This is a genomic window from Acinetobacter sp. TYF_19 (genome assembly GCF_043105125.1).
GTDB classification, from domain to species: domain Bacteria; phylum Pseudomonadota; class Gammaproteobacteria; order Pseudomonadales; family Moraxellaceae; genus Acinetobacter; species Acinetobacter johnsonii.
The window spans coordinates 56812-114482 of record NZ_JBICLH010000044.1 but is presented as its reverse complement, the minus strand read 5'-3'; the positions used below and the strand labels follow the sequence as shown (position 1 = coordinate 114482).

Sequence of the window (57671 nt, the reverse complement as noted above, 5' to 3'; positions counted from 1 at the left end):
TTCACCCTACCGCTTTCCACCCATTTTAACCGTGTTTTAGCCACTGAGCTGGCTAAGTCTTCAGTGTATGCAGCACAGTGGAATATCGAACAAAACCACATCGATAATATTCAAGTCGCGCGTTTATCGGCAGAAGACTTCACACAAGCCTATAACGGCGAACGCGAATTCCGTCGCTTACAAGAAGCAAATATTGATATGAGCAGCTATGAGTTCGATACCGTGTTTGTTGACCCACCGCGTGCGGGTATTGATGATGAAACCTTGAAATTGATTCAGCGTTTTGAACGGATCATCTATATTTCGTGTAATCCTGACACCTTGCATGACAACTTAAAAACACTCAGCCAAACCCATAAAATTTCACAGTTTGCTCTGTTTGACCAATTCCCCTATACCCACCATGTTGAATCCGGGGTTTTGCTGGAAAAAATTTAAACAATTTGTTGCAACTTAAACCGTATAAAAAAGAAGCTCGAATGAGCTTCTTTTTTACTTTTCATGAAAAAAGATAAGCTTATATAAAATGCAAGTATTTCAACTGTCATAATAACGTTAATACCTTGCGCTATAATCGGAATTTTTCGACATCGATCGCTGCTTTTATCTCTCACGCTGACTTGCATTATTTTACAGATTGGTTATATTTCACCCTATGTTAGGTTGTAAATGAAGTCTATATGAGTTTTTGGCAAAAGCTGTTTTCAAATGAACAGCAAAACGAGCATAAAAATCAAATTGCTTGTGTTGAAAATGACTGCTCTTGTAAAACCAATGAACAGCTCATCGAAAAGCTTAAAACAGCGACCGATGAAGACGTGATTGTTGGGATTAAAAAAGTATTAGCTTCTCGTGGCTATGGCCGTAAGGAGTTAAATGAACTTCAGCATCGACCTCTACAGTAGTAGAGTCACTGAATATTCATCAAAAAGGCACTTAGATTGATCTAAGTGCCTTTTTTTTAATGCCTGTACGTCACTCTGCTTATAAAAAAACTACGGCATGTGAAACACAGTACACTTTGAACGTTTAAATATTATACAAAGCCTTAAATTTTTGTTACCTTACAGGCTCAATATAAAAATCAATAATGTTTGAAAATTAAAGGTTTAAGCAATGAAAAAATTACTTATGGTCAGCACATGTATTACCCTTTTATCTTTATCAGCATGTAGCAAGATGCCGAAAGCCTGTGTGGAGTCTTGGGAAAAAATGGAAAAACTTGCCGAGCAGATGGGTTTGCCGGAAGAACAACTCAAAGAACAAAAAAAGAAATTTGAAGAAGATGTGAAAGCGATGAACACTGAAGAAGCAACACGCATGTGCAGTACCCAAAACTCACTTTTAGGTCTAGTGGATCAATAAACATCGCCTTATCTTTAAAAGGGATGCTTGCATCCTTTTTTAATGTAAAGACGTAAGCTAGATACTCCTTTCCAATCGGTCTCTTTTATTTCTATCATCGTAAACTCAAATAACCGAAACCTACTAAACAGTCGATTATTCCCAGCAGAAGCTTTAAAATACAGATAAAAGACAACTGTAATGAATTAGCACGTATTAGGCATGCAACAACAAAAAGTCCACTACCCCTTGGGGGCTCATCTTATAGTCAAACATTTTGGCTATACGCATCACGGCATATATGCTGGGCGTGGACGTGTGATCCATTATTCAGGTTTTGCACATCTTTTTAAAAAGCATCCGATTGAAATAACCTCCATCGAGAACTTTAGCCACGGACGTAAAATTACAGTCAATCAGTACCAAGACCCCAAATATAAAGGCCGTAAAGTGGTTCGCCGTATGCGCTCACGCATGCATGAAAACAACTACCATCTTATTATCAATAACTGTGAACACTTGTGTACGTGGGCCATTACAGGCGTTGAAAGTAGCCCACAAGTCATCAAGATGATGCACCGACTTACTACTATTGGCTATGTTAGCTCTATGATGAGTTTCATGAACAGCCTAATGTTAACGCTGACCACCACCTGTTTTGCCTTGGTGCTGTATATCAAAAAGAAATTACGTGATAAGGCCAAACAGCAGCTTGGGAAATATTTTGAGTTTAAAGAAGAGCGCTCTAAAAAAGATCACTGATGTGAACGCAGTTCAAAAGGTGGAAATTTATCTTCAACCAAGTTGAGCTGGATATCGTATTCAAGCCATGCCTTGGCACCATCTAGCACTGTAGTAAAGCCACCTGTTGCATCCATCACATAATGAATCAGCTCATTACCCTGTAACTCAATATCATAGTTTCGAATGATCACATAGGTATTCATGCTGTCGATTTTTTCAAATACAAAATCTACTTTAGTTTTAGGCGTGCCCCATTCGATGCAGATCAGCTCATTTTCAACGACTTGTAGGACATGAGTCGAGTGCGTAATTTGGTATTTATCCCATGTCCAATCGACCATTGCGCCTTTTTCTAAATAGCCCGAAGACTGACTAAACCAAAACTTGGTGGTTATGAGTGGATCAACAAAAGCGTTAAACACAATATTGACAGAACGCCGAATCAACATCTGAGTTTCGATCACGGTAGTCATTGTTATATCCCTATCACTTTTAAACTTAGTGATAGCACATCTCAATAAACCAATCATATCGAAAATTTGTTATGGCTCAGGCAATCCGCTCATTTTCTGTTATGGATTTGTTCACTGCTTTAACTTAAATTGGCTCTATGTGCGCTCACTGGTTCTGGCAAAGATTCATTTAAAGAACTGAGCATTTCGCGCTCTATGCCCCGCACAATAGCATCTAAAGGCAAGTCATTTTCCTGAAGCCCGAAAGGTTCTTCTAACTCTGCACTTAGCGCATCTAAACCCAATAAGAGATAGGCAATTAAGGCCACGATCACAGGTGACCAAAAACCAAGACTGGAACTTAAACTAAAAGGTAAAATGAGACAGAAAGAGTACACGGCACGGTGTAACAAAACCGAATAAGAAAATGGCAGAGGTGTAGATGAAATACGGTCACAACCAGCGTGAATATCCCCCATTGCCACCGTATGCTTGGTCAGCATACTGTAAATAATATCGCTAATCTCACCACGCTTATACAACGCCGCCAGATCTTTCTGCGTAAGCTCTAATAGATATTGCGGTGGATTAATATGCGTAACCAATACCTCCCACTGCTCTACTGTCAGTTGTACTTTGGCTTGATAGTGGTCATAGGTATGACTTTGCTGCCGTAAACGATCTCGAAGCAAGTGGCTAAATAACATGACGCGATACATCAAAACTGTACGCTCTGCATCATTTAAGACATAACTGTCACGAATCATATGCCGTGCGTTGGCAATCATTGCGCCCCATAGCTTACGCCCTTCCCACCAGCGGTCATAACACGCTGTATTTCGAAAGCTTAAGAAAATCGAAAGAATCACACCAAATACAGTAAAACCAATGACAGGCACTGCAGGAGCAGTCACGTAATGTTGAGTCGCTAGATAAACCAACAGAGTTGAAATTAAAACACCGACCATCAGCGCAGGAAACACTTTCGGTAAAATGGTGCCACGCCAAGCAAAGAGTAATGCAAAGCTATTGGTTTTATCTCGAACGATCACAGTGTATTCCTATTGGTTTCGCTACGAAAAGGCTCAACCGAGGTTGAGCCTTATATCTATATCCACATCAAGCAAACAGCGCTTATTTAGGCTTAAAACTGTCTTTTAAGTCTAAAATACGGTTAAACACAGGCTTCTCTGCTGTATGGTCGTATTGATCTGCAACAAAATAACCTTCACGTTCAAATTGGAAACGGTCTTCAGGCTGTGCTTGCGCCAATGCAGGCTCAATCACCGCGTGTACAATTTTCAACGAATCAGGGTTCAAGTTCGCTAAGAAATCATCTCCCACTTCAGGGTCCGACTCTGTAAAGAGGCGATCATAAATACGCACTTCAGCAGGAATGCCCTTGCTTGCAGATACCCAGTGAATCACCCCTTTAACTTTACGACCTTCTGGATTTTTGCCCAAAGTTTCAGGGTCGATTGAACATTTCAACTCAACCACTTTACCGTTTTCATCTTTAATCACTTCATCACACTTAATGACATAAGCATGACGTAGACGAACTTCACCACCCGGAATTAAACGCTTGAAGCCTTTTGGTGGTTCTTCTTCAAAGTCTTTACGGTCGATATAAATTTCAGAGGTTAACGGAATTACACGCTCACCCATGTCTACATTTGGATGACGTGAATGAGTTAAATCTATATCGTTAGGCAAATTTGTGAGTGTGACTTTGAGTGGATTCAATACTGCCATACCACGAGCAGCTGTATTTTCCAAAGACTGACGGATGCAGTATTCAAGCATTGCAACATCAACAATACCATCTGACTTCGATACACCAACACGCTTACAGAAGTCACGTAGGCCTTCTGGGGTAAAACCACGACGACGCATACCCACAACGGTTGGCATACGTGGGTCATCCCATCCATTGACATAACCACCTTCAACCAATTTACGCAATTTACGCTTAGAGGTAATGGTGTAGTCAATATTTAAACGGCTAGACTCATACTGACGTGGTACTGCTTCCGAGTGAACTTTCTCAATCACCCAGTCATAAAACGGACGGTGGTCTTGGAATTCCAAAGTACATAATGAGTGAGTAATACCCTCAATTGCATCGGATAGTGGATGCGCATAGTCGTACATTGGGTACATTTTCCATTTATCACCTGTTTGGTGATGCTCTGAATGGAGTACACGGTACAAAATTGGGTCACGCATATGCACATTTGGAGATGCCATATCAATTTTGGCACGCAGAACAGCTTCACCTTCCGCAAACTCGCCATTGTTCATTTTTTCAAAACGTGCAAGGTTTTCTTCAACTGAAGTATCGCGGTAAGGCGAGTTTTTACCCGGCTCAATAAAGTTACCGCGGTTCAAACGAATTTCTTCAGGTGACTGCAAATCAACATAAGCATCACCCTGTTTAATCAGTTGAATCGCCCATGCATGGAGTTGATCGAAATAGCTTGACGCATAGCGTGGTTCGCCATTCCACTCAAAACCCAACCATTTAACGTCGTTGGCGATCCCATCTACATATTCTTGTTCTTCTGCATCTGGGTTGGTGTCATCAAAACGTAGATTGCAAAAACCATCAAACTCGTTGGCAATACCAAAGTTTAAGCAAATCGCTTTCACGTGACCAATGTGTAAATAACCATTCGGCTCTGGCGGGAAACGCGTGACTACTTTTTGCGTACGACCTTCAGCCAAATCTTCGGTAATCACTTGGCGAACAAAATCTAAGCCTGGCTGTTGTTCTTGCTGCGCTGCGACAGAGGCATTGTTACTTGGTGTCGGGTTATTTGGCAGTGTTGAAACAACATCATTCGGCTTCATAGTTTAAAAATCACTTTGATGAAAAAAATTAAGGAAAAATAGAGTCCTGCTATACGAGCATAATTCTAACTGATCTATCAGTCGATTTATGAATATTTTACAGTCCCTTAAACGATATTTGATCTATTTTACAAAGAAAATAACGTTTTTACTTGCCTTGTAGTTTACAGTTTGCTTATGCTTCTCACAACCAAAAAACCCATGGCTTTGATGTCCATGATTAGGAGATTACACAATGAGTTTTCCTCAAGTCGAATTAAACACCAATAAAGGTCGTATTGTTCTTGAACTTAACAACGAAAAAGCACCAATTACTGTTGCTAACTTCTTAGAATACGTACGTGACGGTTTCTATGACGGCGTAATTTTCCACCGCGTGATCGATGGCTTCATGATCCAAGGTGGTGGTATGGATGAAAACTTCAAAGAAAAAGCAACACGTGATGCAATTGAAAACGAAGCTGATAACGGCTTAACCAATGACCTTGGTACAATTGCAATGGCGCGTACACAAGCACCTCACTCTGCATCTGCTCAGTTCTTTATTAACGTGGGTAACAACTCTTTCCTTAACCACTCTGGCAAAAATGCACAAGGTTGGGGTTATGCAGTTTTCGGTAAAGTAACTGAAGGTCTAGACGTAGTAAACGAAATTAAAGGCGTTCGTACTGGCAACCGTGGCTACCACGCTGACGTTCCGCTTGAGAACGTTGTGATTGAATCTGCTAAGATCATTTCTGAATAAGAATCCCTCCTAACCTCCCTTTAATAAAGGGAGGAAGTCCCTCTTTTAAAAGAGGGATTTAGGGAGATTAAATTAAAATGGAAACTTCCGTGACCTATTTGTTTATCGCTGATTTACACTTGTCACCAGATCACCCTCGACTCGTTCGGGGGTTTTTAGATTTATTAGATACTTATAAAAACAAGAATACTCAGCTGTATATTTTAGGCGACTGGTTCAATGCATGGATTGGCGACGACTATACAGCCCCTTGGCTAGATGAAATCATTCGCGCCTTAAAACAATTTTCAAATGCAGGCAATCACATCTATTTCTTAACAGGTAACCGTGATTTTGCCCTAGGACAACAGTTCCTCGACCAATTTAATGGCCAACTATTAGCTGAAGTTTGTACACTCAAACTTTCAGATTACACCATTCGTATTGAACACGGTGATCTACTTTGCACGGACGACGTATCCTATCAGCGCTTTCGTAAGATTATCCGTAATCCACTTCTGCTAAAATTTTTAAAAAGTACACCGCTTGGCTTTAGACAAAAACTGGCCAATGGCTTCCGTAAAAAAAGCCGTCAAGCACAACAGTTTAAAACTTATGATGTCATGGATGTTAACCCAAGCGCAGTTCAATCTGCATTAAGCAATGTTGATTTACTAGTTCACGGACACACCCACCGCGCAAATATTCATGATGTCGATGGGAAAAAGAGAATTGTACTTGGTGACTGGAAAGAAGATTCCGCTCAGATTTTAGAAATTAATGCGAATGATCATCTACAAAATTTGGTATTAAAAAAATGGCAGTATTAATGCCATTTTTTGACTATACCAATCAATATTACACATAATGCTTAACTCAAGTACTTATCGCCTTAGTTCAACTCATTTAGACGATACAATTGATTAACACCGGTATAAAAGCTCAAACCATCTAAGTTCATTGGAAGAGTTTCGCCAGATTCAAGTTGAATCATATGCCCCACTTCAACCCAAATTAAACCGTGATTTGTATTTTGTTGACGTTTAAGTGGCACCAATTTTACATTGATTTCACTACCATTTACGGCTGTAGCAACACGCCATGTATTTAAAGTTGTCAAAATTTTAACTCACTAAGTGAGCTTTTTGTGATGGAACAAAGAGATTAATAAAACGGGTTTTGAATAATAATTCTGTAGTTACAATGATGATATTCAAGTCAAATGCCTGAACTCAGATAGATCACAATCAGCTATATCATAGAAAAGTAGGAACAATACCTACTCGTAGTCTCCATTATACAAGGTTGTCAAGATTTAAGCAAAAGTGACCCATTTTTTAATAGAATGACTTTTTTATTATTTTATCTGTTTGAAATAAAAAACTTTTCATATAAATACTTTATTCACAGGCGCTTAAATGCGTGTTCAGCCAGTACACATATTCAACTAAAATCTAAGTTTGTTCGAGTTGTAGTGTGATCACAAGTCTCCTTTCATCGGTTAGAATGAGACATCAACAATAAATTGAGTGCGATTATGGATCTGCTAAATATTTCAAAAAGTCGTTATACCACCAAAGCTTATGACCCAAATAGAAAGATCCCTCATGAACAGTTTACTCGATTATTAGAAATTCTCCGCTTAACGCCATCGTCTATCAATATCCAGCCTTGGCACTTCTTCATTGCAGAAAACACAAACGCCAAAGAGCGGATTGCAAAAGCACTAGTAGGTAAATACTCATACAATGCACCCAAAGTGCTAGATTCATCACATACGATTTTATTTTGCACCAAAGCCGATATTTCTGAGCAACATTTGGAAAATTTATTGCATCAAGATGACCTACATGGTCGTTTTAAAGATGAGGCAACTAAGCAGGGCCAAAAAGACAGCCGTTCAGGTTATGTCAACTATTACCGCAATAAAAAAGGTGATGTGCAGCGTTGGGCTGAAAACCAAACCTTTATTGCTTTAGGTCAAATTCTATTGGCTGCTGGTATTGAAAAAATTGATGCGACACCAATTGGTGGTTTTGATGAATCCATTATTAGTGAAGAGCTGGGTTTAGCCGAACAAGGTCTAATCCCTTCTGTATTGCTTACACTAGGCTATCGTAGTGATGCCGACTTTAATGCAAAATTGCCAAAGTCTCGTTTAAGCAAAGAAGATATTTTCACGCAGCTGTAATGCTATTTGTATATAAAAGGGACTTTAGTCCCTTTTATATTTTGGGCCTGAAAATTGCATTATCATGTTTAATGTCAAAACAAAAATAGTGAGGTTGCTGATGTCTGTTAAGCCCAATATGCCGATGGAATTTGAATGTGGACACTGTAATAAAATCTATTTAGGTCAGTATCAACATATCATGCGCCCTCACTATCCCGATTGCCCCAGTTGTGAGCAACCAGGGCTGTTATTAGGAATTGCAGTAATTGAAGATCTGCTCAAACACCCTTTTTCCTTTGTGCAGAACTATTTTAAACAGACATTGCGTAAGCTAAACAAGCCACGCTTGTGATACCCAACACCAATCCGATTGCTGTTGCGAGTTTGAGCTTTTCTTTAAAGAAAAGTAGTCCGCTGAATACGCCTAACAGCACCACCATAATATTCATGCCCGCAAAAACCACCGCGGGGCTATCCTTGAGTAGCAAATGAGCTTTGACATAAAGTGCGATATTGGCAAAGTTCAACACGCCAAGACATAAACCTGCCACGACGTTCTTGGTTAAGCCGATATTTTTCGTAGTCACGGCAACATAACCGACTGACAATAAAAACGCGCAAATAAACATCAGGCTTAACGCAACAGAAAACTGCACACCCAGCCCTGTTGTATATTTGAGTAAGACATCAATCAGCGCATAACCAAACCAGACTAGTGCTAAATACCACACAGCCTGTTTTTGACCTTCTCCACCACCAGAGGCATTGGTAAATAAAATGCACATCACGGCGGCAAGCCCCAAGACTACCCCTACAATTTTGAGCTGATTAATCTGTTCTTGAAAAATAAAATAAGCCGCCAATAAAGATAAAATCACCGACAAACGCTGTGCGATTTCTGTTTTGACAATGCCTGCATATTGTAAAGATTTAGCTAAAAATAAAAATACACTCGGCAACAAGACACCAAGCGCGACAATCAGCCACCACGGAGTATTTGAAATAGAAACGTGGCTTAGATCAGGTTTAAACCAGAAGTAACACAGTAAACTGGCTGAAGCATAGTTCCAGCTAATCATCTGGATCGGATCAAATCCTTTGTTTTTACCCCATTTTAAAAGAATGGAGACCACCACACTACAACAGGCCGCAGCAAATATCAGTTCCATAGCACACTCTTATTATTGTCGCCTCGAATATAAACACACATAGAAAAGCCCACATCAGGGTGGGCTTTTCCAATATAACTTATTCAAAAAGAATTATTTATAACGATCAACCATTTTCTCTAAAGAAATTGGACGAATCTTGTCGGCATTGCCCGCTGTACCAAATGCTTCATAACGGTCAACACAAATTTGTTTCATTGCGTCTACAGTTTTCGCGAAGAATTTACGAGGGTCAAATTCGCTTGGTTGTTCAGCCATCATACGACGCATTGCACCAGTCGATGCTAAACGCAAGTCTGTATCGATGTTGATTTTACGAACACCGTGCTTGATTGCTTCAACCAATTGCTCAACAGGAACACCATAAGTTTCTTTGATGTCGCCGCCGTACTGGTTAATGATCGCTAACCATTCTTGTGGTACAGAGCTTGAACCGTGCATCACAAGGTGGGTATTTGGCAGCGCCGCATGAATTTCTTTAATACGGTCAATCGCCAAAATATCGCCTGTAGGTGGACGCGTAAATTTGTACGCACCGTGAGAAGTACCCACTGCAATTGCAAGTGCATCTACATTGGTATCTGCAACGAACTGACGTGCTTCTTCAACTGAAGTGAGAAGTTGAGAATGATCAAGAACACCTTCAGCGCCTACACCATCTTCTTCACCCGCCATACCAGTTTCAAGGCTACCTAAACAACCGATTTCACCTTCAACTGAAACACCACATGCATGCGCCATTTGTACTGTACGACGAGTTACATCAACGTTGTATTCATACGTTGTTGGTGTTTTACCGTCTGCACCCAATGAACCATCCATCATCACAGATGAGAAGCCCAATTGAATTGAACGTTGGCAAACGTCTGGATCTGTACCATGGTCTTGATGCATTACCACTGGAATGTGTGGCCATTCTTCAATTGCAGCCAAAATAAGATGACGTAAGAATGGAGCACCTGCATATTTACGCGCACCCGCTGATGCTTGTACGATAACAGGTGAATTTGTCGCATCTGCTGCAAGCATGATTGCGCGCATTTGTTCTAAGTTGTTTACGTTGAATGCTGGTACGCCGTAAGCATGTTCGCCGGCGTGATCCAAGAGCTGGCGCAATGAAATAAGAGCCATAATGTCCTCCCAGTTGATGCGACATATTCTACATGCTCAAAGGTTTCAATTCAGCAACAAATAACACTATTTAAAAAAAATCCCCGCAATTGCAGGGACTTTTTACGAAATTCGCGTGTATTTAGTGTGCTGTAGCAGCCGAAGCCTCTACCGCAGGATCCGCTGTTGCAGCATCTGCTGGTGCATTTGCAACTTCAGCAGGAATGTCTTTGTTCTTTTCATCCAACTCTGGCTGATCAATCGCATCAATTGCCGCTTGTTGTTCAGCCGTTACAGCTTCTTCAACTGCTGCTGTTTCAGATGCCGCAGCGGTTTGCTCTGGTGCTTCATTTTTCTTACAAGCAGTCAGTGCCAATGGTGCTAACAAAAGTGCAGCAAGGGTCATTTTTAAATTCATAATGTTTTCCTAGAACAGATGATTTAATGCCCTGTAGTTTATTTCAGCATTATTTCATTATCATGACTGAATGATGAATAGATTTATTAATCCCATAAAAAAAGGTTGACCGAAGTCAACCTTTTTACAACAGCATGAGCACACAATAATTATTGTGCACGCTCTATCAGCGCTGCAACTGCAGGAAGTGTTTTGCCTTCGACAAATTCAAGGAATGCACCACCACCAGTTGAGATATAACCGATTTTGTCAGCAACTTCGTATTTATCAATCGCAGCTAAAGTGTCACCACCACCTGCAATAGAGAAGCCAGCAGATTCAGCAATCGCTAAAGATAAAGTTTTTGTGCCTTCGCCGAATTGATCAACTTCAAATACGCCCACTGGGCCATTCCAAAGAATCGTTTTTGACGTTTTTAGAATGTCTGCAAATGCTTTTGCTGTTTCTGGACCTACATCCAAGATCATGTCATTGTCAGTCACATCTTCAACTTTCTTCACGACTGCTTTAGCAGCAGCCAATGAACCTAAGAAGTCTGCAAAATCGATTTCAGAAGCATCAGCTACTACAACATCCGTTGGAAGCGGCACAGAAACTTTTGCCGCAATTGCCTTTGCCGTATCGATCAAATCATTTTCACACAATGATTTACCTACATTGAAGCCTGCTGCAGCCAAGAACGTATTGGCAATACCACCACCCACGATCAATTGATCACAAATATCAGAAAGTGATGTCAACACATCTAACTTAGTCGATACTTTAGAACCCGCAACAATAGCAACCATTGGTTTTTCAGGGGTTTGTAATGCACGGCCAAGTGCATCTAACTCAGCCGCCAATAAAGGACCCGCTGCTGCAACTTTCGCTAAACGTGCCACACCTTCAGTTGATGCTTCTGCGCGGTGCGCTGTACCGAATGCATCCATCACAAATACATCACAAAGTGCTGCATATTTTGCTGCAAGTTCTGCATTGTTTTTCTTTTCACCCGCGTTAAAACGGCAGTTTTCAAGGAGCACTACTTGACCTGCTGCAACTTCAACACCATCAAGGTAATCGGTCACTAATTGAACGTCTTGACCCAATGCTTCAGTCAAATACGCAGCAACAGGTGCTAATGATTGTTCTGGTTTTGGCTCACCTTCAACTGGACGACCAAGGTGAGAATAAACCATTAGGGCTGCGCCTTGTGCTAACGCTGCTTTAATTGTTGGTAAAGCGGCACGTAAACGTGCATCGCTTGTAATCACACCATTTTTAACAGGAACGTTTAAATCTTCGCGAATAAGAACACGTTTACCCGTTAAATCGAGGTCAGTCATACGCTGAAAATTCATGTAGAGCTCTCTTTCTATATATAAAAATCGCGTCGATTTTAAATGATTATGCAGAAAAAGGTTAGCTTCTTTTTCAGAAAAGCAAACGAAAGGCAAAGTTTTGCTATCATAGTGAAAAGTCTCACTAGATTTAGCATTTATGTCTATTCATCCTGATCCAAATCTAAACCGTTTAAACGTTTTGGGTGAACCTTTATCCAGCTGTTGTTATTCCCCGATTACGGGATATTTCCGTAATGGTTTTTGTCATACAGCACCTTCCGATTTGGGACAACACACGATCTGTGTTGAAATGACCTCTGAGTTTTTAAATTTTTCTCAGCGTGTAGGTAATGATCTCATTACCCCTGTGCCTGAAGTTGACTTTCCAGGTCTACAACCTGGTGACTTTTGGTGTATCTGTGTGACCCGTTGGGTAGAAGCTTATCAGGCCGGTTTTGCGCCTCCTGTTAAAGTTCAAGCTTGCCATCAAGCTGTACTGTCCTATGTCCCGCTGAATGTGCTTATGGAATATGCAGTCGAATGAATACTTCAGAAATTATCTTGGCATCAAGCAGTCAAACTCGTAAAGACCTCATGAATCGTTTACGTCTAGACTACCGCTGCGTTGTGCCTGATATAGACGAATCGCCTCGTGGTGAAAGCCATGCCGATGATTTAGCCAAACGACTGGCTTTTGAAAAAGCGCATGTCATTGCGTCACAGAACCCTGAAGCAATCGTAATTGGTTCAGATCAAGTGGCATGGCGTGAAGGTGCACCCGATATTTTTATTGGTAAGCCATTGAGTACTGAAAAAGCCATTAAACAGCTACAGGCCAATTCGGACAAAATTGTCTACTTCAGTACCGCACTCAGCGTGCAGCAACACTCAACTGGCTTTGAACGTAGTCTAGTTGAACACTATAAAGTCAAATTCCGTAAACTGGGACTGCCTGAAATTCAGCGTTATGTTGAAGTTGAACAACCACTGATGTGTGCTGGAAGCTTCAAGTGTGAAAGTCTTGGTATCAGCTTATTTGAACAAATGATAGGACAAGATCAAACCACGTTGATGGGTATGCCTATGATTCAGCTGTGTCATATTCTGCGTGAATTAAAAGTGCTTGTGCCATAATTATGTAGAAGTATTTTTAGTTGGTTCCTCAACAAATTGAACAGCTGCAGATGTTGCTGTTCAATTTTGAGCATTAAATGTAACAACAGCATGAATAAAATATATAGCCAATCGCTCAAAGCTTTTTAGACGAATTTACTGAGAGATAAGCTTGAATGAGTCGTTTAAAGTAGATTCGAATGAATAAACTACGGTATAGCGTAATCAGTATAAAAAGAATAAGAAATGAAAATAGACCAATATTATTATGGTCAAAGCTACTCACACTTTCCCTCTGTCTAAAGAGATATTTGACAAATACCAATACCAATACCAATACCAAATAGCCATACCACATTTTATTATATAGCGGATGATCCTCAGCGAGACTTTTGGCTTGTCTAAAAAGTAAGATATGCTGATATTGCGGTACCTTAGCCAATTTTTTTGTTTTATATATCCTATCGATTGTGGATGATTTTTTCGCTAATTTGGACTGACTTTTCTCTCTTTCTTTTTGCAATATCTCATTCGCCATTTTCTAGGCATCTTCTTTACTTAACATTATTTTTCTTCATTATATTTTAGACCTATTATGCTGTAAAAATTTTGATACCTACAATCATAACGACTGAGACAAACTCAATTTATTTAAATAAATCTAACGATACTTGCACATAGACATTCGTTCATAAGACAATAGTCACAATATTGTTTTAAATTTGCTTAGGCTATTTTCATGTCCCAATCTCTTGATGTTCTTGGCGGTATTACAGCTGAACAATTCCTTGCCGAATATTGGCAAAAAAAGCCATTATTGGTCCGCAACGCGCTGCCTGAAATTATCAATATTTTAGAACCTAGCGATATTATGGAACTGGCTTTAGATGAAAATGTCACAGCTCGTCTCATCAAACAAAAAGACCGTGACCCAAATCAGTGGTCGGTCAAGTCTTCACCGCTGTTAAAAGCTGATTTTCAAAAGATGCCAAAACTCTGGACTTTATTGGTTCAAGCCGTAGACCACTACTCTTTTGACTTAGCAGCACTGTGGAAAAAATTTCCTTTTATTCCGCAGTGGCGCCGTGATGACATCATGGTGTCTTATGCACCTAAGGGTGGTTCTGTCGGAAAGCATTTTGACTTTTACGATGTCTTTTTAGTTCAAGGTTATGGTCATCGTCGTTGGCAGTTGGGTCAAATGTGCGATGCTGAATCTGAGATTGTTGCAGGCCAACCTTTAAAATTACTGCCTGAAATTGACGTACATTTTGACGAAGTATTAGCACCAGGTGATCTACTTTATGTACCACCAAGTTTATCACATTTTGGTGTAGCCGAAGATGACTGCCTGACTTTCTCTTTTGGCTTCCGTATGCCAAACGTCACCGACATGGTAGACCGTGTAGGCGACAAACTGTCTGATAAAGCTCTGCTACGTAATCCTTTACTCGATATTGTTCGTGACCAACAAAGTCCGATCGGCCAATTAACACAAAACGAATTGGATTATTTAAAAGCAGAAATTTTGGCGCAGCTACAAAATTCAACGTTGCTTGAAGATGCTATTATGACCTTGATGTCAGAGCCGAAATACCCTGAAAATATTCCTGAAGCTGAAGAGATTGGCACAGGAGATCTAGAAGGTATTTTAGACCAAGGCTATCAACTGATCTTAGAACCTGCTTCTCGCCTACTTTATACCCATGATGAGGATGAATTCTTATTTTGGGCCAATGGTGAAGGGCTATGCATTTCAGAGCAATTTGCACCATTACTCAAGAACTTAGCAGATGGTGAAGCACTGTTACTTGATGAAAGCTTATATGATGCCGATATTCTAGAAGATATTTCGATGCTGATGAACGAATCTGTCTTAATGCTACTCCCACCCGACGAAGCTTAAGCCATCCATAAGTAGATCAAGTGCTGAGTAGTCTAATCTACTCAGCACTTTCTCCCTCACCAAACCTTAGACTGGCAATAATTTTGGTACAGCCTTTTTCAGATTCGATATTGAGCTCAGCACCAATTTTTTCTAAACGCATTTTCATACTGCGCATACCAATGCCCATCCCGTGGTTAAGCACACACTCCACATTAAAACCTACGCCATCATCCTGAATAATCATGACCAAGTGAGTTGTACTTGGATAATACATTTTTACATCAATATGCCGTGCTTGGCTGTGCTTCATAATATTGGTCAAACTTTCTTCAAGCACACGAATTAAAGTCAAACATTGTAGTGCTGTCGGTTGTATTTCCCATGCCTCTGGAATGCTCCAAGTCGCCTCAATGTCCAACTCATCCATGATCTGACTAAACCGATGCCGAACAGGAGCAATCCATAACACAGGATTATCTGGCGTTTTGTTATTGGTTAAAGACCCGCTGTCAATAATTTGTCTTAAATCATCTCGAAGCAATTTGAGGATGGATAAAAATTGTTGATTCGACATGGTGCTGGAGCTCTGATCCACCAAAATCATGGAACGAACCAAAGATGCACCCAAACCATCGTGCAAATCATGCGCTAAATGAATACGCTCTTGTAGACGGACATTTTCAAGCTCTAATTGGTGTCGAGCATATAAACTAGAGGACAGGTTACTGGTCACAAAGCTCACTCGTTGCTCAAGTTCACTATTAAATCTTTGTATCTTTTTAATATTTTTATCTAACCGTGTTGCGAGAATAATCACAATAAAAAAAGTGATCACCGGTGAGGTATACGGCGACAAAGGCTGATGGTCATTAATATGCCCATCAAAAAGTAGTGAAATATCGTAAAGCATAACGATAAGAATCACACTTAAACAAACCACCAACAAGATATAATCACGGCGCTTGGTTTTATAGGCGCGATAAATCACAAAGCAGAATGATGCGATAAATAATGCAATACATAACAGGAAAATCACAGCAAATACGATCTTGACCATCAAGCTCGGGATAAACAAGATGGTAACAATACACACCGCAGCAACTAAAAATAAGGTTTTTTCTAACTCAGCAAACTTTGTTCTTACAAAACGCAGCAGGTAAATGCAAAAGCAAACATTGTATAAAACAAAAAAAGTCAGATTAGTTTTCAAGACCCACAAAGAGTTTGGATAAGGAAACACTTCTCGATTGATGACATTCCAAATAAACAATACCCAAAACAAACAGCTAACAGAAAACCAAAAAAATGTCGTTTCATTGCGTCTAAAAAACCAGATAACAAAACACACCAACCCTAAGGTAGTAGAAATAACTAAGTTAATTTGAAACAGTGCTCTCTTGTTCCAAATTCGTTTTTGTTGTTTATCGTATGCTGTTGTGATATCAGAAAATTCTAGATTACCTAAACCCGGACTCTCATAGCTATTACCAACGACATAGACCCAAATGTCATTGTTTTTTTGTTTTAAGCTTTCGACAGGAAGGATCCAAAAACGCGGGGTATTCCAACTTTTGGATAGAGGCTCAACTAAATGCTTATCTTTCCAAAGTAAATTTCGATTAAAAAAAACAGCGCCTGCGCTACTCATGCCTTCCACAGAAAATGCTAAAGGCTGCTTCAGTTCATTACTATCCTTACAACTCCAATGCCAATTAAAATGGTACCAAACGCCGCCATCGTAATGTGGCCAGCGTTCTGTCCATACGTCAGGATTTTTGACCTCTACCCATCCCGTCTTCGGAACAACATCGATAGAACTTGTTTTCACCGCAGAAATTTTATCGACATTCACTTTACAGGTTGGACTAACAACAAAGTTTGTTTGTGCGGAACTGGCAAAGCTAAGCACACACAAACACAGTGTGACAAAAATGCTCAGCCAGCCATTTCTCATAAAATACCTAAAGAACGCGCAGTGCTGACTGCTTTGGTTCTTTTTGAAACAGAAAGCTTGCGGTAAATATGCTTAATATGGCTTTCAACGGTATAGCGCGAAACAAATAATTGCTCAGCAATTTCGCGGTTACTCAGGCCTTGTGCCACCAAGTTTAGAATTTCAGTTTCTCGATTGGTCAGTTGGTCATAGTCTTGACCATCTAACTGCTCTACACGCTCAGTTTGGGGGGTATTTGAGGTTGAGATTTGATTTAATATTTCACGAGCAATAAAGGGGTCAATCGGTGCACCACCGCGCAAAATACTCCGTATCGACATCAGCACTTCGGCATCATCACGTTCTTTCAATACATAACCATTCGCTCCCGCTTTAATCGAGGCAAATAAGCTTTGCTGTGTACTCCATGCCGAAATCACTAGAATTAATGCACTTTCATCTATGCCTCTGAGTTTTTCAATTAAAGTGATGCCATTTCCATCAGGCAACCCTAAATCGACTAGGGCTAAAGAAATCGGTTGTGAGGCAATGATTTGCATGGCTTCAGCTAAATTTTTAGCAAAAATCAGCATATCTTGACTATAGCCCAGTTCTGACAGAATTAGATCTAGACGTGAGCGAATCATGGCTTCATCTTCCACGATTAAAACAGGTGCAGGCAAAACAGTTTCCTTATTTTTCACTGAAGCTTCCCCTTTTTCTTATCATTCTTGAACCACACTATACCGATGAAAGCTTGTCCTAACCTATCCCTAGAAGTAAGTAATTTATAATTTTTTCTTTTGAACAATAAGCGCTTGTTCATATTCATTTTATATACTTTAAATTCTTAAACATATCAATCTATATAAAATTTATCCATGATTTTAATATTGGATTCCTCCTGCAAATAATAAGTGGCGTAACAACAATTTATTACTTGTAGATGAAACAGAGACTTGGCACATTAGGTCTAAACAACCAGGAAGGATGCCCAGCCATATGTCTAGCCCTGCTCAATCCATACGGCATAAATTACTCAATACTTTTTTTTCACGGCACTCCATTTGGCTACTGTGTATTTTTATTTTCTTGAGCATTTCTTTTTTTCATTATAGCCATACGCCCATCTATATTAATTATTTTATTTCGGACACTTTACTGAACAGTATTTGGCTGATCACAGGTTTACTGAGTCTTGTTGGCTTGCATGATATTTTACAAAATAAACATTCGATCTTAAAGAACTATCCGATTATGGGACATTTTCGTTTTATTTTTGAAGATTTCCGCCCTGAAATTCGCCAGTATTTTATTGAGGCAGATCAAGACGCACTGCCTTTTTCACGGATGCAACGCAGTTTGGTCTATCAACGTGCAAAAAACCAAAATGCAGATAAACCATTCGGCTCCATTATCGATGTCTATGCAGACAATTACCGCTTCATGACTCATTCACTGAGCCCATGTACACCTGCTGACCCTAAAACCTTCCGTATTTTGGTGGGCAATTCGCAATGCTCACAACCTTATAGTGCTTCTATTTTCAATATTTCAGCCATGAGTTTTGGCAGCTTGAGTGCCAATGCTATTCGCGCTTTAAATAAAGGAGCACAAATGGGTAGTTTTTACCATGATACTGGCGAAGGCAGTTTAAGTCCGTACCATCTTGAGTATGGAGGCGATATTGTTTGGGAGTTAGGCAGTGGGTATTTCGGTTGCCGTACTCTAGATGGTCAATTTGACCCTGAGAAATTTGCTGTGCAAGCCAAACGACCTCAAGTCAAAATGATCGAAATCAAGCTATCTCAAGGAGCAAAACCCGGTCATGGCGGGATTCTACCAAAAGATAAAATTTCTGAAGAGATTGCCGAAATACGGGGCGTCAGTCGAGATCATGACTGTGTTTCCCCCTCAAGTCACTCTGCCTTCAAAACGCCAATTCAGATGATGCATTTTATTCAAAAACTGCGTGAATTATCTGAAGGCAAACCAGTCGGATTTAAGCTGTGTATTGGTCAACCTTGGCAGTTTATGAGTATTGTCAAAGCCATGCTACATACTCAAATTATTCCCGATTTTATTGTGGTAGATGGTTCAGAAGGCGGTACAGGTGCAGCGCCTATCGAGCTGATAGACAATATGGGCGTACCACTACGTGAAGGCTTACTTTTTGTACACAATACACTGGTCGGTGCGGGTTTACGTGCCCAGATCAAAATTGGTGCCAGTGGCAAATTGGTTAGTGCCTTTGATATTGCCAGTACCATGGCAATTGGTGCAGATTGGGTGAACTCTGCACGAGGGTTTATGTTTGCGGTGGGCTGCATTCAAGCGCAAAGTTGTCATACCAACCAATGTCCTGTTGGTGTTGCAACACAAGATAAAGAGCGTCAGAAAGCACTACATGTGCCCACCAAAGCTGAACGTGTGCTGCATTTTCATGACAACACATTAAAAGCACTTTCGGAAATGATTGCTTCAGCGGGCTTAAAACATCCAGCAGAAATTAAAGCACGCCATTTAGCACAGCGCATTAATGACCGAGAAATTCGAAACTATGCGCAGCTGCATTTTTGGTTAAAAGATGGTGAACTGCTGTCTTGTGAAAATAAAGATGAAGAGAACTTCTATTTCCGTATGTGGAATATGTCCAAATTAGAACATTTCTAAATAAAAAGGAGGCTCTATCCGCCTCCTTTTTATTTTCGATAAGAGAATCACAGAATGTTAGTAATATCCACTCGATGAACCCTGCGCATGTAAAAAGGCTGGAATTAGACCTGTTAAGGCCGCACGAATATCCGAACGCTCATTGATCAATTGATGCGAACCTTCCTCCAACATCAATAAAGTTTGTAAGCGGAACTTTTCACGAATAAACTCAATGTTATAACGCCAGTCTACCGTCTGATCCAGCGCACCTTGGGCTAACCAGACAGGAATGCGGCAAGCTGGGCGCTGCTCCATTTCCAACATCCATTTAGACATAGCCAAAATCCAGTCCATACCCATCATGCGAGGTTGTAGTGGATCTTTTAAACGGACAAAACGTAAGAACTCAGGGTTATGGTTATTCCGCCTAAAATGACGCGGCACTTGACGTTTAATCCGTCGAATAATGCCTAGTCCAACCGAGTTATGCCACCAAGCGGATTTTGCAGGTCGAATGAGTGGCGACAACAACAAAACACGTTGCACATAAGGGTTTTCACGGCGTTCGGCAAATTCAAGCAAATGATGCATCAAAATTGCACCACCCGTGCTCTGCCCTATGCCTAGCCACGGTTGCGGTAGCTGTTCTGCATGTTTAACATAGCGCACAACAGCATGTAACACATCTTGATAGTGATCAAAATTTTGGATATTCGCAGGTGACCCATCACTGAGTCCATGCCCCGGAAGATCATAGGTCAGTACACTAAAGCCTTGTTCAAGCAACTCTTTAATAATAGGTTGATAAATTCCGCTATGCTCTAAATAACCATGCAACAGACAGACTGAACCTTTGATTTTTTCAATTTTTGGTGCAAAAACTTGGACATGCAGCTTAAACAAAGGCATTTGAACATAACCTTGCCAGTGATCACAGTCCAACGCATCTAAACCGTATAAACGACGATAAGATACCATCTCCACCGATGCCTCATACGGCTGGTTTAGATTCAAAGGCATTAAAAGCTGTGGTGTTGTCTCACGACTCGGCACAGGAAGTTCAAGCTGTTTGAGTACCGATGGATTTAAAAAAGGAAGTTCAGGCATTATGGAATCTCCCGACAGTCACTCGAACCCAACAGTACATCGCGTATCGTTGCGAGCATTTCATAATTGGCACGGCGACTATGATCATAATTTTGTTCACTTGGACGCAATTGGGTTAATTGGGTCGGCATTGGCGCCTCTATCGGCTGTGTTTCGATACCATTTAAAGCAAATAAACGGCGTGTACGTGGCATATGATATTGATCTGTAATTAAAATCACTCTAGGTGCGCCACCTTTTTTCTGCAACAGCAAAGAGCTAAAGCGCGAGTTTTCGCAGGTGTTCATACTACGATCTTCCAATAGTTTCGCATCGACTCCACGCGCCTTTAACCATTTTTGCATATACGGGGCTTCGACACCGCTAAGCACAATGGGGAGCTTAAACTGTTGTTCGACTTGTAAAGTGGTTTCAAGACGTAATCGCGTATATTCATTCACCACAATATCTTTACGGTTTTTATCTAAAGTTAATCCACCACCCAAAACAACTATGGCATTCGGCATGTTTAATGCCGCTTTTCTCTCTTCATTTTGTGAATGTATTTGTGCGATGTCCTGATAGATTTGTTCATCTATCGGCTCTTCCTCTACAGTCTCAACTTTATGTGTTTTTAAAAAGTCGAGATAATGTTCCATCAAGGCTTTATTTTCTTTGCTATTCAGCTCTAGCAGTTCTTTGACATTTTCAGTCGGGTCAACCTCAGAACTTGCCGTCTCAACCACCAAAGGAATTTGAGGCTTTTGCTCTTTTTCTTGCTCTTCACGCTGTTCAGAAATAATTAACTGTTGCAGTGCTTTATAGCGTGCCTGAATCGTGGTTAGGTTTTGCGAATTATGTTCTTTAATTTGCTCTTCCATCAACCGTAAGTACGCTTGGCGGGCAATCCACAAATCAGAACCCGGTTCTAAGCTTTCTTGCTCACTAAGTGCTGCCATTTTTTGACTTTGTGCTGCAACTTCATTGACGTCTACAGGGACAAAGGCATTCAGTGTCGCCACAATCAGCTTAGAATAAAAAGGCGTATAAATAAAAATCATTAAACAGCCGAAAAATGCAAACAGCACCGAAGTGATTTGCATTAAACGTACCATTTTATGGGTTTTACTCATACTTTTAACGATCCTGATGAGATTGGATTAGACCCGCCGAATTAAATAGCACAGGCTCAGGTTCCAACAAAACTTTAAATTTATTATACACATCCTGCTGTACTGCACGGTATGTGCTCTGTACATCGTTCAAATCTGCATTGGCATAATTCACTAAAACCAAGGCTTGTTTGGCAAACATCCCGACAACACCAAGCTGCTTACCTTTCCAGCCTGATTGATCAATCAACCAACCTGCTGCAATTTTAACATCACCATTCGGCTGCGGATAATGTGGCAATTTTTCAAATTTTTGGGCTAAAAGGTCATAAGCTTGCTGACTAATAATTGGGTTCTTAAAAAAACTGCCTACGTTAGGAAATTCTTTCGGATCAGGCAATTTACTTTGACGAATCTGAATCACTTGCTGTTGTAAATTAAAAGCTGTTAGCTCATCACCCACGGCTTGTTTTAAGTCACCATAGCTAATTTTCAAATCTTCTTTTTTCAACAACTTGAAGGTCACATGCGTAATCACATAGCGATTTGGATTATCTTTAAAAATACTATGACGATAACTAAATGCACAGTTTTTAGCTTCAATATCACTAAATGTTTTCAACTGTCGGTCATAGACTTGCACGCTTTCGATGAACTCACCGACTTCTACACCATAAGCCCCAATATTTTGTACAGGAGATGCACCGACGAGGCCTGGAATCAACGCCAAATTCTGTAAGCCAAATAAATGGTGTTCTGTCGTCCAAAGCACAAAGTCATGCCAAACTTGACCCGCACCGACCCGTATAGTTTTGGTAGTTGCATCTTCAGACAGGTTTTCTACGCCTAGAATGTTCATATGCACAACCAAAGCATCAATTTGTGCGGGAAGCAGCATATTACTTCCACCAGATAAAATCATGACATTCAAAGCGTGTTGCTGTGCATAATCCAATGCATCTACAAGCTCGTCTGGACTGTGAATTTGAACATAATGAGAGGCTATCGCATTTAAGCTTAACGTATTAAAAGGTTTAAGCTGTTTTTGTGTTTCGATTTGCATGCACGAACCTTAATTACTGTTCAAATTGTTGTTTAAAAATACTGACCCACGCTTGGCTGCTCGACTCACATTGGTCAAGAACACGTTCAAAACCATCAAAACCACCATAGTAAGGATCAGGTAATGCTTGCTGCGGATACTTCGCGTCGTGTTCAGACATCAGTGCAACTTTAGCGCGGAGAGATTGATCACCAAATTCAGTTTGCGCTGTTTGATACAACGCTTGAATATCATCAAAATTACGATGATCCATGGCCAAAATTAAATCGAAATGGACAAAATCACGGGTCTGTAACTGTCGTGCACGTAAGCTGGATAAATCATAGCCCCGTTTTAAAGCATGTTCTTGACTACGTAAGTCAGGTGCTTTGTTGGGATGGTAATTACTAGTTCCAGCCGAATCGATTTCGATATTGAGCTGATGTGCATCACAAAAATGTCTGAGAACTACTTCTGCCGTAGGAGAACGACAAATATTTCCTAAACAGACACATAACACCTTATAGGGCGCTGTGAATGACATAACCACCTCGAAACAGCTTTATTTTCAAGTGTCTTATGTTAAGTTATTTAGAGGATGAATCCTATAGAAGTACAAAACAATATTGTTGGATAAGATATAAAAAAGGATGCTGTTATGAACCAATTTCAATTTCAAACTGTGCCGAATATTATTTCTGGCTTAGGCAGCATTCAGCAACTCAGAGACATTTTAACAGCACGTCCTTATCAGCATCTGTTATTGGTTACAGATGCAGGCATGTTAAAGCATCAGCTTCACCTTCCCATCTTAGAAATTTTAGAAGATATCTCGCTCACTTATAGTATTTACAGTGAGGTTGAAGCAGATCCGAGTGAGCAAATTGTTTTAAATGCGGTTGATTATGCCAAACAGCAAAAAGTAGATATCGTTTTAGGTTTTGGTGGCGGCAGCTCTATGGATGTTGCAAAAATTATTGCCATCCTCAGCCATCCTGCACAGCAGCAACAGTTAGCCGATCTTTATGGGGTAAATAATGCCCAAGCACCTCGTCTACCCTTAATTTTAGTCCCTACCACTGCAGGGACAGGCTCTGAGGTCACACCAATTTCGATCGTCACCACAGGTGAAACGACAAAGACTGGAATCGTAGCACCCGTTCTTTTTGCCGATGTGGCGATTTTAGATGCGACATTTACTGAAAATCTGCCGCGTCATATTAGTGCTGCTACAGGCATTGATGCGATGGTACATGCGATTGAAGCCTATACCTCTAAAATCAAGAAAAACCCCTATGCCGACATGCTAGCGAAACAGGCTTTAAAACTGCTGAATCAAAACCTCAGTTTGGTGCTAGAAGATGGTCGAAATTTAGAAGCTCGACAAAATATGTTAGTCGGTTCGATGTTGGCAGGACAAGCCTTTGCCAATGCCCCTGTCGGTGCTGTTCATGCGCTTGCTTATCCATTGGGTGGGCATTTTCACATTTCTCATGGACATAGCAATGCCTTAGTGCTGACAGAGGTTTTAAAGTTTAATCTGCCGCTAGCTAAGCAACATTATGCGGAACTGATCTGCTGGCTCGATCCAAAAAGTACAGGCTGTACCGATGGTCTTTCTGATCTTTTCGTTGATCATATGCAAAACCATTTAGACCGCAGTGGTTTAACCTTAAAACTCAAGGCATTGAATGTTTCTGAACACAGTCTAGATCAGCTTGCAACCGATGCCATGTTACAAACACGCCTACTACAAAACAACCCAAGAGAACTAGAGTGGCAACAGGCACGGGAAATTTATCAAGCCATTTACAGCTAAGCCATATAATTAGCTTAGGCTATTTATAAGACGATTTTAAGGATGATATCGATGAGACAAGCTGCAAAGACACGTGACCAATTTCATTATTTTCTACCGATTCAAACACGTTGGTCAGACAATGACCTCTATGGCCATGTCAACAACGTCACCTACTATAGTTATTTTGATACTGCCGCAAATGCCTTACTGATTGAAAAAGCAAATTTTGATATTCACCAATCCCCTATTATTGGTTTAGTGGTCGACTCAGCATGCAGTTTCTTACATGAGTTGTCTTATCCTGAGATTATTGATATTGGTGTGACTATTTCTAGAATAGGAAACTCTTCACTCACTTACGAACTTGCCATTTTCAAATTTGGTCAAGAAACTGCTTCAGCTCAAGGACATTTTGTTCATGTCTTTGTAGACCGTGAAACACGCAAAAGCACCCCGATTCCATCTGAAATGCGGAGTGCTTTGCGCCACTACTTAAGCCATGGCATTACTTAAGTTGGATATTCTGCAATTCACCATCAAAAGTTTGTACAAGACCTTTGACCGTGTCTTCATTTTGTAGTAATTCATGCGCACGTTGAAATGCTTTTTGCTTGCGCTGTGCCTGCATGGTGTACGGCGTAATCGTTTCAACTTCTGCATATTTCACATCAAAACGCGTCTGCGGCCATTCAGCCTTGAGTGCATCTTCTAAAATATGACGTAATTGGGTGAGGAGTTGCTCATAACGCTGTGGAATCATAAACACAGACTCGGCATTAATTTGCCCAGCCATTAAACCTTGTTGAGCCAACTCTTGTACCGCAGGCGATAAGCCACTACTTCTGAACCAATATTCCCACTTCTCCACAGTCCACTCACCGACTAACTGCTGCGGTTGTAGTTGCAAAATATCTTTCGGCATTAAATCGGTTGGTGCAGATGAAACCGGTTCAGATTGAACAGGCTCTACAATAGCAGCAACAGTTTGTAGGCTTTCATTTTCTACAACTTGGGTGTTCTGTACGCTATCAGCAGAAAGCACTCCACTTGCTAAATCAAACGACTCCGTTTGCACAGCAGGTTCAGCTATTACTGCGGCAGGTTCAACGGATGCGTCATTTTGAGTTTCTATGTCTAACGGTACAATTTCATCAAATAAGAAATCATCACTATTTGGCTCATCGTCATGAGTTTGCGCATTAAATTCGTCTGCTTCATCCAAATCGAACAACACTTCATCGCTTGAAGGATCAAAAACGATTTGATCAGATTGCTGAGATGAGTCCACTGGTGGTTTATTATCTTCGGCGCTTTCTGAAACATCGACATCATCAAGTCCAGGCTTAAACTCAGGCTCTACGTCCTGATTTATCGTAGCATCTTCAAATGCAACTTCAACATCTGCGTCTTGATGCAAAGTCGTTTCTGGATCTGCACTCGGTATTACCGCTTGATGTACAGATTCAACTACAGCGTTATTCGTCTGAGCCACCAGGACTTCATTCGGTTGTAATGGACGGAATGCCAACATGCGCAGCACTGACATTTCAAAGCCTTGCTCTTGTGTGACTGCTAGCTGTAATTCAGCACGCCCTTTACATGTAATTTGGTAATAAAGTTGCAAGTCTTGCGCAGCAATTTGCTGAGACAATTGCATGATTTTTTTATTAATTTCAGCACTATATTTGAGACTAAGTTCAGGCAAATATTGTAATAGCGCCAACTCATGTAAAGTCGAAATCAGTTGATCTAAAACTAAAGATACATCCAGTGCTTGCTGGCGGAATTGCATCAGCAACTCACTCACCCGTTGTTTTTGGTTTTGATGTATCGCAAGGATCAAATCATAAATAATGGTACGGTCGATTAAACCCAACATTTCTTTGACATCTTGGTGCTGGATAGCGCCCTGACCGTAAGCAATCGCTTGGTCTGTCAAAGAAAGTGCATCACGTAATGAGCCTTGGGCAGATTCTGCAATTTGCCAAATCGCATCTTGTTCGGCTTGGATGCTTTCTTTATTTAAAATATTAGCCAGATGCTCGGTAATTTCATCTACAGCCAACGGGCGTAGTGTAAATTGCAAACAACGCGAAATCACAGTAATTGGGAGCTTTTGCGGATCTGTCGTTGCAAAAAGGAATTTCACATGTTCAGGTGGTTCTTCCAATGTTTTGAGTAAAGCATTAAAAGAATGCGTAGACAGCATATGTACTTCATCGATTAAATAGACCTTAAAACGACCTTGTGTTGGCGCATAAGGAACATTGTCTAAAAGTTCTCGCGTATCTTCAACTTTAGTACGTGATGCCGCATCGATTTCAATCAAGTCAATAAAACGGCCTTCATTCACGGCGGTACAGGTTGGGCAAACTTCGCACGGCGTCGAAGTCACACCTGTTTCACAGTTCAAGCACTTCGCCAAAATACGGGCAATGGTGGTTTTTCCGACCCCACGCGTTCCTGTAAATAAATAAGCATGGTGCAAACGTCCGCGCTCCAAAGCACTGGTTAGCGCTCGAGAGACGTGGTTTTGACCCACTAGCTCATTAAAATTACGAGGACGATATTTCCGTGCAAGTACTTGATACATGTATGCTCCTTTTTATAGGCCTAAGCATACTGTTTTTTTGTCAAAGAGTGAATGAATTACTTCACCCCCTTCTCGCATTTCTAAGCTATAAAGCTGATTTAGATCAATAATTCAAAAACCATTAGCTCCATTTTTATCCCACTCCCTACCTCAAGCTATTTATGTATTTAGATTATGGATTTGAAATAAAGTGAGAGCTTCGGAAAAGCAAAAAGATGTAAATATTAAAATGAATTTCTAAAATACAGATATTTAGAAAATTAAGCTGGTTTCACCAAAACAAAATCACTCTGCATTTGGTATTTTTTTCCAGTCACATCTTCACGTATTTCTAGAACACGATCTTCTAAATCGACATAAAGTAAGTTTCGCGTTGTCACATTCACCAACTCTACCTTGTGCTGATCTTGAGCATTAAAACGAAGTGGTCCAGTCAAAGTTTCGATTTCATTATGGCCACTCAAACTTTCTCGTTTTAGGGTGTAGGTCATGTTTTCATGCAGCTCAAGTGCAACTGCCATACCCGGACAGTCTTCACAACGGGACAAACACCCCATACACGGCGTTGTCCCCTGATAACTCCCAACCCACGCAGGAATAATCTGCTTTTGTTCTGCCACTTGGAGTTTAGACTGATCATGTTGCGTTTGATTCGCCTCGGAACAACCTAAGAGTAATCCTGTAGCAACCAGCGGGATAAGAATGGGAGCCTTCATGTCACAAATATTCAAAACCTAAACCGCGACGAACATAACATATTTTAGACGATGACTAAATCTCAGCCCCGTCAAAACCAGCCTTTTTTGCCTTTTAAAACCGCATCTGCGCAGCGTAAACTTTCTTGGCTCAAAGCCCAAAGTCGATAATCCCCAGTCAAAGAACCTGTAGCAAAGTTATGTGTATAAGCAAAACTCAAGCCTCGCTCACCATCGCCCCAAGCCCCTGAACCATTAAAGCCCATATGACCAAAACCCTGCTCTGCAGTTTTTCCTAAGGTTAATATACGGTGATAACCCAAGCGCCAATGCATAGGTATCGGCATCACCCGATCTCGATCGGTATATTGCACTCGACTCAACTCAGAAAACACATCAGGACGAATCAACTGCTGACCTTTCCAAATTCCTTTTTGAGATAGCATCGCATACACTTTGGCTAAACTATTGGCTGTAAATACACCATTTGCTGCGGGAATGATCGCCTGAATCGCATCATCCTGATAAAAGCTGACCTTTTTCATACCTTTGGGAATCATGCCATCTTGAAAGTCTTGTGGATCTTGCCCTGACCACTGCATCGCTTTATCAAGCAATGAAACTTTACGCACTTTCGTTGGACTTTTTTGATTTGGTTGGATAGATACAGGACGGACAATGGGTCGTGCGATACGTTTTAATTCAGCACTGGGTGCACCAAAGTAAGCCCCATCTAGCTCAAGTGGCTCAACTAAATAGGTTTGGAAGAGTTTAGTTAAAGGTTTCCCCGTTGCTTTTTCTAAAGCACCACCGACCAGCCAACCAAATGACAAAGGTTGATAGGCAGCATCTTCACCAATTGCAAAGCGTGGTTGCGCCCTTTCAAATACGTCTAACATATGCGTCCAGTCCAACATTTCTGTCGCATCGGCAATGTTATTACGAATATCAAATAATCCACTTTGATGACTCAGCACGTGTCTTAGCGTCATCTTCCCTTTGCCATTTTGGGCAAATTCAGGCCAATAATCCGCAATCGGTTGGTCGTAGCTCAGTACACCCTGACTGACTAAAATATGTGCCAAGGTTGCGAGCACGCCTTTGCCCGTCGAATAACACACCGACATAGTATTGGCCTGCCAAGGAGAATCTACCGCTGCCAAACCCGTATAGATATCGACAACTTTTTCACCCTGAAAATATAAAACACAGGCTGCACCGCCATATGCTGAACGAGCATCCTGTAAACGGCTAAACAGATGGGCAACACTTTGAAAACGTGGGTCAACATAGCCTTGATAATGGTTCGGATTCGCTTGTAAATATTGTTTTAAAATTTTCATTTACACATCCTTGTATTTTTAAGCGGACATAAAAAAGCCCAGTGTAATCTAAACTGGGCTTTTAAAAATTATAGTGCTTTCACCTGTCCCGTCACATGCGGTTTTTGATTCTTACTATTTCGAATTAAGAAAGCGGTATTTGCACCTTCTGTCGCGGTCATAAAATCGACTGTTGACGGTAAATACATCGGCAGTTTAAACCAAACATCCGCTTCATAAGCATCAGGCAATGTGATCGAAGCCAACGCTCGCGCCTTACTCCACATGCCGTGCGCAATGGCTTGTTTGAAACCAAAGGCTTTTGCTGTCACCGCATGAATGTGGATGAGGTTGAAGTCGCCCGAGGTCATTGCATAACGACGGCCTGTGTTTTCAGAGACTTCCCAGACTGCATTCGGCTGATAATCTGGAGTCGTTGCTTCAACTAATTTTGGTGCTGTTTTACCATCGGTCTTTTGACGTGCTAAATACGTGGTTAAGGCTTCAACCACCACTTCATTGCCAACTTTCACCGTGGTAATGAAATCGAACTGAACACCTTTATCATGTGACTCAAGCGCGCCATATTTACATGATAAAGTAAGGGTTTCATTGACGCCAACCTTACGTATTTGTTTGACTTGATTGCGAATATGCACCAAACCTAGCACAGGAAATGGAAACGGCTCTTGCCCCATCATGTGCATTTGTAAGCTTTGTGATAATACGGCTAAATAAATCGCAGGAATATAACCATTATTTTTAAAGCCACATACTTGGTTATAGGCTTTCAAATGCTTTTGATCGACGTTAAAAGAATCCACCACATACTCAACCTGCGGTAAGACTTTTTCACCTTTTGGCTTTTTAAAGATCAAACCTTGAATAACCTTCGGATAAGCCATATATGGTTTTGGAAGTTGACTAAAATGGCGAGTCTTCATACTGAACCTTTGAGAAGTTTTTATTTCAATATTTTTGATAGCGCCTTCTCCCTCAGGGAGAAGGTTGGGATGAGGGAAAATGCCATCCCATTTATAATATAAAGAATTTATCTCCCCCCTCTAAAGGAGAGATAAATTCAAGCTTTTAAATTAAGCACCCAACAAGCTTTGACCACAAACACGTACCACGTTGCCGTTTAAACCAGTCGATGCTGTCGCTGCAAATAAAGCAATGGTTTCAGCAACATCTACAGGTAAACCACCTTGGCTCATCGAGTTCATACGGCGACCCGCTTCACGGATTGCAAATGGAATCGCAGCAGTCATTTGGGTTTCAATAAAACCTGGCGCAACCGCATTGATGGTAATGCCATTCGTCAACGTTGGAGCAGTAAATTTAACCACACCAATGACACCTGCTTTCGACACAGCATAGTTGGTTTGACCTAAGTTACCTGCAATACCTGAAATTGATGATACACAAACAATACGACCATTGGCATTTAAACCGTCATTCGTAAGTAAATAATCATTTACACGCTCAATCGCTGACAGGTTAATGTTAATCACCAAATCCCAAAGTTCAGGCTTCATATTTGCCAAAGTTTTGTCACGAGTAATACCTGCGTTATGCACGATGATGTCTAAACCACCTTGAGCAGCTGCCGCAGCTTTGATTTTCTCACCAGCATCGTTTGCTGTGATATCAATTGCTAGTGTTGAACCACCGATCTCACCTGCAACACGGTCAAGATCTGCTTGTTGCTGTGGTACGTCTAAACAAATCACATGCGCGCCATCACGTGCCAAGACATGTGCAATCGCTTCACCAATACCACGGCTCGCACCTGTTACTACAGCCGTTTTTCCTGCCAGTGGTTTCGCCCAGTCCACATCTACAACATCAGCTTTAGAAACACGAATCACTTGACCGGAGACATAAGCAGAACGTGGAGATGCTGCAAAACGTAAAGTTGACTCAAGATTTTCTTCCGCACCTGCATCCACATAAATCAAATGTGCTGCAATCCCCTTTTTAAATTCTTTACCGACTGACTTCACGAAGCCTTCAAGCGCGCGTTGTGCAATCGCTTTTTTCACACTACCTGCAGTTTCAGGGGTAGTACCTACCACAATCACACGACCAGAAGCAGCCACTTGACGTGCGATCGGGTTAAAGAAGTTATATAACTCATTGAGTTGCTCTGATGACTCAATGCCAGATGCATCAAAAATAACAACTTTGAATTTAGACTCTTTGTCGCCTGCATTAAATGCACTTAAGTTTAAGCCCACTTGAGCCGCAGCTTGCTGTAACTGTGCATTGTTACCTGCATAGCTATTGGCGTGAACATTTGCCAACACTTGCGCAATTGCACTAGACAATGAACTGTTTGTTGCTGCACCCAGTAAAACAGCACCTTTAATCACAGGCGTTGCTGACTCAAAACGGTCTAAAAAAGTTGGTGCAGGTAAACCCAAATTTTTAATGACAAATTTACCAATCGGAGATTTTGCGAATGTTTGGTATTGATCAGTCATGTTTTTTATCTCTCATACAAATGAATTGTTGATGGATTCAAAGATATCCTTTTAACTTCAAAGTGATGTCTAGAGTCTTATATTTCAATATTTCCATCGGTTTCTATAGAATCATACTTGAGTTATAGATGATATGTCTTGACCTGAAAGCCTGTTGCAATGTCATTCTAGTCAATTCAGCCCTTTTTATAATATGCTAATGTACACCCTAAGAATAGATTAACATGCTTGGAAAAGCCTTATGAGCAAAACAACTCAAGAAAATCCAGCAGTGGAAAATTCTGCTACGGAAACTGTGTCAAATACATCAAAAAGTACACCGCGTAGAACTAAAAGTACTGGCATAATAACCCAATCAGTAAATAACACGACTAAGCCGACTCGCACCCGTGCTGCGTCAACTCGTAGTAAAAGCCCCGCTTCTTCTACAAATGCTTTAAAATCAAAAACTCAAACTGCTGTTCAACAGGATCAAACCATGAGTCAAAACACTGTTCGCCGCGTGGCTATTATCGGTGGTAACCGTATTCCTTTCGCTCGCTCAAATGGCGTATATTTCACCGCTTCGAATACAGATATGTTCACAGCAGCGCTAAACGGTCTTGTTGAACGTTTTAACCTTCAAGGTCAACGTCTTGGTGAAGTGGTTGCTGGTGCTGTTCTTAAGCACAGCCGTGACTTTAACATGACCCGTGAATGTGTACTAAACACTGCACTTGCACCAGAAACACCTGCTTACGATATTCAACAAGCATGTGGTACTGGCTTACAAGCAGCTTTCTTAGTTGCCAACAAAATCGCACTGGGCCAAATTGAAGTGGGTGTGGCTGGTGGTGTAGACACAACTTCTGATGCACCAATTGCATTTGGTGATGGTTTACGTAAAGCATTGCTTGAACTCAACATTGCAAAAACGGGTAAAGACCGTTTAAAAGCTTTAACTAAAATAAACCTAAAAGACTTAATGGATGCGCCGAAAAATGGTGAGCCACGTACAGGTCTTTCTATGGGCGATCACCAAGCTATTACCGCGCTTGAATGGGGTATTGCACGTGAAGCGCAAGACGAACTTGCTGCATCTTCACACCAAAAAATGGCTGCGGCTTACGAAGAAGGTTTCTTCGATGACCTAATCACACCATTCTTAGGTTTAGAGCGTGACAACAACTTACGTGCTGACTCTACTGTTGAAAAACTTGCTAAGCTCAAACCAGCTTTTGGTAAAGGCGATGCGCGTACCATGACTGCGGGTAACTCAACCCCACTTACGGATGGTGCATCTTGTGTGCTTTTAGCATCAGAAGAATGGGCAAAAGTAAACGGTCACGAAGTGCTTGCTTACTTAACCTTCCAAGAGACAGCTGCTGTTGATTTCGTTGAGAAAAAAGAAGGCCTATTGATGGCACCTGCTTATGCAGTTCCACGTATGCTTGAACGTGCTGGCATTAAACTTCAAGACTTCGACTACTACGAAATTCATGAAGCATTTGCATCGCAAGTTCTTTCAACGTTGAAAGCTTGGGAAGATCCAAAATTCTGTAAAGACCGTTTAGGTTTAGATGCTCCACTCGGTTCAATTGACCGCACTAAACTTAACGTAAAAGGTTCTTCACTTGCAGCAGGTCACCCATTTGCTGCAACTGGTGGTCGTATCATTGCTACTGCTGCGAAGTTGATTAACCAAAAAGGTTCAGGTCGCGTACTGATTTCAATTTGTGCTGCTGGTGGCCAAGGGGTAACAGCGATTATTGAAAAATAATCTCGCCTTCGCCATGATAAAGCACCTCTTTTGAGGTGCTTTTTAACTGGTCAAAACCATCAATTTGCTCTATAGATAAAAATATAAAATAACCAAATACAAAACTATGCGAAATTCATTCCCATTATTGGCTTACCTCAATACACCCATTCGCTATTATTATTTTTACCTCGTTCCCTTAGGACTAGCACTCCTTATGGTCAGTTTTGATGTTCACTTTCAAGGCATGTTTCCAAGCACCATCGCATCCAACTTATCCAGTCCACATAAATTTCTCAATGACTTTTTTGGTATATGTACTTTCATATGCATTGCCCTTATTTTTATCAATTATTTTCGCGTACAGCTCAACAGACAACAAATCCAGCACATTAAACAACACTACGCAAAACTGAATACACAGCAACGTTCAATGTTTAGCCCGTTAGGCTTATTGTTTTTTATTTTTATGTTGCTCTTTTTCTGCTTAAGCTGGTTTTTGATCAGTGATGAAATCCCATACACAGATTCCAGTACAAAGAAAGGCGCAACCATGGTCTATCTAAAAGGCTTTGCTCATCCGTATATTAGCGCTGTAGTGAATAGCTTACACTATGCCCTCACGGTTCTTTTTGCCTTGATGATCCCTTATATTTTCAATGTTAGAAAATTCACATAAGAATCGCTGCACATTAAAAAAGCCACGACATTGCGTGGCTTTTTTTTAATTTGAATATTGTGCTTCAGGTTGAATACCCAATTTAGCTTCCAGCATGTCATAACACCACTGGAAAATAAAGGTATAAACCAAAATACACATGGTTAAACTAAAGTCGAGCACGATGGCCTGCCAAATACTCATTTGCATTGCATATGCGACCATTGGGATGGTTGCAAGCATCAAACCACCTTCAAAACCAATCGCGTGAAGAACACGCACACCGATGGTTCTTTTTAGCTTTCTTTTCGCTTCAAACTTTTCAAAAAAATGGTTAAACACCATATTCCATATGACCGAAGTGACAGCCATGGCAATACCGAGTACACCTGTGACTTCTAAAGGCATATGGAATATGAAACTTAAGGCAACAGCAATGATCACCAATAGGATGATTTCATAGCTGAGTGCATGAATAATCCTTCTTTTGGAAATCAACATTTTTAATTACTCTTTCATGATTGGATGTTTGCTATTTTATTTTTATAATATTGATTAATCGAGTTAGGTTCTTTCAATAAAACTGAAAGATAGAAAATTATGAATATCAATCAAGAGCAACTGATTATTTTTAAAACTGTGATTGAGTCTGGTTCATTTTCAGCTGCTGCACGCAAGTTGGGTAAAGTACCATCGGCCGTGAGTATGTCAATTGCCAACTTGGAAATAGACATAAACCTACAGCTCTTCTTACGCGAAGGACGTGAACCCACAGCAACAGCGCAAGCGATGACCCTGTATGAAAAAACCGAGCAACTGTTGATTGAAATGAATCAATGGAAACAGCATGCCCATGCTCTAAGCCATGGTTTGGAGTCAGCGCTCAACATCGTAGTGGTATCCGAGCTTCTACATATGCAGTGGATCGACTACATCGCGATATTAGAGGCCGAATTTCCCAGTCTACAAATCAATATTTTTTCAACACCTCAAGAAGATGCACAGAAAATGTTACTTAACGGTACAGCACAACTGGCACTGATGTTCGAACGTGAACAGCTAGAAAGCAGCGAACAGTTTGTTGAATTAAAAATGGAAACATTAGTCCCAGTCGCAAACAAAGACTTTGAGCTTGCTCAATTTCCACAAGTCAGCTTTGAACAAATCCAACACAGTCGTCAAATTGTGGTTGCTAGTCGCGATAAAAGCATTAAGCCAGAATTGCTGTATTCCAAACAGTATTGGCGGACAGACAACCATCACTCGGCTTGCGCCTTAATCATGCAAAACTTTGGTTGGGGTGTTTTGCCCTTAGAAATGTTAAATGAAAACCCTCAGCTCAAAAAGCAGCTCAAAATATTAGATCTGCTGGATTTCACCCCCAAGTTTGAATATTTTGTAGACTTGGTCTGGAGTCGTGAAAGTGAATTGGGCGCAGCTGCACGTTTTTTAATCCAATACATTAGAAATCAGCGTAAAAAAGTATAATAACTGCTGTTAAAACGTCCGAATCCACTTGGGTTAAAAGCAGTTTGTGTTATAAATAATTTACGGGTAATAACTTTAAGAACGAACGATCAATGACACAAACCGCATTAAACCAATTAAAAAGCTTAACCACCATTGTTGCCGACAGTAGCGATTTAGCGGCGATTAACCAATTTCGTCCGCTCGATGCAACCACCAATCCATCTCTAATTACAGCCGCTGCAAGTCAACCTGAAAATAAGGAATTAATTGAAGATGCTTTCGCTCAAGCCAAAGCTGAAGGCTTAGAAGATGACTTACTTATTGAACGCACAATCGACATTCTTACCGTCAAATTTGGTGTTGAAATTCTCAAGTTGATTGAAGGTCGTGTTTCCACAGAAGTGGATGCAGCGCTGTCTTATGATACCGATGCCACCATTGAAAAAGCCAAAGAGCTGCTGGCGCTATATAAAAACTACGGCGTAGATCAGGATCGTATTTTAATTAAAATTGCTTCGACATGGGCAGGCATTCAAGCAGCGAAAGTGCTGGAAGCTGAAGGCATCCATACCAACTTAACGCTTTTGTTTGGTGTGCATCAAGCACATGCTTGTGCGGAAGCGAATGTCACTTTAATCTCACCTTTTGTTGGACGTATTTTAGATTGGTACAAAAAGGCCGAAGGCGTGGAAAGCTATCCCGTTGAAAAAGACCCTGGCGTACTTTCTGTGAAGCAAATTTACCAGTTCTATAAAGCACATGGGGTTAAAACAGAAATTATGGGCGCAAGCTTCCGGAGCATTGACCAAGTGTTGGGACTAGCTGGCTGCGACCTACTCACTGTTGCACCTAATTTATTGGCTGCACTTGAGCAAGATACGCGTGAAGTCAAAGCACAACTGTCTGCAAGTGATGTTATGCCTGCGACAGCACCACTTGACCCACTCGGTGAAACTGAGTTTAGAGATCAAATTGAACATGACCTCATGGCAACGCAACTGCTACAAGGGGGGATTGATGGATTTATTAAAGCTCGTCAACAACTGAACACACTGTTACGTCAGTCTTTTGGTTTAGATGAAGAAATTTCAGCTTAACTTGATTTTTCTTCTTTTAAAAGCCGATTTTGTTATCATGCAACATCGGCTTTTTTATTGAGAATACGTTGTGTTTGGTATTATCGATATCGGTACTTATATCATCGGTACAACTCTAATTGTGATTTTGCCAGGCCCAAATTCTCTTTATGTGATGTTCATTGCCTCACGATTTGGTATTAAGACAGGTTACTGGGGTGCATTAGGTGTTTTCACAGGCGATTTGATCCTCATTCTATGTACCGTGCTGGGTGCAGCATCTCTTTTACATGCTTTTCCTTGGCTGTTTATTTTATTAAAAATTGTAGGTGCACTGTATCTATCATATTTAGGTATAAAACTCTTGATTGCAGGAATCAAAACCTGGAAGTCCAGCCCGCAACAGCTTGCAGCAAGTACAGACCAGAGCACATTACAAACCTTACATCCTTTTCGTTCAGCGCTGACCATTAGCCTTTTAAACCCAAAAGCCATTTTGTTTTATCTGTCTTTTTTTGTGCAGTTTGTCGACCCAAATTATGCCTACCCAGCACTGAGCTTTGCCTTACTTTCTATTATTCTACAAATCATCAGTATGGCCTATCTTAGTATCCTGATTTTTTCAGGTATTAAGCTGGCGAGCTATTTCAACCGACAGTTTAAAGTTGCCGCCGTTGCGGTGGCGACCGTCGGTCTGCTGTTTTGTGGCTTCGGCTTAAAACTGGCACTTTCCACACTGTAATTCTCGTGAATAATCTCATTATTTTCGATAAAAAATCCATAGTGTGCTGTTTTCTTTTTCAAGAACCAGCGTATGATCCTTGAACAATAGTAATTTTCACTCATTCAAATTATGTTTTGATCTTCATGCAAAAATTATTTCAAGATTTCTCAGTTCCAGCAGTATTCGCAGGTTTTATTACCTTTCTCATTGGCATTAGTGTGTCTTCAGTCTTGGTCATTCAATCCGCCCAAGTCTTAGGTGCAAATACCGCGCAAATCAACTCATGGTTCTGGGCTTTAGGTCTGGGTATTGGTTTGAGTGGCCTGCTTTTATCTTGGAAACTTAAATATCCTGTATCGACCTCATGGTCTACGGCAGCACTGGCCTTAATTATTGCGACAGGCAGTGGTTATAATTTACATGAAGCAATTGGCGCATTTTTGGTCTGTGGTTTAGTTACTGCCATTTTGGGCTTTTTCGGTATCTTTGAAAAAGTTCTGACGTATATCCCGCAAAGCCTAACCAGTGCCATGCTAGCTGGTGTGTTATTGAAGTTTGGTATTTCATTGTTCGCCAGTATGCAAGACCATTGGGGTTTTATTTTATCCATGCTGGCGGCTTATATTGTTTCTAAGCGACTTACTCCACGTTATTGCATTGTCATTACAGTGATTGCAGGCTTGTTACTCTGCCCATTGTTCTTAGACTTCCATACTCCTCAAATCACATGGAGCCTAGCGCAACCTGTTTGGATGGCACTTGAATTTAGTATGTCTGCTATTTTAGGTTTAGCGCTGCCTTTATTTGTGATCAATATGGCATCGCAGTACTTACCGGGTATTGCCATGATTAAAAGCTATGGCTATAACCCCCACGTCAATCAACTGATTGGATGGACGGGCACCGCTCAAGCCTTACTCGCACCCTTTGGCTGTTATAGTGTCAATACCGCAGCAATTAGTGCAGCTGTCAGTTTAGATGAACAAGTTCACCCTGATCCATCAAAACGTTATATTGCGGGCATGAGCTGCGGTTTCTTCTACATCTTAATGGGACTATTCGCAGCCACCCTGACCAGCCTTTTACTGTCTTTCCCTGCAATCTTTATTACCGCTTTGGCTGGTATTGCTTTGTTTGGCACGATTAGTCATAACATCGCGATTGCATTTGAAGCGGTATCAGACCGCGAGGCAGCGCTTATGACGTTTTTATTTAGCGCATCTGGGGTACAGTTCTTTGGTATTGGCTCTGCCTTTTGGGGACTACTCTTTGGTTTTGCTGTTATGCTTATATTTAAGTTTAAAGCCAAAAAAGTTTAATCCCTCATATAAAAAAGCACCCTCGACGGGTGTTTTTTTATTTTTAAATATTGCTAACTTGAAAAATTAATGCTGATAACTTCGTTGAATCAATTCTTGCTTAAGTTGCATCGTCTCAGACAGATTTTCCACCTCAGTAAATGCTGTGAGCCAAATGCCATCTGCAGCATAGCGCAAAATTTTAAGTTCCAAGTCATTGTCTGTATCCTGATGTCGAGCCAAACGTTTATCAAGCCACTCAATCCAATACTCATTAAAGGTCCGATCAGTCAGCATAATCATCGAAATAGCTGACCAAGAATGCTCCAAGCCTAGCACCTGCTTTTCCAAAGTAATCTCGATATAGGCTCGGGTAAAGCAACCATAACGATCACGGTCTTGACTAATCAACTCATCGACTACACGATCTAATTGTTCAAGCTGTTCCACAACCATCGCTTCTAGTAGCTTTTGTTTGTTTGGAAAATGATGAAAAACGCCACCCTTACTCACGCCAACCAAATCAGCCACAGCTTGTATGGAGACCCCAGTCACGCCTTTTTCAGCAGCTAAACAGATCGCATGTTGTAGAATACTTTGGCGAACCTGTTCCGGTGCCTTTTTACGTGGACTTGCTTGTTGCATCGAACTTAATGCCCTGTTGAGTTTGAAAATAAGTTAATTACGACCACACCAGAAACAATCAGTGCAATACCGATCATTGCTGCAAAATCTAGACTTTGTCGGAAAACAAAGTAACCAATCAGAGCGGTTAAAACAATACCAACACCCGCCCAAATCGCATAAGCAATACCCAATGGAATCACTTTAATCACTTGAGACAATAAATAAAATGCCAACGAAAATAAAACTACCACCGCCAGTGAAGGCAATAGCTTGGTAAAACCTTCCGACTTTACCAAAAAAGTTGAACCAATCACTTCAGAAATAATTGCCATCGCCAGCAAAGCATAAGCCATTAATATAGGATTCATCAGAAACTCAACAATAAACATACCAATCGGTCGGTATGTTATTAAAATAGCAAAAACTAAACAAGGCTTTCTGCATACTTTTTTATTTTGTTTCAGTCGGTATTGAGGTCTGTTTTATAAAATCAATGGTTCGATCAAAGGTGATCTGGCTGGCTTGTTTGCTCATCATGAACTGATATTCATGCACCAAAAACTCCTTAGAGTCTGGGTAGAAAGCCTCTGTGACTGCAATCTGATGCTGCTTCAACACCTCGACGAAAGGTAAAGACTGGCTCTTGGTTAAAAAGTCTTTATTTCCTCCACTGATAAAGACAGGTGGATACTGTGGCGTAATATGTTCACTGGTTGAAATTGACTTTAAAAACTCTGCATCCTCTTTACGCTCCCCTGTATAAGCTTGTACCAAGTTATAAACGCCCCATTCAATAAGCCTGAGTTCCTCAGGAGCCGTGTTTACAAAGCGATATAAGTCATAAATACCACAATGCAAAATTAGCCCTTTAAGCTGTTTCGGCTGAATGCTCGGCTTAAAATTGGATGCTTGAGCAAATGCGGGATTCGTCAAAAGTGCAGCATAATGACTGGCAATATTGGCTCCAGCAGAGTCTCCTGCTAAATACAGTTGGTTCGGGTTAATATGATACTGAGCAGCATTCAATTGTAAGAAATTCAGTGCATGATCGACTTGCTGTAACTGAGTAGGATAAATAGCCTCAGGCGCAAACTGATACTCTACCGAGACCACGTTAAAGCCTTGATTGGCCAAAAGTTTGAAATAACCTCGCGCATGCTCTTTTGACCCCGAAACCCACCCGCCGCCATGAATCCAAACCACCGTGGGCACTGTGTTTAATTGCTCAATATTTTGGGGTTGATAGATGTCAACATTCAGCTCAGGACTAGCTTGATATGGAATATTATTATGTACGATGACATCGGGAGGCGCAAAGCGATCTAGCATTTTCATTTGAATATTGGTTGCTGTATTAAATGTACCCGCAATCAGTTTGGTGTTCTTTTCTACACTTTGACAAGCGCTCAATAGCACAATCATGAAAACCGTACTAAGTACTTTTATTATTGATTGAAAAATCATACTGTTCAGCCCCACCCTTTTTTCAAATGATTCTAATACAATCTCTATCACACCGCATGATTAAAAAGATCTCATTTCAGTCTCATTTAAAATCCAAAAGTATTTTTTAAAGAATATCGCTTTAAATCTGAAACTTGAGTTTTTCACTCAAGATTTTGGACAGGTAAATCGGCTTTTTTTTGAATTATTTTCTTTAAATTTCATGAATTTTCAATTTTTAGCCCGATCAAAATTGAACATTTAATGGCAGTGTGTTATCAATAAATTAAGAACTAAATCTTATACAAAAAGGAGTCCCTTTGATGGCTTACCAACATATTTTAGTCCCTGTTGATGGTTCACAAATTTCTTTTTCTGCGGTTAAGCAAGCGGCTGAAATTGCCAAAGTTTTTGGCAGTCAACTCACATTGATTAGCTTAGTTGCTGAAGACCCTCTCAAAGATGCTGATTTTTACTATACTTCTCCAATCATGAAAGACTATTTCATACAAGCCTACAACAATGCTGAGAAAGCCCTTCAGGATGCTGTTCAAATTGCACAAGAACAAGGTGTAACAGCACAGTCTAAAATCATCAAAGGTGAAGTCTCTGAAGATGCTGTGGTCGAAGCAGCCGCTTCACTAAAAAATGACCTGATTGTAATGGGTTCACATGGCCGTAAAGGCTTTCAAAAATTCCTATTAGGCAGCTTTGCTCAAGATGTTCTCAAGTCTACTGATCTCCCAGTTCTCATTGTTAAAGCTTAATCAACTATAACGCGTCTTTATGTGAATTGATTTCGCATGTACTGCAAAATAATCCGCATAAAGGTGCCCCATCAAGGAGAAGATAATGAGCTACAAACACATTTTGGTTGCCGTCGATGAATCACCCATGTCTTATGCTGCTGTTGAACAAGCACTTGAGTTGGCCAAAGATTTAAATAGCCGTGTAACGCTCATGAGTGTGATTGCGGTCGATCCATTTGTCGGTGTCGACTTCTATAAAGTTGCACCAGCCATCACCGACTATTTCCTACATGCTGAAAAAGTCGCTCAAGACCGTTTAGCCGAAGTAAAGCTCTCATTTGACCGCGATGAAATTGAGGTGGATACCAAAGTGATTCGCGGCATCTCTCCTTCTGAAGGTATTATTCATGTGGCCGATGAAGTCGGTGCAGACCTGATTTTGATGGGCTCACATGGCCGTACAGGTTTTAAAAAGATGATGTTAGGTAGTGTGGCGCAAAATGTTCTCACACAGTCTCCGATACCTGTGCTGATCGTAAAAGTTTAAATATTATTTTAAACAAAAAAGACTGCCGAAGCAGTCTTTTTTGTTTGGCAGAACTCGTTCACTTCATTAGCTTTTACTAATCTGCTGATGCAAATTTTGCAAATAATGCTCTGCTGCCGACTGTTGCATAAAAGTTTTTTGAAATAAACCCGAAGCCTGATGGTTATGCGGGCTATACTCAACATTGACTTGAAATGTTCCCAGTTCAGCACTTTTCGCAATACGAATAGCAATAATATGAACGGTATTTAAATAAAACCCATCTTCAATTTTAACTAACATATCTGTTTACACTCTACATGTTTGTCTACCCAATAGCCTGTATACAGAAGCCGAAAAAAATACAGAATATTGAGCTAATCATCTGTTATGCCATAACATTATACCCACAAAATGCGATTCATTTCACACTATTCACATGAATGTTCATTATTTATAAAAATACCAATGTGTACCCTTCATGCTGTCATTCTTCAGTTTGCATAAAAAAAGCCAGTCAGTAGACTGGCTTTTTTTATGCATAGATCACTTAAATACTTAACATGCTACTCAAAGTCTCACTGACATTTTTAGATTTCACTTGTGGTTTTAAAGCCTCAAGCTTTGCTTTCACTTCGCTACGTTGTGGCTCGGCTAAGCTATACCAGCGAGACAAAACTTGAAGTAAACGAGAACCAACTATTGGGTTTTTCTCATCTAAATATTTTGCCAGTCCAATGAAATGATCCACACCAAAACTCCATGTGTTCACTGGGTTTGCATTTAAGCCACCACTCACAGAACGAATACGGTTCGGCACGCCCAAATCATAATCGACATGAGAAGTGAGGTATTGAATGGTTTCCGTCGTAGCACAAGGATGTGCCGCTTGAAGTGTGAACCACTGATCTAGTGACAAAGCCTCATCTTTAAAACGTAGATAAAAGTCACGTAAAGCCGCTTCTGCTTGCGGTGCATCATTCCACACCAAGACACGTAATGCGCCTAAACGTTCAGACATATTGCCTGTGGCTTCATATTGCTGATATGCCAGCTCAAAAGCACTTTCATCGCCTTGACGTGCCATCATACTAAGCATGATGTTTTTCAGCGCACGGACACCCATGGCTTGTGAGAACTCTTTTTGCAAATCTGGGTCTAAAGCCAAATAAGTGTCTTTACAGAACTCACCTAACTCACGTGCTAGTTTTTCAATTAAAGCATTACGCTGTTCTTGAATCTTCGCAGGTTCGTAGTCAGTGTCGATACGACTACCCAAATAACCTTCACTTGGTACATCAAATAAACGTGATGCCAAGAGTGGATCTTGTTCAACAAGATCTGGCAGTGTGTTTTTAATGGCTTGAATATAAATATGCGCATCATGAACATTGAGTAAAATACGCTCAAGCAGTGTTTGCGTTGCTTGCCATTGGTTAAAACCATTGGTTTCGTATTGAATCAGGAACGCCAACTCTTCATCGGTATAGTTAAATTCTAAGTTGACGGGCGCAGAAAAATTACGCAGTAATGACACGACAGGTTTCGTGCTTAAACCGCTAAACACAATGCTGGCTTGATCTTGATCGAAAAGATACACACCGTCTTTGACGGCATTTTCAAATAAACTTTCTGAGTTTAAAACCAATTGCTCACCTGTTGCAGCATCGAACAGCGCTAAAGCGACAGGGATTGGCACAGCTTTTAGATTCGGATACTTAGGATGTGCTTTTAAACTTTGCTTAAAGTTTAAGGTATAAGTTTGTGCAGCAACATCATAATGACCTTCCGCTTCTAACTTTGGTGTACCTGGTTGGTTATACCACGTTAAAAAGTTGGATAAATCTACGCCTGAACCTGCGGTTAAAGCGGCTACCCAATCTTCAACTGTCACGGCTTGACCATCATGGCGTTCAAAGTATTCATCAGTTCCTTTACGGAATTTTTCTTTGCCTAATAAGGTTGCCATCATGCGGTTAATTTCCGCACCTTTTTCATAGACCGTTGCAGTATAAAAGTTATTAATTTCCACAAAATGGTCTGGACGCGGTGGATGAGACAATGGGCCTGAATCTTCTGGGAACTGATGCGCTTTGAGTACCGCAACATCGTCAATACGTTGAACCGCAGCCGACTGCAAATCTTCTGAGAAAGATTGATCACGGAAAACCGTTAAGCCTTCTTTTAAACACAATTGGAACCAATCACGGCAAGTAATGCGGTTACCTGTCCAGTTATGGAAGTATTCATGAGCAATTACCGACTGTACACGCATGATCGCGGCATCTGTCGTATATTCTTCATCTGCCAAAACACATGACGTATTAAAGATGTTTAGACCTTTATTTTCCATCGCCCCCATGTTGAAAGCACTGGTAGCCACAATCATATAGTTGTCTAAATCATAGGGACGACCATAGTGTTCTTCATCCCAACGCATTGAATGCTTTAAGGCTTCCATTGCAATATGACATTTCGGAATATCTTTTTCTTCGGCATAAATTTCTAAAGCCACATCACGGCCTTCCGAGGTCACATAACGGTCTTTTAAAACAGCCAAATCACCAATCACACAAGCAAACAAATACGCTGGTTTTTTGGTTGGATCTTGCCAAATGGTATAGTGACGACCTTCGCCTGCCTCGCCCGCTTCAATCAAGTTACCATTGGCAAGGAGCACTGGATATTTTTTATCGGCTTCTACACGTGTGGTGAAAACTGAAAGGACATCAGGACGGTCTGGGTAAAAGGTAATTTTACGGAATCCTTCAGGCTCATTTTGGGTAACAAACAAATCTGATGCGGCTTGGTATAAACCTTCAAGTTGTGTATTTGACTCAGGATGAATGATCACCGATGTCTCAAGCTTGATCTGATTTGGTGCATTACGAATCACCAACTGCTCTGCATCAAGCGCATATTGCTCTTGGCTAAGTTGCTGACCATTCAGCACTAAACTTTTCAGCTCTAAATCACGACCGAGTAAAACCAAATCACCCTCGGTTTGGCGCGTCAGCTCCAGTACAGCATCAACTTGGCTATGCTCATCATAGACTTGAATATCGAGGTGAATGCTGTCTACTAAAAAAGATGGTTTTTGGTAGTCTTTTAAATAGACGGTTTGATCTGCTTCAATAATTGGATTTGCCGCAATATTCATGTCATGTCCTAATGCTATTGGTCTACAGCTTTATATTGTGTATGTTTTGATCATACGACAAGTTTGCCATACTGTCTGTGTATGTTGAATGATATTTATATGGGCACGTTGAATAAGCTTTTCAATTCTATTGTTCTTATCCCGCGCATATGACTGCACCAAGTGAATAAGAAACAGACAACTCTTCACATCGTGCAGTGCTTGTCTAGCAATATTTGCACCAGCCTTTAGACTTGCTCAGTACCATTAGCTCTCTACCATTCAAGCGCTGAGAAACTTAAAGACATGGATAAGATATAAAGCCAGCTCTTTTCAAATATCTAACTTAATTTTCAAATCGGCTACATTTTGTGCACAGTTTTTGCTTGTATCTAAATATGCATAGCGCATGATAAAACTTAAGCAAAACAAATAGAGGTGTGAGATGTACTTAAAAGACCATATCGTCCGCGTCGAAAATATAAAAATGCTGCAAGCAATGCATGCTGCAAAAATTGATCATAAAGTCATTGCCCTGTTCATGAGCTGTGAAGGAATACCTTTACAAGCACACGATGTCAGTAGCATTTTAAATCACTACGACACACTAGGGAGTAAAAAGTTGCCGAGCAAAAAAGTTCAAGCCATGATTGAAGCTAAAAAACTAGGTATGGAAGATGACTCTCTACCTTGCCCCGTTTAAATTCTACGTCTACAAAAAAATACGGTGCATGCCGTATTTTTTTCGCCCTATATTCGCCACTGCATTGCTTCACCCGTCTAGCGTTTACAAAGCACCTCTGCTTGTTCAATTACACTGCAATTTACAACGCCTTTCTGAAATTTTAGCGTGTATAATTTGAGAAAATCCTGAGTCTCAAATTCATCTTATGTCGCTTCAAATTTTGCACAAACAACTTGATGAAAGCACGCCTTGTCCACTTTGTCAGGCGGCCATGTTTTGGGTGGATGCTGAACAATACGACAAAGAAATTAACTTTCATGAATGTAGCCACTGCCAACATCGTGTTTTTAGCAATTCAAACTTAAATTGCCACTGCGACAGTTGTTTAGCCCAGCGCAAAAAAATATTGAAAGAAACTCGTCAGCAAGAACAGCGTAAATCCAAAACCAAAACCAAGGACATTTATGAGTTTGAACTGGGCCAGCTCAGTTTTATGCATAAATTATTTTTATTGGCCCTGTTAGATGACTACGCACAAGAACATACACAACATCAAGAGTTTATTGATTGGGAACAGATCAAATATTTTAGTATTACCCCCAATTATCTATTTCAAAATAGTCTCGTCAAACAACTGGTAAAAGAACAAATCCTCGTTGCCAAAGATTTTGCCAGTGAAGCCCATCAGTACTATATTAATGTGCGTTTGGACGGCTATTCTGAACCCAGCCTATTTAGTGTTACGCAGCAGTTACGTTATTGGTTTTATGAAAATCTTAGCCTTGGTGTGCCTTTTAAGACCGCGGATGAAGTCAAAAATGCCTTGTACCAATTGCTCTATCAGGAAATTATCCAATTTATGCAGTTTTACTGTCGTACTTGGGGCATTCAAATTGCAGGAAATAACAGTTTTCAAGTGTTTTGTTATCGTTTACTCGATGTACTCGCGGTCGGACAAATTTATTATTTAATCCAAACTGCATTGGAGTATTTATATGAACGTAAAGCCTTACAACCCAGAAATGAAAACTTTATTAACACCAACTTGTTGAAAAAAACTTTACAACAATACCGTGAACGCAGTGTGGCTGAAAAATGGGAAACTTCAACGCTGCCTCGACCGCATAACCTACCATTCAGCAAAATGAGCGAAGTTTTATTTTTCCGCTTTTTAGGCTATGACGAAGCCATTTTCTTCCAGCCTGTCTCTCGTTTATGGCAAAAAATTGAGCCGCGTTTAAGCTTCTACTCACAAAAACGCTGTATGTACTGCGGTTCAAATGAGCTTACCGTAGATTATGATGCTGACCAATATGTGACTTTATTTTGTCGCAAATGTAAGCATCAAGACCACTATTTCACCAAATAAGGGCACCCACTATGACCCAGCTTTTAGACTTGTCCTTGCTTAACACAAAACAATCGATTCAAGACCAAACCGATGTCTTGGTAGCATATGTTGCTGAAGCTTGGACTGCGCTGCAAACGCAACAACCTTTGGTGCAATGTATCACCAACAGTGTGGCTGCTAACTATGCAGCCAACGTTTTATTGGCTGCGGGCGCCTCACCTGCCATGATTGATAATCCCTTTGAGGCGGAAAGTTTCACCAGTATTAGTGCAGCGCTCAGTATTAACCTAGGTACACCAACCTCTGAACAAATGCAAGCCATGCAAATCTCGGCACAAACCGCACAGCAGCAAAACATACCTTGGGTATTAGACCCTGTAGGATATGGGCCATTTTTAAAATGGCGCTCTGAAATGGTAGATCAACTTTTAGCTTATCAACCCACCGTTATTCGTGGCAATGCATCGGAAATCAGCACACTTGCAGGGAACCAGATCGAAACCAAAGGCGTTGACAGTACAGCAAGCAGTGCCGATGTCTACCATCAAGCAAAAACACTTTTAGCACAGGCTGAAATCATTGCCATTTCTGGCGAGTCTGACTACATCCTTTCCAAACAACTTGATGTTGTAATCCAAGTCAATGGTGGTTCGCATTTACAACCTAAAGTTACTGCTACGGGTTGTGCCCTTGGTGCATTAATTGCAGCCTATAGCGCCGTCACCAATCCTGTCATTGCAGCGCTGTCTGCGCATGTCCACTTTGCCATTGCGGGGCAACTTGCTTATACCCAAAGCCAAAGCACAGGAAGTTTTAATGTAGCGTTTATGGATCACATTCATCAAATGAAAGCTGAAACCATTTATGAATATGCAGATATACAGCTTATCCGTACTTCAGCCTAAATAAAGTATGGCGAGAGTTTCTGCTTAGGCAACTTCTCGCCCTAAAAACACGTTTATCGCCGCTTCTAGCAGAGTCAACAGATCTAATTTACAGATACACATCAAGCCCATACCAACAAAATAATCAGGCGTATGTTGCATATAAAAGTTGATATGACGACTGGCTCGATTTCGAAGCCGAATCAATTGTTCAGGTGTGGTCTGGGCAGTACACAAGGATGCACAAACACATCATCACTGCGCTGTTGCACATTCACATGACGGTTTTGCATGAGATCAAGAACCTGTAAATGATCCTCAGGCATTGACACTTCTGCACGCGGATAAAAACGTTTTGAACGTGAAGCAAACAGCCGATATACTTTTGGCTGCATTAAACTCGAAACAAACCATAACTGACGCGTAGGATATTTTAAACGATAACCCAAGGTCAGTCGAATTGCGGATAAAAGTGTTCTATTTTGATTTCGGTAGTCTGGTAAAAAAGCGGCACGCGAGCTAAGAATATATAAGGGTTGATGCGCTGTCTTAAGCTTCAAGATGGCAATAATATTTTGCCCAACTATTTTTCCGCGATGATAAAAACGAATAATTGGCAATGCCACTACATCAGGGTTATACACCAATTGATGTAGTTCTTCTGGGATTGCATTTGGGAAAATCTGTCGATCAAAAGTTTCAAGCTCTTCAAATAGAACTTGTTTTTTCTCTACTGAAAGCTTTTTAAAATCAATGACCTTTTCCAAAAGTTGCATGAAGTGTTTCCATTCTTATTTTGATCACTTGTTTTACTGCCATGGTCTAAATGCAATGCTTTGACGACCACAGGTATAGAAAAAAATGTCTTCACCAAACCGATAACGTCAAGGACCAAATACGACAGCCCAATTGCGGGCATAGAATAACTGCTTTTTATTTAAGTGCATAGCGCTTATTTTATAAGCAGAAAAAATGCCAGCACAAAGCTGACATTTTTCTCACAATCTAGTTTTGCAATGATTAAGCAGTACGATAGGTGATATTGACTGTCTTAATTCGATTTGAATCCAACTCAAGCACTTCAAAGTGAACACCACGGTAGTCCAATTGAGTTCCAACGTGTACATCACCGTGGGTTTTATCTAGGATTAAACCAGCAACACTAATATAGCCCGCATCTTCTTCAACCAAATCGATCATCCCAAGTTCCAGTTCAAGCTGATATAAATCCAGCATGCCTGTCGCCTTCCACGTCTGATCATCAACCTTCACCAAATCAAGTTGCTCATCGGCATCGGGGAATTCACCAGCAATCGCCTCAAATACGTCAAGCGGTGAAACAAGGCCCTGCACATTACCAAACTCATCGCTCACCAAAACCAATGAACCTTTAGACGTTCTTAACGTATTAATCGCATCAATGACTTTCATTTTTTCAAAAATGTAAATTGGACGATGACGTTTGATCAAGTCTTTCAATTGCTCTTCATCATCTAAGACATCGAGCAATTCTTTGGCGCGCGCAATACTGATCACTTTATCCAAGCTACCGCGGCACACAGGAAATAAACTGTGCGGCACAGACAGTACCTGTTCACGAATTTTCTCAGGTGAATCATCAAGATTGACCCACGAAATTTGACTACGCGGTGTCATGATCGACGCGACCGAACGTTCAGCCAATGTCAGTACACCGCCAATCATATAACGCTCTTCATCCGCAAAAGTTTCTTGCGCTTGAAGCTGATCAGGATCTTCAGCTTGGAGCTTGCCACCCATGAGTTTCAAAATAGAATCCGCAGTACGATGACGCAGTGGAATTTTCGCTTCATGTTTTGCCGCATTGCGCTCACCAAATTGGTTAAAGGCTTCAATCGCAATGGCAACACCAATACCCGAATAGATGTAGCCTTTAGGAATGTGGAAGCCGAAACCTTCCGCAATCAGGCTAATACCAATCAACAGTAAGAAGCTTAAACACAATATGACCACAGTCGGATGACGGTTTACAAAAGTCATTAATGGTTTTGACGCCAACAGCATGACCACCATGGCAACGACCATAGCCACCATCATCACATTAATGTTGTCGACCATACCAATCGCGGTAATCACCGAATCCAGTGAGAACACCGCGTCAAGGATCACAATCTGTGCCACAACTGCGGTGAAACCTGCGTAGACCACATTGGTGGTCAGCTTAACTTCGGGCTTACCTTCAATTTTTTCATGCAATTCGGTAACGGCTTTATAGACTAGGAACAAGCCACCAAATAAAAGAATCAGATCTCGCCCAGAGAATGTCCAATCTAAGACAGTAATCAGCGGTCGAGTCAACGTGACTAACCAAGTGATGATAAACAACAAGCCCAAACGCATTAAAAGTGCAAGCGACAGACCAATGACACGCGCTTTATCGCGTTGCTCAGGGGGAAGTTTTTCAGCCAAAATGGCAATAAAGACTAGGTTATCAATACCTAAAACAATTTCTAATATAATAAGCGTAAGTAAACTTACCCATATTCCCGGATCTAATAAAAATTCCATTATTTTATTACTCCAGAATTATGTTTCTGTTTTAAAAGCATAGACCTGCACGGCGACGGATCCATATTTGTGACCTGTTCAACTAAAGATGAAATAATTATGCCTGAGATGTGTGGCTTGTAATAATTTTTTTATGGTTTTTAACAAAATTTTAATATTCGACCACTTATTATGCAAAAAATACATAAAAATATCGAAATCTCTGTTCGAAATTTTGTCACTTAATGCCAATTGTCGCATTCCATAAAGATTAGACTCGGCGGTCATTTTTTAGTTTTTCTAATAAAACACATCTTAAATAAAAACCAAATTATTGTTTTTATTTAATTATTTATTTTAATAATAATTAAAAAATATCAATTCACTACAATTATGATTTTAATAAATGACACTTTTTGTTAAAAACACTAGTTCACAAATCCATTTTTTTCACTAAAATGAAACACGGCCAGCATTGTTGTAAAAGTGGTCAATTACCCAAACCAAGGATGCACGGATTGACAATCCGATCAAAGTAATCGAAGACAGGATTCATCGCTATGAACAATGAAAAAGCATTGACCTTCAATAAGACGTCAAAAATGCTTGCCAATACTAGCTATGAAGGCGCATATCTGCATTTGGACTCCTCATTTGATCAGCATCAAGTTAAAGTTGTGGTTTCGCATAATAACCAAAAGTTTGAAATGCACTTGCCTATCGTTCTACAGGACGGTTTTCCTATGGCTAAACTTTCTTTGGATTCTCACCAGAATGCTGAAGTCGAAGATGAAGTTGTACAATTTGCGCAAAGTATTGTGAGCTTCCATCAGGATAAAGACAGTTATGCCCTGTCTCTTCTAAACAGCCACGCTTAACTTTTCTTGATTACTGACGAAGGATATCCATTAACAGATTTTCTTTATGATGAAAAATCCAGTAATTTTGTATTGATAAGTGTATGAGTGTTCACATAAAATGTGTTCAAATGATCTATAAAATAAAAATACGATTCACGGGGAATCCGTCACATGACCAAAAAGTACAGTAAGTTCCTACCAGGTTCTGAAGATTTTTCTTTAGAAAGTTTTCCATTTTACTGGGTAACACAAGTACATGCACAGTATGTACTCAATGTCGATCACGCTTTAAAAAAGTATGGTTTAGATAACTCACGTCGTCGTATTTTACTGGCTCTAGATTCAAAGCCACATGCCAGTGTTTCTGATTTGTCTGACATGGTGGTCTCTAAAATGTCAACAACTACCAAAATTGTCTATCGGTTAAAGGATGAAGGATTGGTTGAAACTTATTCTTGTGAAGATGATGCACGTATCACCCGTGTTCTTCTCACCGAAAAAGGTGTTGAAATGACCAATAAGATCAATGATCTCACCAGTGTTGTACTTGAGCAATCATTTGAAGGCTTAACACCTTTGCAAATTGAAAAAATGATGGAAAGCTTAAAACACGTGTTTAAAAATTTAGCTCGCTAAACCGTTTAAAAGTCGAAAAAGTTGAGTTGGGGACTCTCTTTTTCGACTTTTATTTTCGGCACATGTGAACATTCAAACTCTCCAACAGGAAAGCCTTGTACAAAAGATTGAATATTTGGTGATTTCCAGCTGAGCCACTGCTCTAAGCGTTCATGTGGAATCACAATCACTGAGCGCTTCACATCACCTGGCTCATGAAACTCCCGCATCATTGGATGGTCTATAGCATCCATCGTAAGCATAGTTGCTGAACGCACTACCTCGCCTGCTATGCGACAGATTTCATAAAGTGCAGCAACAAATATCACCTGACCATCCTGTCGTCTAACACCCCATCTCTGCGGCTTTTGTTCTATATATTTGGACTCATAAAATTCAAAAACGGGAATCACCCCAAACTGATATTTGGAAGTGGCCTCAATAAAACTAGCCTTTTGCAAGAGTGTCTCACTTCGAGCATTATAGGTTTTCGTTGCAATACTCTTATCTTCGGCCCATTTCGGTATTAAACCAAAATGTACCTTACGCCACTCAAAACCTAAATTTGATTTAAACAATAAGGGTAGCTCATAACCAGGATAGACTTCTTCGACATAATCAAACGGAATTTCAGGTAGACCAAACTGTTGTACTTGAGCAAGGGTTAGAGGTTTAAAATTAGCGCACATGGATTTTCATCCAACTTGATGGTTAACAATAGTATGACGAGATTTATATAGCGAATTGTATAAGGCTTTTATCCGCATCGTCTAGTTGAGATACTGATTCAACCCCACGCTTAAACCCATTCATAGCTCTGAGCAAGCACTAATCTATAGACTCCTCTCACACGTGAGTAAATCGAACCTATCGACTCCCCCTATAGACACAATACGACTTATTCCAGCCAATAAAAAAGCCTCCTAAGAGGCTTTTTTAGCTTTACAGATTAGTCACCTGTATAACCTTTTAACTTCAAACGTGCAGCATGCAGAAGTGGTTCTGTATAACCTGATGGCTGCTCACCACCTTTAAACACAAGGTCATAAGCTGCTTTGTATGCATAACCATCGAAGTTTGGCGCCATAGGGGTGTAAAGCGGATCGTTTACGTTTTGTTCATCAACGATTTTCGCCATACGCTGCATCACTTCTTCAACTTGCGCCGCAGATACGATGCCATGACGTAACCAGTTTGCAACGTGTTGAGATGAAATACGTAAAGTTGCACGGTCTTCCATTAAACCCACGTTATTGATGTCTGGAACTTTCGAACAACCTACACCCAAGTCAACCCAACGCACAACATAACCCAAGATCCCTTGAAGGTTATTTTCAAGCTCTTTGGTTTTCTCTTCTTCAGTCCAGTTGGTATCTGTCGCTAAAGGTGGTGTTAACAAATCATCTAATGATAAAGGCTCTGTATTCAATAATTCTTTTTGACGCTCAGACACGTTGCATTGGTGATAGTGAATCGCATGAATGACAGCACCAGATGGAGAAGGAACCCATGCACAGCTTGCGCCCGCTTCTGGATGTTCAATCTTGGTTTTGTACATGTCTAAAAGCATATCTGGTTTTGGCCACATGCCTTTACCAATTTGTGCTTTACCACGTAAGCCCGCTTGAAGACCGATCATTACGTTACGGTTTTCATATGCTGGGAACCAAATTTGTGATTTCACTTCGCCCTTACGAACGAATGGACCTGCTTCCATAAAGGTATGGATTTCATCTCCAGTACGGTCCATGAAACCCGTGTTAATGAAGATCGTACGGTCTTTCGCTTGAGCAATACAGTTTTTCAAGTTTACAGAAGTACGACGTTCTTCATCCATGATACCGATTTTTAAAGTTTTTGCAGGCAAGCCAAGCGCTTGTTCTGAACGCTCAAACAACTCAACAGCAAAAGCAACTTCTTCAGGGCCATGCATTTTAGGTTTTACGATGTACATTGAACCTTTACGAGAGTTCTTGTTTTCGTTTTCACCTTTAATGTCTGCGAAAGACAATAGCGGAGTGATTAATGCATCCATGATACCTTCGTAGATTTCAGCACCATCTACAAGAATCGCAGGATTGGTCATGAGGTGACCCACGTTACGAAGTAGCATCAATGAACGGCCATGAAGTTTCGTTTCACCGCCAATCAAGTTTTTGTGCGTACGGTCTTTATTCAAAGTACGCGTAACAGTTTTACCATTTTTCTCGATAGACTCTGAAAGTGTACCTTTCATCAAACCTAACCAGTTACGGTAGCCTTCAACTTTCTCTTCTGCATCTACAGCAGCGATCGAATCTTCTAAATCCTGAATAGTCGTTACAGCAGCTTCAAGAACTAAATCTTTTACGCCAGCGGCATCTGTTTTACCAATTGGGCTGTTCGCATCAATTTCAATTACAACGTGTAAACCGTTGTTTAAAAGTACAATTTCTGTTGGTGCAGATTCTTCGCCATTGAAACCAACAAATTGTGCTTCTTTAGCCAAAGTCGATGTTGAACCGTCTTTTAACGTCACAACTAACTTTTTGCCTTCAACTGCATATTTTGTCGCATCAGCATGCGAACCATTTGCTAATGGGAAGATTTCATTTAAGAAGTTTTTAGCAAATGCAATAACTTTGTCGCCACGCACAGGGTTATAGCCTTTACCTTTTTCCGCGCCACCGTCTTCTGGGATCACGTCAAAACCGTAAAGTGCGTCGTATAAAGAGCCCCAACGCGCGTTTGCAGCATTTAAGCAGTAACGTGCATTACGCACAGGTACCACCAATTGCGCACCAGCCAATAATGCGATTTCTTCATCTACATTTTCTGTGCTGATTTGGAAATCTTCTACTTCTGGTACTAAGTAGCCAATTTCAGTAAGGAAAGCTTTGTAAGCTCCAAGTTCAAATTTGTTGTTGCGGTGCCATTCATCGATCTTCGCTTGAATGTCGTCACGCTTAGCCAATAGTGCTTTGTTCTTTGGGCTAAGATCGACAACGACTTGTTCAAAGTTTTTCCAGTAAGTTTCACTGTCCAAACCTGAACCTGGAAGTGCTTCATTTTCGATGAAATCGTAAAGTTCTTTAGCAATCGCTAACTTGCCTTTTTGAATACGTGCAGTCATTGTCTTTCCTGATATTGCTACTTTTTATACAAGAGATTCTAGTATACCGATTTAAACTTGGCTGAATAGTAATATCACCGTGCGAAATAGTGATCATTTTTTATTTAATAAAGTATACAAACTACCAAATAAAATACTGCTCAAGGCACAAGCATTATCAATTTACAAAATGCTCTTTAGTAGTTTATTAAGTTTTTGAAATGCCGAAATTAGACTTAAGTGCAGGTTTGCATATTTTTTACACTTAAAACCAATATTCTCCCTATTTTCAATCCTGATTAAGCCATGATTATTCAAAAAAGTCGATAAATTAATCGATGAAAATGCACATAAAAAAGCACCCTTTTGGGTGCTTATATTTTTAAATTTCTTCTTGCTGTTTACTTGCTTCAGCTTGTATTTGTCGATGTGCTTCATTCAAGTAATCATCTGATTGCATTTCCAATAAACGTGAACGCGTGCGTTCAATTTCAAAGGCTAATTTATCACCAGAGTACAAATCGATAATTGTATCTTCTGAGGTTAAAATCAGTTTTACCCCACGGTCATAAAACTCATCGACCAGATAAATAAAACGACGCGTCCCTTCAGAAAGATAATCGGTCAAATGCGGAACATTACTCACCAACACCGTATTATAAATATTTGCAATTTCGATAAAGTCAGCAGGACTACGTGGTTTTAAACACAGCTCTGAATACTCACACCATAAAACATCTTCAGTATGCCCGACCGTTTCTACAATACGATTATTAATAATAATCGGCTCATCTGAAATGGTTTGGGTTTGGGTCAGTGCGCTAAAACGCTGCGCAATCCAACGTTGGTGCTCATGTGTTAAAGGAGATTTAAAGAGTTGCGCTTGCTTTAAAACACGCAAACGATAGTCCACGCCTGCATCTACATTTAAAATCACACACTGCTGTTTCACCATTTCAATGGTTGGAATGAAACGATCGCGGTGAATACCGTTTTTATATAAACCATCTGGCGCAATGTTTGAGGTTGCCACCAAGGTAATGCCACGTGCAAAAAGCTTTTGGAACAAATCACTGAGAATCATAGCATCTGTGACGTTTGAGACAAAAAACTCATCAAAACAAATGACCACCGCTTCTTTATAAATTTGATCCGCAACCGCATCTAAAGGGTTACGCTGACCTGAAAGCTTGTTGAGCTCACGATGTACATGTTGCATAAAATGGTGAAAATGCATCCGTGTTTTACGACGAAATGGAATTGAGTCATAAAACTGATCCATCAACCATGTTTTACCACGGCCTACACCACCCCACATATACACACCACGGGGAGAAGTTTGACGGCGGAAACGACGGAATGCTTTTTTAGATGCCTTAAAACGTTGAATTAATTCATGCCAAACGCGATCCAACTCATGAACGGCCTGAGCTTGTGCCTCATCAGACATGAACTGCCCGGATGCTAAGGCTTGAGCATAACGCTCTGCAGGAGATAAGGGACTGAATGCGGTAGGTGAATTAAAATCTGACATATCATTTAATACTGTTTTTAGGCTATATCAATTATAGCGGAGTGGAAAAGTTAATATATAACACTTTGGCATAATTATGCTTAGGCTATTTCCCATATTGTCGTGGACTGTAACCAAACCACCGTTTAAATGCATGATTAAAGGCTGCAGGCTCCGAGTAACCCAATAACTCTGCAATCATTTCAATGGAATATTCCTGATATTCCATCAAATGTAGTGCACGGTCTTTCATTAATTGCTCACGAATTTGTTTATAACTGCTATTTAACTGTTGCAACTGGTGTCTTAAGGTTCGCTCTGGCAAATTCAACGCTTGTGCGGTTTCAGCCATGGTCGGCAGTAAACCACGTTGTAACTCCAAATAATCCTGTACACGTTGAATCAGACTTGGTTGCTCTGCCGTTTCTTCCAAACGTTGTAATTCCGCCTGACATTTGCCTGCATAAACGTTAAATGTCATCAAATCTGCAGAAGGAATTGGTACATTTAAAACCCATTCATCAAACCAAAATTCAGCTTGCTGCGTACCAAAACTCACTTGTTGACCATAAACCTGCTGATAGAGCGCCAGTTTTTTCGCATCATCAGGTCGTGAAATAGGTAAAGTAATTCGAATCTCAGGCATTTCCAGCCCAATCATCT

57 protein-coding genes (2 of these 57 only partly in view) are annotated in these 57671 nt (G+C 40.6%); 26 read left to right on the top strand and 31 right to left on the bottom strand.

Annotated elements, in window-relative coordinates:
- The 4 genes from trmA to ACF8FD_RS05575 form a co-directional block, all read left to right on the top strand.
- Positions 1-438 carry the end of a tRNA (uridine(54)-C5)-methyltransferase TrmA gene (gene trmA, locus ACF8FD_RS05590; RefSeq protein WP_234304995.1) on the top strand. The gene continues 645 nt to the left of window position 1, outside the view, so the window shows 438 of its 1083 coding nt (coding positions 646-1083); the start codon falls outside the window, past its left edge; its stop codon occupies positions 436-438.
- 242 nt (positions 439-680) lie between these two features.
- The gene (locus tag ACF8FD_RS05585; protein ID WP_004984703.1) at positions 681-905 is read left to right on the top strand and encodes a hypothetical protein; all 225 of its coding nucleotides are present in this window, start codon (positions 681-683) and stop codon (positions 903-905) included.
- A 211-nt stretch (positions 906-1116) separates the two neighbouring features.
- Positions 1117-1365, top strand: coding sequence for a hypothetical protein (locus ACF8FD_RS05580; RefSeq protein WP_234304996.1), 249 nt, complete (start codon positions 1117-1119; stop codon positions 1363-1365).
- A gap of 201 nt (positions 1366-1566) precedes the next feature.
- Positions 1567-2106, top strand: a complete 540-nt coding sequence (locus ACF8FD_RS05575) for a lecithin retinol acyltransferase family protein (RefSeq protein ID WP_279678896.1) — start codon at positions 1567-1569, stop codon at positions 2104-2106.
- Here ACF8FD_RS05575 and ACF8FD_RS05570 read toward each other — a convergent pair.
- From ACF8FD_RS05570 to ACF8FD_RS05560, 3 genes are all read right to left on the bottom strand, one after another.
- Complete coding sequence (locus ACF8FD_RS05570; protein ID WP_058869690.1) at positions 2100-2561, bottom strand: SRPBCC domain-containing protein; 462 nt, start codon at positions 2559-2561, stop codon at positions 2100-2102. The two genes, ACF8FD_RS05575 and ACF8FD_RS05570, sit on opposite strands and share 7 nt — an antisense overlap.
- A 119-nt stretch (positions 2562-2680) precedes the next feature.
- The gene (locus ACF8FD_RS05565; RefSeq protein WP_234304997.1) at positions 2681-3592 is read right to left on the bottom strand and encodes a bestrophin family protein; all 912 of its coding nucleotides are present in this window, start codon (positions 3590-3592) and stop codon (positions 2681-2683) included.
- An 82-nt stretch (positions 3593-3674) separates the two neighbouring features.
- On the bottom strand, positions 3675-5393 hold the full coding sequence (locus ACF8FD_RS05560) for a glutamine--tRNA ligase/YqeY domain fusion protein (protein ID WP_234304998.1): 1719 nt from the start codon (positions 5391-5393) through the stop codon (positions 3675-3677).
- A gap of 235 nt (positions 5394-5628) precedes the next feature.
- Here ACF8FD_RS05560 and ACF8FD_RS05555 point away from each other — a divergent pair, with 235 nt between their 5' ends.
- Together ACF8FD_RS05555 and ACF8FD_RS05550 are read left to right on the top strand one after the other, a co-directional pair.
- Positions 5629-6138 (top strand): peptidylprolyl isomerase, encoded by a 510-nt coding sequence (locus tag ACF8FD_RS05555; RefSeq protein ID WP_004696971.1) that lies wholly within the window; start codon positions 5629-5631, stop codon positions 6136-6138.
- 89 nt (positions 6139-6227) lie between these two features.
- A complete protein-coding gene (locus tag ACF8FD_RS05550) occupies positions 6228-6947 on the top strand; it encodes a UDP-2,3-diacylglucosamine diphosphatase (RefSeq protein WP_234305097.1) in 720 nt (239 codons plus the stop codon).
- Between the two features lie 62 nt (positions 6948-7009).
- On the opposite strand, the gene ACF8FD_RS05545 is transcribed toward ACF8FD_RS05550, so the two are convergent.
- Positions 7010-7237, bottom strand: coding sequence for a hypothetical protein (locus ACF8FD_RS05545; RefSeq protein ID WP_004696967.1), 228 nt, complete (start codon positions 7235-7237; stop codon positions 7010-7012).
- A gap of 417 nt (positions 7238-7654) precedes the next feature.
- Here ACF8FD_RS05545 and nfsB point away from each other — a divergent pair, with 417 nt between their 5' ends.
- A complete protein-coding gene (gene nfsB, locus ACF8FD_RS05540) occupies positions 7655-8308 on the top strand; it encodes an oxygen-insensitive NAD(P)H nitroreductase (protein ID WP_005401202.1) in 654 nt (217 codons plus the stop codon).
- A gap of 293 nt (positions 8309-8601) precedes the next feature.
- Here the strand turns inward: nfsB and ACF8FD_RS05535 are convergent, their stop codons facing one another.
- The 4 genes from ACF8FD_RS05535 to ACF8FD_RS05520 form a co-directional block, all read right to left on the bottom strand.
- Positions 8602-9459 (bottom strand): DMT family transporter, encoded by an 858-nt coding sequence (locus tag ACF8FD_RS05535; protein ID WP_279678895.1) that lies wholly within the window; start codon positions 9457-9459, stop codon positions 8602-8604.
- A gap of 93 nt (positions 9460-9552) precedes the next feature.
- On the bottom strand, positions 9553-10590 hold the full coding sequence (fba, locus tag ACF8FD_RS05530; RefSeq protein WP_004984718.1) for a class II fructose-bisphosphate aldolase: 1038 nt from the start codon (positions 10588-10590) through the stop codon (positions 9553-9555).
- Between the two features lie 121 nt (positions 10591-10711).
- Positions 10712-10987 (bottom strand): hypothetical protein, encoded by a 276-nt coding sequence (locus tag ACF8FD_RS05525; RefSeq protein ID WP_004696954.1) that lies wholly within the window; start codon positions 10985-10987, stop codon positions 10712-10714.
- A gap of 149 nt (positions 10988-11136) precedes the next feature.
- Positions 11137-12327, bottom strand: a complete 1191-nt coding sequence (locus tag ACF8FD_RS05520; RefSeq protein WP_125274353.1) for a phosphoglycerate kinase — start codon at positions 12325-12327, stop codon at positions 11137-11139.
- Between the two features lie 139 nt (positions 12328-12466).
- Here ACF8FD_RS05520 and ACF8FD_RS05515 point away from each other — a divergent pair, with 139 nt between their 5' ends.
- The 3 genes from ACF8FD_RS05515 to ACF8FD_RS05505 all read left to right on the top strand — a co-directional run bounded on the left by ACF8FD_RS05515 (position 12467) and on the right by ACF8FD_RS05505 (position 15328).
- Positions 12467-12853 carry a DUF2237 family protein gene (locus tag ACF8FD_RS05515; protein WP_004696950.1) on the top strand — a complete coding sequence of 129 codons (387 nt, stop codon included), beginning with the start codon at positions 12467-12469 and terminating at the stop codon, positions 12851-12853.
- Positions 12850-13443 carry a nucleoside triphosphate pyrophosphatase gene (locus tag ACF8FD_RS05510; protein ID WP_178927958.1) on the top strand — a complete coding sequence of 198 codons (594 nt, stop codon included), beginning with the start codon at positions 12850-12852 and terminating at the stop codon, positions 13441-13443. Before ACF8FD_RS05515 ends, ACF8FD_RS05510 begins: the two co-directional genes overlap by 4 nt.
- Positions 13444-14161: 718 nt before the next feature.
- Positions 14162-15328, top strand: coding sequence for a cupin domain-containing protein (locus ACF8FD_RS05505; RefSeq protein ID WP_279693558.1), 1167 nt, complete (start codon positions 14162-14164; stop codon positions 15326-15328).
- A gap of 37 nt (positions 15329-15365) precedes the next feature.
- Here the strand turns inward: ACF8FD_RS05505 and ACF8FD_RS05500 are convergent, their stop codons facing one another.
- A complete protein-coding gene (locus ACF8FD_RS05500; protein WP_392453267.1) occupies positions 15366-17264 on the bottom strand; it encodes a 7TM diverse intracellular signaling domain-containing protein in 1899 nt (632 codons plus the stop codon).
- Complete coding sequence (locus ACF8FD_RS05495; RefSeq protein WP_125281639.1) at positions 17261-17947, bottom strand: response regulator transcription factor; 687 nt, start codon at positions 17945-17947, stop codon at positions 17261-17263. The genes ACF8FD_RS05500 and ACF8FD_RS05495 overlap by 4 nt, the downstream gene beginning before the upstream one ends.
- A 298-nt stretch (positions 17948-18245) precedes the next feature.
- Between ACF8FD_RS05495 and ACF8FD_RS05490 the strand changes: the two genes are divergently transcribed.
- Complete coding sequence (locus ACF8FD_RS05490; protein WP_392453266.1) at positions 18246-19916, top strand: FMN-binding glutamate synthase family protein; 1671 nt, start codon at positions 18246-18248, stop codon at positions 19914-19916.
- A gap of 57 nt (positions 19917-19973) precedes the next feature.
- Here ACF8FD_RS05490 and ACF8FD_RS05485 read toward each other — a convergent pair whose 3' ends face one another.
- Genes ACF8FD_RS05485 through ACF8FD_RS05470 form a run of 4 tightly spaced genes read right to left on the bottom strand, consistent with a single transcriptional unit; the run spans position 19974 to position 23682 of the window.
- Complete coding sequence (locus ACF8FD_RS05485) at positions 19974-21005, bottom strand: alpha/beta hydrolase (protein ID WP_004696940.1); 1032 nt, start codon at positions 21003-21005, stop codon at positions 19974-19976.
- Positions 21005-22117 carry a YdcF family protein gene (locus ACF8FD_RS05480; protein ID WP_392453265.1) on the bottom strand — a complete coding sequence of 371 codons (1113 nt, stop codon included), beginning with the start codon at positions 22115-22117 and terminating at the stop codon, positions 21005-21007. The genes ACF8FD_RS05485 and ACF8FD_RS05480 overlap by 1 nt, the downstream gene beginning before the upstream one ends.
- Positions 22118-22121: 4 nt before the next feature.
- Positions 22122-23159: a UDP-N-acetylmuramate dehydrogenase gene (gene murB, locus ACF8FD_RS05475; RefSeq protein ID WP_279733983.1), complete on the bottom strand. Its 1038-nt coding sequence runs from the start codon at positions 23157-23159 to the stop codon at positions 22122-22124.
- 13 nt (positions 23160-23172) lie between these two features.
- Positions 23173-23682, bottom strand: a complete 510-nt coding sequence (locus ACF8FD_RS05470; protein WP_234305003.1) for a low molecular weight protein-tyrosine-phosphatase — start codon at positions 23680-23682, stop codon at positions 23173-23175.
- 114 nt (positions 23683-23796) lie between these two features.
- Here ACF8FD_RS05470 and ACF8FD_RS05465 point away from each other — a divergent pair, with 114 nt between their 5' ends.
- Entirely contained in the window at positions 23797-24957 is a 1161-nt protein-coding gene (locus tag ACF8FD_RS05465) for an iron-containing alcohol dehydrogenase (RefSeq protein WP_242760474.1), read from the top strand.
- Positions 24958-25008: 51 nt separating this feature from the next.
- Entirely contained in the window at positions 25009-25452 is a 444-nt protein-coding gene (locus ACF8FD_RS05460; RefSeq protein ID WP_178927967.1) for a thioesterase family protein, read from the top strand.
- On the opposite strand, the gene dnaX is transcribed toward ACF8FD_RS05460, so the two are convergent.
- The 5 genes from dnaX to ACF8FD_RS05435 form a co-directional block, all read right to left on the bottom strand.
- A complete protein-coding gene (dnaX, locus tag ACF8FD_RS05455) occupies positions 25445-27532 on the bottom strand; it encodes a DNA polymerase III subunit gamma/tau (protein WP_234305005.1) in 2088 nt (695 codons plus the stop codon). The two genes, ACF8FD_RS05460 and dnaX, sit on opposite strands and share 8 nt — an antisense overlap.
- Positions 27533-27792: 260 nt before the next feature.
- On the bottom strand, positions 27793-28248 hold the full coding sequence (locus tag ACF8FD_RS05450; protein ID WP_058951900.1) for a copper resistance protein NlpE N-terminal domain-containing protein: 456 nt from the start codon (positions 28246-28248) through the stop codon (positions 27793-27795).
- A 71-nt stretch (positions 28249-28319) separates the two neighbouring features.
- Positions 28320-29564 carry a serine hydrolase gene (locus tag ACF8FD_RS05445; protein ID WP_234305098.1) on the bottom strand — a complete coding sequence of 415 codons (1245 nt, stop codon included), beginning with the start codon at positions 29562-29564 and terminating at the stop codon, positions 28320-28322.
- 74 nt (positions 29565-29638) lie between these two features.
- Positions 29639-30493, bottom strand: a complete 855-nt coding sequence (locus ACF8FD_RS05440; RefSeq protein ID WP_234305006.1) for a MaoC/PaaZ C-terminal domain-containing protein — start codon at positions 30491-30493, stop codon at positions 29639-29641.
- A gap of 150 nt (positions 30494-30643) precedes the next feature.
- The gene (locus tag ACF8FD_RS05435; protein WP_234305007.1) at positions 30644-32035 is read right to left on the bottom strand and encodes a 3-oxoacyl-ACP reductase; all 1392 of its coding nucleotides are present in this window, start codon (positions 32033-32035) and stop codon (positions 30644-30646) included.
- Between the two features lie 241 nt (positions 32036-32276).
- Between ACF8FD_RS05435 and ACF8FD_RS05430 the strand changes: the two genes are divergently transcribed.
- Together ACF8FD_RS05430 and ACF8FD_RS05425 are read left to right on the top strand one after the other, a co-directional pair.
- A complete protein-coding gene (locus ACF8FD_RS05430) occupies positions 32277-33794 on the top strand; it encodes an acetyl-CoA C-acetyltransferase (protein ID WP_234305008.1) in 1518 nt (505 codons plus the stop codon).
- 106 nt (positions 33795-33900) lie between these two features.
- A complete protein-coding gene (locus tag ACF8FD_RS05425; RefSeq protein ID WP_205666722.1) occupies positions 33901-34452 on the top strand; it encodes a hypothetical protein in 552 nt (183 codons plus the stop codon).
- A 45-nt stretch (positions 34453-34497) separates the two neighbouring features.
- On the opposite strand, the gene aceI is transcribed toward ACF8FD_RS05425, so the two are convergent.
- Positions 34498-34932, bottom strand: coding sequence for a chlorhexidine efflux PACE transporter AceI (gene aceI / locus ACF8FD_RS05420; RefSeq protein WP_062032662.1), 435 nt, complete (start codon positions 34930-34932; stop codon positions 34498-34500).
- Positions 34933-35031: 99 nt separating this feature from the next.
- Here aceI and ACF8FD_RS05415 point away from each other — a divergent pair, with 99 nt between their 5' ends.
- From ACF8FD_RS05415 to ACF8FD_RS05400, 4 genes are all read left to right on the top strand, one after another.
- Positions 35032-35919 (top strand): LysR family transcriptional regulator, encoded by an 888-nt coding sequence (locus ACF8FD_RS05415; protein WP_234305009.1) that lies wholly within the window; start codon positions 35032-35034, stop codon positions 35917-35919.
- Between the two features lie 92 nt (positions 35920-36011).
- A complete protein-coding gene (gene tal / locus ACF8FD_RS05410) occupies positions 36012-36998 on the top strand; it encodes a transaldolase (protein WP_058951893.1) in 987 nt (328 codons plus the stop codon).
- 70 nt (positions 36999-37068) lie between these two features.
- Positions 37069-37719 carry a leucine efflux protein LeuE gene (leuE, locus tag ACF8FD_RS05405; RefSeq protein ID WP_234305010.1) on the top strand — a complete coding sequence of 217 codons (651 nt, stop codon included), beginning with the start codon at positions 37069-37071 and terminating at the stop codon, positions 37717-37719.
- Between the two features lie 125 nt (positions 37720-37844).
- Positions 37845-39020: a benzoate/H(+) symporter BenE family transporter gene (locus ACF8FD_RS05400; RefSeq protein ID WP_234305011.1), complete on the top strand. Its 1176-nt coding sequence runs from the start codon at positions 37845-37847 to the stop codon at positions 39018-39020.
- Positions 39021-39086: 66 nt separating this feature from the next.
- Here ACF8FD_RS05400 and ACF8FD_RS05395 read toward each other — a convergent pair whose 3' ends face one another.
- The 3 genes from ACF8FD_RS05395 to ACF8FD_RS05385 form a co-directional block, all read right to left on the bottom strand.
- The gene (locus ACF8FD_RS05395; protein ID WP_234305012.1) at positions 39087-39644 is read right to left on the bottom strand and encodes a TetR/AcrR family transcriptional regulator; all 558 of its coding nucleotides are present in this window, start codon (positions 39642-39644) and stop codon (positions 39087-39089) included.
- Positions 39645-39649: 5 nt separating this feature from the next.
- Positions 39650-39994 carry a multidrug efflux SMR transporter gene (locus ACF8FD_RS05390; RefSeq protein ID WP_005401176.1) on the bottom strand — a complete coding sequence of 115 codons (345 nt, stop codon included), beginning with the start codon at positions 39992-39994 and terminating at the stop codon, positions 39650-39652.
- An 82-nt stretch (positions 39995-40076) separates the two neighbouring features.
- Positions 40077-41090 (bottom strand): alpha/beta hydrolase, encoded by a 1014-nt coding sequence (locus ACF8FD_RS05385; protein ID WP_234305013.1) that lies wholly within the window; start codon positions 41088-41090, stop codon positions 40077-40079.
- A gap of 302 nt (positions 41091-41392) precedes the next feature.
- Between ACF8FD_RS05385 and ACF8FD_RS05380 the strand changes: the two genes are divergently transcribed.
- Both ACF8FD_RS05380 and ACF8FD_RS05375 read left to right on the top strand, forming a co-directional pair.
- Positions 41393-41836, top strand: a complete 444-nt coding sequence (locus ACF8FD_RS05380; RefSeq protein WP_234305014.1) for a universal stress protein — start codon at positions 41393-41395, stop codon at positions 41834-41836.
- Positions 41837-41921: 85 nt separating this feature from the next.
- Positions 41922-42365: a universal stress protein gene (locus tag ACF8FD_RS05375; RefSeq protein WP_004696899.1), complete on the top strand. Its 444-nt coding sequence runs from the start codon at positions 41922-41924 to the stop codon at positions 42363-42365.
- A gap of 66 nt (positions 42366-42431) precedes the next feature.
- On the opposite strand, the gene ACF8FD_RS05370 is transcribed toward ACF8FD_RS05375, so the two are convergent.
- Both ACF8FD_RS05370 and pepN read right to left on the bottom strand, forming a co-directional pair.
- Positions 42432-42647 carry a hypothetical protein gene (locus ACF8FD_RS05370; protein WP_004696898.1) on the bottom strand — a complete coding sequence of 72 codons (216 nt, stop codon included), beginning with the start codon at positions 42645-42647 and terminating at the stop codon, positions 42432-42434.
- 247 nt (positions 42648-42894) lie between these two features.
- A complete protein-coding gene (gene pepN, locus ACF8FD_RS05365) occupies positions 42895-45504 on the bottom strand; it encodes an aminopeptidase N (protein WP_234305015.1) in 2610 nt (869 codons plus the stop codon).
- A 424-nt stretch (positions 45505-45928) separates the two neighbouring features.
- Between pepN and ACF8FD_RS05360 the strand changes: the two genes are divergently transcribed.
- The 3 genes from ACF8FD_RS05360 to thiM all read left to right on the top strand — a co-directional run bounded on the left by ACF8FD_RS05360 (position 45929) and on the right by thiM (position 48424).
- A complete protein-coding gene (locus tag ACF8FD_RS05360) occupies positions 45929-46186 on the top strand; it encodes a hypothetical protein (RefSeq protein ID WP_005401172.1) in 258 nt (85 codons plus the stop codon).
- 187 nt (positions 46187-46373) lie between these two features.
- The gene (locus tag ACF8FD_RS05355) at positions 46374-47537 is read left to right on the top strand and encodes a hypothetical protein (protein ID WP_234305016.1); all 1164 of its coding nucleotides are present in this window, start codon (positions 46374-46376) and stop codon (positions 47535-47537) included.
- An 11-nt stretch (positions 47538-47548) separates the two neighbouring features.
- Positions 47549-48424 (top strand): hydroxyethylthiazole kinase, encoded by an 876-nt coding sequence (thiM, locus tag ACF8FD_RS05350; protein ID WP_234305017.1) that lies wholly within the window; start codon positions 47549-47551, stop codon positions 48422-48424.
- A 182-nt stretch (positions 48425-48606) separates the two neighbouring features.
- Here the strand turns inward: thiM and ACF8FD_RS05345 are convergent, their stop codons facing one another.
- Positions 48607-49179 (bottom strand): hypothetical protein, encoded by a 573-nt coding sequence (locus ACF8FD_RS05345; RefSeq protein ID WP_234305018.1) that lies wholly within the window; start codon positions 49177-49179, stop codon positions 48607-48609.
- A gap of 244 nt (positions 49180-49423) precedes the next feature.
- Positions 49424-50950 carry a TerC family protein gene (locus tag ACF8FD_RS05340; RefSeq protein ID WP_004696888.1) on the bottom strand — a complete coding sequence of 509 codons (1527 nt, stop codon included), beginning with the start codon at positions 50948-50950 and terminating at the stop codon, positions 49424-49426.
- Positions 50951-51489: 539 nt separating this feature from the next.
- Here ACF8FD_RS05340 and ACF8FD_RS05335 point away from each other — a divergent pair.
- Both ACF8FD_RS05335 and ACF8FD_RS05330 read left to right on the top strand, forming a co-directional pair.
- Complete coding sequence (locus ACF8FD_RS05335; RefSeq protein WP_125274462.1) at positions 51490-51807, top strand: hypothetical protein; 318 nt, start codon at positions 51490-51492, stop codon at positions 51805-51807.
- Between the two features lie 153 nt (positions 51808-51960).
- Positions 51961-52425, top strand: a complete 465-nt coding sequence (locus tag ACF8FD_RS05330; protein WP_004696885.1) for a MarR family winged helix-turn-helix transcriptional regulator — start codon at positions 51961-51963, stop codon at positions 52423-52425.
- A 5-nt stretch (positions 52426-52430) separates the two neighbouring features.
- On the opposite strand, the gene ACF8FD_RS05325 is transcribed toward ACF8FD_RS05330, so the two are convergent.
- From ACF8FD_RS05325 to ACF8FD_RS05310, 4 genes are all read right to left on the bottom strand, one after another.
- On the bottom strand, positions 52431-53093 hold the full coding sequence (locus tag ACF8FD_RS05325) for an SOS response-associated peptidase family protein (protein WP_125274460.1): 663 nt from the start codon (positions 53091-53093) through the stop codon (positions 52431-52433).
- A 260-nt stretch (positions 53094-53353) separates the two neighbouring features.
- Positions 53354-55516, bottom strand: coding sequence for a malate synthase G (locus ACF8FD_RS05320; RefSeq protein WP_279679080.1), 2163 nt, complete (start codon positions 55514-55516; stop codon positions 53354-53356).
- Positions 55517-55877: 361 nt separating this feature from the next.
- A complete protein-coding gene (gene zapE, locus ACF8FD_RS05315; RefSeq protein WP_004696878.1) occupies positions 55878-57029 on the bottom strand; it encodes a cell division protein ZapE in 1152 nt (383 codons plus the stop codon).
- A gap of 85 nt (positions 57030-57114) precedes the next feature.
- Positions 57115-57671, bottom strand: the 3' portion of a protein-coding gene (locus ACF8FD_RS05310) for an AraC family transcriptional regulator (protein ID WP_205666733.1). 451 nt of this gene lie beyond the right edge of the window; 557 of the gene's 1008 nt are visible here — the last part of the coding sequence; its start codon lies off the right edge, out of view — the gene reads right to left on this strand; its stop codon occupies positions 57115-57117.

Bases quoted from the DNA above. Each gene is read 5' to 3' on its own strand.
- ACF8FD_RS05585 (WP_004984703.1), top strand. From the start codon at position 681: ATGAGTTTTTGGCAAAAGCTGTTTTCAAATGAACAGCAAAACGAGCAT.
- ACF8FD_RS05580 (WP_234304996.1), top strand. From the start codon at position 1,117: ATGAAAAAATTACTTATGGTCAGCACATGTATTACCCTTTTATCTTTA.
- ACF8FD_RS05575 (WP_279678896.1), top strand. From the start codon at position 1,567: ATGCAACAACAAAAAGTCCACTACCCCTTGGGGGCTCATCTTATAGTC.
- ACF8FD_RS05570 (WP_058869690.1), bottom strand. From the start codon at position 2,561: ATGACTACCGTGATCGAAACTCAGATGTTGATTCGGCGTTCTGTCAAT.
- ACF8FD_RS05560 (WP_234304998.1), bottom strand. From the start codon at position 5,393: ATGAAGCCGAATGATGTTGTTTCAACACTGCCAAATAACCCGACACCA.
- ACF8FD_RS05555 (WP_004696971.1), top strand. From the start codon at position 5,629: ATGAGTTTTCCTCAAGTCGAATTAAACACCAATAAAGGTCGTATTGTT.
- nfsB (WP_005401202.1), top strand. From the start codon at position 7,655: ATGGATCTGCTAAATATTTCAAAAAGTCGTTATACCACCAAAGCTTAT.
- ACF8FD_RS05535 (WP_279678895.1), bottom strand. From the start codon at position 9,459: ATGGAACTGATATTTGCTGCGGCCTGTTGTAGTGTGGTGGTCTCCATT.
- fba (WP_004984718.1), bottom strand. From the start codon at position 10,590: ATGGCTCTTATTTCATTGCGCCAGCTCTTGGATCACGCCGGCGAACAT.
- ACF8FD_RS05525 (WP_004696954.1), bottom strand. From the start codon at position 10,987: ATGAATTTAAAAATGACCCTTGCTGCACTTTTGTTAGCACCATTGGCA.
- ACF8FD_RS05520 (WP_125274353.1), bottom strand. From the start codon at position 12,327: ATGAATTTTCAGCGTATGACTGACCTCGATTTAACGGGTAAACGTGTT.
- ACF8FD_RS05515 (WP_004696950.1), top strand. From the start codon at position 12,467: ATGTCTATTCATCCTGATCCAAATCTAAACCGTTTAAACGTTTTGGGT.
- ACF8FD_RS05510 (WP_178927958.1), top strand. From the start codon at position 12,850: ATGAATACTTCAGAAATTATCTTGGCATCAAGCAGTCAAACTCGTAAA.
- ACF8FD_RS05505 (WP_279693558.1), top strand. From the start codon at position 14,162: ATGTCCCAATCTCTTGATGTTCTTGGCGGTATTACAGCTGAACAATTC.
- ACF8FD_RS05500 (WP_392453267.1), bottom strand. From the start codon at position 17,264: ATGAGAAATGGCTGGCTGAGCATTTTTGTCACACTGTGTTTGTGTGTG.
- ACF8FD_RS05490 (WP_392453266.1), top strand. From the start codon at position 18,246: ATGTCTAGCCCTGCTCAATCCATACGGCATAAATTACTCAATACTTTT.
- ACF8FD_RS05485 (WP_004696940.1), bottom strand. From the start codon at position 21,005: ATGCCTGAACTTCCTTTTTTAAATCCATCGGTACTCAAACAGCTTGAA.
- ACF8FD_RS05480 (WP_392453265.1), bottom strand. From the start codon at position 22,117: ATGAGTAAAACCCATAAAATGGTACGTTTAATGCAAATCACTTCGGTG.
- murB (WP_279733983.1), bottom strand. From the start codon at position 23,159: ATGCAAATCGAAACACAAAAACAGCTTAAACCTTTTAATACGTTAAGC.
- ACF8FD_RS05470 (WP_234305003.1), bottom strand. From the start codon at position 23,682: ATGTCATTCACAGCGCCCTATAAGGTGTTATGTGTCTGTTTAGGAAAT.
- ACF8FD_RS05465 (WP_242760474.1), top strand. From the start codon at position 23,797: ATGAACCAATTTCAATTTCAAACTGTGCCGAATATTATTTCTGGCTTA.
- ACF8FD_RS05460 (WP_178927967.1), top strand. From the start codon at position 25,009: ATGAGACAAGCTGCAAAGACACGTGACCAATTTCATTATTTTCTACCG.
- dnaX (WP_234305005.1), bottom strand. From the start codon at position 27,532: ATGTATCAAGTACTTGCACGGAAATATCGTCCTCGTAATTTTAATGAG.
- ACF8FD_RS05450 (WP_058951900.1), bottom strand. From the start codon at position 28,248: ATGAAGGCTCCCATTCTTATCCCGCTGGTTGCTACAGGATTACTCTTA.
- ACF8FD_RS05440 (WP_234305006.1), bottom strand. From the start codon at position 30,493: ATGAAGACTCGCCATTTTAGTCAACTTCCAAAACCATATATGGCTTAT.
- ACF8FD_RS05435 (WP_234305007.1), bottom strand. From the start codon at position 32,035: ATGACTGATCAATACCAAACATTCGCAAAATCTCCGATTGGTAAATTT.
- ACF8FD_RS05430 (WP_234305008.1), top strand. From the start codon at position 32,277: ATGAGCAAAACAACTCAAGAAAATCCAGCAGTGGAAAATTCTGCTACG.
- ACF8FD_RS05425 (WP_205666722.1), top strand. From the start codon at position 33,901: ATGCGAAATTCATTCCCATTATTGGCTTACCTCAATACACCCATTCGC.
- aceI (WP_062032662.1), bottom strand. From the start codon at position 34,932: ATGTTGATTTCCAAAAGAAGGATTATTCATGCACTCAGCTATGAAATC.
- ACF8FD_RS05415 (WP_234305009.1), top strand. From the start codon at position 35,032: ATGAATATCAATCAAGAGCAACTGATTATTTTTAAAACTGTGATTGAG.
- tal (WP_058951893.1), top strand. From the start codon at position 36,012: ATGACACAAACCGCATTAAACCAATTAAAAAGCTTAACCACCATTGTT.
- ACF8FD_RS05400 (WP_234305011.1), top strand. From the start codon at position 37,845: ATGCAAAAATTATTTCAAGATTTCTCAGTTCCAGCAGTATTCGCAGGT.
- ACF8FD_RS05395 (WP_234305012.1), bottom strand. From the start codon at position 39,644: ATGCAACAAGCAAGTCCACGTAAAAAGGCACCGGAACAGGTTCGCCAA.
- ACF8FD_RS05390 (WP_005401176.1), bottom strand. From the start codon at position 39,994: ATGAATCCTATATTAATGGCTTATGCTTTGCTGGCGATGGCAATTATT.
- ACF8FD_RS05385 (WP_234305013.1), bottom strand. From the start codon at position 41,090: ATGATTTTTCAATCAATAATAAAAGTACTTAGTACGGTTTTCATGATT.
- ACF8FD_RS05380 (WP_234305014.1), top strand. From the start codon at position 41,393: ATGGCTTACCAACATATTTTAGTCCCTGTTGATGGTTCACAAATTTCT.
- ACF8FD_RS05375 (WP_004696899.1), top strand. From the start codon at position 41,922: ATGAGCTACAAACACATTTTGGTTGCCGTCGATGAATCACCCATGTCT.
- ACF8FD_RS05370 (WP_004696898.1), bottom strand. From the start codon at position 42,647: ATGTTAGTTAAAATTGAAGATGGGTTTTATTTAAATACCGTTCATATT.
- pepN (WP_234305015.1), bottom strand. From the start codon at position 45,504: ATGAATATTGCGGCAAATCCAATTATTGAAGCAGATCAAACCGTCTAT.
- ACF8FD_RS05360 (WP_005401172.1), top strand. From the start codon at position 45,929: ATGTACTTAAAAGACCATATCGTCCGCGTCGAAAATATAAAAATGCTG.
- ACF8FD_RS05355 (WP_234305016.1), top strand. From the start codon at position 46,374: ATGTCGCTTCAAATTTTGCACAAACAACTTGATGAAAGCACGCCTTGT.
- thiM (WP_234305017.1), top strand. From the start codon at position 47,549: ATGACCCAGCTTTTAGACTTGTCCTTGCTTAACACAAAACAATCGATT.
- ACF8FD_RS05345 (WP_234305018.1), bottom strand. From the start codon at position 49,179: ATGCAACTTTTGGAAAAGGTCATTGATTTTAAAAAGCTTTCAGTAGAG.
- ACF8FD_RS05340 (WP_004696888.1), bottom strand. From the start codon at position 50,950: ATGGAATTTTTATTAGATCCGGGAATATGGGTAAGTTTACTTACGCTT.
- ACF8FD_RS05335 (WP_125274462.1), top strand. From the start codon at position 51,490: ATGAACAATGAAAAAGCATTGACCTTCAATAAGACGTCAAAAATGCTT.
- ACF8FD_RS05330 (WP_004696885.1), top strand. From the start codon at position 51,961: ATGACCAAAAAGTACAGTAAGTTCCTACCAGGTTCTGAAGATTTTTCT.
- ACF8FD_RS05325 (WP_125274460.1), bottom strand. From the start codon at position 53,093: ATGTGCGCTAATTTTAAACCTCTAACCCTTGCTCAAGTACAACAGTTT.
- ACF8FD_RS05320 (WP_279679080.1), bottom strand. From the start codon at position 55,516: ATGACTGCACGTATTCAAAAAGGCAAGTTAGCGATTGCTAAAGAACTT.
- zapE (WP_004696878.1), bottom strand. From the start codon at position 57,029: ATGTCAGATTTTAATTCACCTACCGCATTCAGTCCCTTATCTCCTGCA.